General features: G+C 71.8%; 54 protein-coding genes and 1 riboswitch (1 of these 55 running past the window's edge). Of the genes, 10 read left to right on the top strand and 44 right to left on the bottom strand.

Features of this window, described 5'->3' with window-relative positions:
- From JF597_RS12690 to JF597_RS12655, 8 genes are all read right to left on the bottom strand, one after another.
- Positions 1 to 29, bottom strand: partial view of a PH domain-containing protein gene (locus tag JF597_RS12690; protein ID WP_293993286.1) — the beginning only. The gene continues 427 nt to the left of window position 1, outside the view; the window shows 29 of its 456 coding nt (coding positions 1-29); the start codon lies at positions 27 to 29; its stop codon lies off the left edge, out of view.
- 19 nt (positions 30 to 48) lie between these two features.
- Entirely contained in the window at positions 49 to 897 is an 849-nt protein-coding gene (gene hisG / locus JF597_RS12685) for an ATP phosphoribosyltransferase (RefSeq protein WP_293993285.1), read from the bottom strand.
- A 46-nt stretch (positions 898 to 943) separates the two neighbouring features.
- Positions 944 to 1,216 carry a phosphoribosyl-ATP diphosphatase gene (locus JF597_RS12680; protein WP_030946750.1) on the bottom strand — a complete coding sequence of 91 codons (273 nt, stop codon included), beginning with the start codon at positions 1,214 to 1,216 and terminating at the stop codon, positions 944 to 946.
- 34 nt (positions 1,217 to 1,250) lie between these two features.
- Entirely contained in the window at positions 1,251 to 1,736 is a 486-nt protein-coding gene (gene ribH, locus JF597_RS12675; protein WP_293993280.1) for a 6,7-dimethyl-8-ribityllumazine synthase, read from the bottom strand.
- Positions 1,737 to 1,758: 22 nt separating this feature from the next.
- On the bottom strand, positions 1,759 to 3,051 hold the full coding sequence (locus JF597_RS12670) for a bifunctional 3,4-dihydroxy-2-butanone-4-phosphate synthase/GTP cyclohydrolase II (RefSeq protein WP_293993278.1): 1,293 nt from the start codon (positions 3,049 to 3,051) through the stop codon (positions 1,759 to 1,761).
- Positions 3,048 to 3,698, bottom strand: a complete 651-nt coding sequence (gene pnuC / locus JF597_RS12665) for a nicotinamide riboside transporter PnuC (RefSeq protein WP_293993276.1) — start codon at positions 3,696 to 3,698, stop codon at positions 3,048 to 3,050. Before pnuC ends, JF597_RS12670 begins: the two co-directional genes overlap by 4 nt.
- Positions 3,695 to 4,300, bottom strand: a complete 606-nt coding sequence (locus JF597_RS12660) for a riboflavin synthase (RefSeq protein WP_293993274.1) — start codon at positions 4,298 to 4,300, stop codon at positions 3,695 to 3,697. Before JF597_RS12660 ends, pnuC begins: the two co-directional genes overlap by 4 nt.
- 156 nt (positions 4,301 to 4,456) lie before the next feature.
- A riboswitch (FMN riboswitch) is annotated at positions 4,457 to 4,587 on the bottom strand.
- Between the two features lie 274 nt (positions 4,588 to 4,861).
- Positions 4,862 to 6,142, bottom strand: a complete 1,281-nt coding sequence (locus tag JF597_RS12655; protein ID WP_293993272.1) for an ROK family transcriptional regulator — start codon at positions 6,140 to 6,142, stop codon at positions 4,862 to 4,864.
- 120 nt (positions 6,143 to 6,262) lie between these two features.
- Between JF597_RS12655 and JF597_RS12650 the strand changes: the two genes are divergently transcribed.
- Complete coding sequence (locus JF597_RS12650) at positions 6,263 to 7,477, top strand: MFS transporter (RefSeq protein WP_293993270.1); 1,215 nt, start codon at positions 6,263 to 6,265, stop codon at positions 7,475 to 7,477.
- On the opposite strand, the gene JF597_RS12645 is transcribed toward JF597_RS12650, so the two are convergent.
- The gene (locus JF597_RS12645; protein WP_293993268.1) at positions 7,437 to 7,901 is read right to left on the bottom strand and encodes a thioesterase family protein; all 465 of its coding nucleotides are present in this window, start codon (positions 7,899 to 7,901) and stop codon (positions 7,437 to 7,439) included. The two genes, JF597_RS12650 and JF597_RS12645, sit on opposite strands and share 41 nt — an antisense overlap.
- Positions 7,902 to 8,046: 145 nt before the next feature.
- Entirely contained in the window at positions 8,047 to 9,306 is a 1,260-nt protein-coding gene (locus JF597_RS12640) for an alginate lyase family protein (protein WP_293993267.1), read from the bottom strand.
- A gap of 128 nt (positions 9,307 to 9,434) precedes the next feature.
- On the opposite strand from JF597_RS12640, the gene JF597_RS12635 reads away from it, so the two are divergent.
- From JF597_RS12635 to JF597_RS12625, 3 genes are all read left to right on the top strand, one after another.
- Positions 9,435 to 10,814 carry a solute carrier family 23 protein gene (locus JF597_RS12635; RefSeq protein ID WP_293993265.1) on the top strand — a complete coding sequence of 460 codons (1,380 nt, stop codon included), beginning with the start codon at positions 9,435 to 9,437 and terminating at the stop codon, positions 10,812 to 10,814.
- 109 nt (positions 10,815 to 10,923) lie between these two features.
- Positions 10,924 to 11,610: a DUF5995 family protein gene (locus tag JF597_RS12630; RefSeq protein WP_293993263.1), complete on the top strand. Its 687-nt coding sequence runs from the start codon at positions 10,924 to 10,926 to the stop codon at positions 11,608 to 11,610.
- A gap of 96 nt (positions 11,611 to 11,706) precedes the next feature.
- Positions 11,707 to 12,636, top strand: a complete 930-nt coding sequence (locus JF597_RS12625; RefSeq protein ID WP_293993261.1) for an LLM class F420-dependent oxidoreductase — start codon at positions 11,707 to 11,709, stop codon at positions 12,634 to 12,636.
- Positions 12,637 to 12,735: 99 nt separating this feature from the next.
- Here JF597_RS12625 and JF597_RS12620 read toward each other — a convergent pair whose 3' ends face one another.
- The 10 genes from JF597_RS12620 to JF597_RS12575 form a co-directional block, all read right to left on the bottom strand.
- Positions 12,736 to 14,448, bottom strand: a complete 1,713-nt coding sequence (locus JF597_RS12620; protein ID WP_293993259.1) for an NAD(P)/FAD-dependent oxidoreductase — start codon at positions 14,446 to 14,448, stop codon at positions 12,736 to 12,738.
- Positions 14,449 to 14,500: 52 nt separating this feature from the next.
- Positions 14,501 to 15,289, bottom strand: a complete 789-nt coding sequence (locus JF597_RS12615) for a carbon-nitrogen hydrolase family protein (RefSeq protein WP_293993258.1) — start codon at positions 15,287 to 15,289, stop codon at positions 14,501 to 14,503.
- 147 nt (positions 15,290 to 15,436) lie between these two features.
- On the bottom strand, positions 15,437 to 15,823 hold the full coding sequence (locus tag JF597_RS12610) for a DUF742 domain-containing protein (protein WP_293993256.1): 387 nt from the start codon (positions 15,821 to 15,823) through the stop codon (positions 15,437 to 15,439).
- A gap of 7 nt (positions 15,824 to 15,830) precedes the next feature.
- Entirely contained in the window at positions 15,831 to 16,322 is a 492-nt protein-coding gene (locus tag JF597_RS12605; RefSeq protein ID WP_293993254.1) for a roadblock/LC7 domain-containing protein, read from the bottom strand.
- Positions 16,312 to 18,642, bottom strand: coding sequence for a nitrate- and nitrite sensing domain-containing protein (locus JF597_RS12600; protein WP_293993252.1), 2,331 nt, complete (start codon positions 18,640 to 18,642; stop codon positions 16,312 to 16,314). Before JF597_RS12600 ends, JF597_RS12605 begins: the two co-directional genes overlap by 11 nt.
- A 96-nt stretch (positions 18,643 to 18,738) precedes the next feature.
- Positions 18,739 to 20,190: an HAD-IA family hydrolase gene (locus JF597_RS12595; protein WP_293993251.1), complete on the bottom strand. Its 1,452-nt coding sequence runs from the start codon at positions 20,188 to 20,190 to the stop codon at positions 18,739 to 18,741.
- 43 nt (positions 20,191 to 20,233) lie between these two features.
- Positions 20,234 to 21,298 carry an ABC transporter ATP-binding protein gene (locus tag JF597_RS12590; RefSeq protein WP_293993249.1) on the bottom strand — a complete coding sequence of 355 codons (1,065 nt, stop codon included), beginning with the start codon at positions 21,296 to 21,298 and terminating at the stop codon, positions 20,234 to 20,236.
- 8 nt (positions 21,299 to 21,306) lie between these two features.
- Positions 21,307 to 22,125, bottom strand: a complete 819-nt coding sequence (locus JF597_RS12585) for an ABC transporter permease subunit (RefSeq protein ID WP_293993247.1) — start codon at positions 22,123 to 22,125, stop codon at positions 21,307 to 21,309.
- Positions 22,110 to 23,009 carry an ABC transporter permease subunit gene (locus tag JF597_RS12580; protein WP_293993245.1) on the bottom strand — a complete coding sequence of 300 codons (900 nt, stop codon included), beginning with the start codon at positions 23,007 to 23,009 and terminating at the stop codon, positions 22,110 to 22,112. Before JF597_RS12580 ends, JF597_RS12585 begins: the two co-directional genes overlap by 16 nt.
- Complete coding sequence (locus JF597_RS12575; RefSeq protein ID WP_293993243.1) at positions 23,006 to 24,166, bottom strand: extracellular solute-binding protein; 1,161 nt, start codon at positions 24,164 to 24,166, stop codon at positions 23,006 to 23,008. The genes JF597_RS12580 and JF597_RS12575 overlap by 4 nt, the downstream gene beginning before the upstream one ends.
- Positions 24,167 to 24,402: 236 nt before the next feature.
- Between JF597_RS12575 and JF597_RS12570 the strand changes: the two genes are divergently transcribed.
- The gene (locus tag JF597_RS12570) at positions 24,403 to 25,056 is read left to right on the top strand and encodes a GntR family transcriptional regulator (protein ID WP_293993241.1); all 654 of its coding nucleotides are present in this window, start codon (positions 24,403 to 24,405) and stop codon (positions 25,054 to 25,056) included.
- Positions 25,057 to 25,233: 177 nt separating this feature from the next.
- Here the strand turns inward: JF597_RS12570 and JF597_RS12565 are convergent, their stop codons facing one another.
- From JF597_RS12565 to JF597_RS12550, 4 genes are all read right to left on the bottom strand, one after another.
- Entirely contained in the window at positions 25,234 to 25,686 is a 453-nt protein-coding gene (locus tag JF597_RS12565; RefSeq protein ID WP_046726552.1) for an Lrp/AsnC family transcriptional regulator, read from the bottom strand.
- Positions 25,687 to 25,785: 99 nt separating this feature from the next.
- Positions 25,786 to 27,228 (bottom strand): GuaB1 family IMP dehydrogenase-related protein, encoded by a 1,443-nt coding sequence (locus tag JF597_RS12560; RefSeq protein ID WP_293993238.1) that lies wholly within the window; start codon positions 27,226 to 27,228, stop codon positions 25,786 to 25,788.
- 161 nt (positions 27,229 to 27,389) lie between these two features.
- The gene (locus JF597_RS12555) at positions 27,390 to 27,701 is read right to left on the bottom strand and encodes a barstar family protein (protein WP_293993237.1); all 312 of its coding nucleotides are present in this window, start codon (positions 27,699 to 27,701) and stop codon (positions 27,390 to 27,392) included.
- A 1-nt stretch (position 27,702) separates the two neighbouring features.
- Positions 27,703 to 28,707 carry a Dyp-type peroxidase gene (locus JF597_RS12550; RefSeq protein WP_293993235.1) on the bottom strand — a complete coding sequence of 335 codons (1,005 nt, stop codon included), beginning with the start codon at positions 28,705 to 28,707 and terminating at the stop codon, positions 27,703 to 27,705.
- A gap of 247 nt (positions 28,708 to 28,954) precedes the next feature.
- Between JF597_RS12550 and JF597_RS12545 the strand changes: the two genes are divergently transcribed.
- Complete coding sequence (locus JF597_RS12545) at positions 28,955 to 30,256, top strand: MFS transporter (RefSeq protein ID WP_293993234.1); 1,302 nt, start codon at positions 28,955 to 28,957, stop codon at positions 30,254 to 30,256.
- Positions 30,257 to 30,326: 70 nt separating this feature from the next.
- On the top strand, positions 30,327 to 30,914 hold the full coding sequence (locus tag JF597_RS12540) for a TetR/AcrR family transcriptional regulator (protein ID WP_293993232.1): 588 nt from the start codon (positions 30,327 to 30,329) through the stop codon (positions 30,912 to 30,914).
- A 69-nt stretch (positions 30,915 to 30,983) separates the two neighbouring features.
- Here the strand turns inward: JF597_RS12540 and JF597_RS12535 are convergent, their stop codons facing one another.
- The 4 genes from JF597_RS12535 to fmt form a co-directional block, all read right to left on the bottom strand.
- A complete protein-coding gene (locus tag JF597_RS12535; RefSeq protein WP_293993231.1) occupies positions 30,984 to 32,027 on the bottom strand; it encodes a sugar-binding transcriptional regulator in 1,044 nt (347 codons plus the stop codon).
- A 78-nt stretch (positions 32,028 to 32,105) separates the two neighbouring features.
- Positions 32,106 to 32,792: a ribulose-phosphate 3-epimerase gene (rpe, locus tag JF597_RS12530; RefSeq protein ID WP_293993230.1), complete on the bottom strand. Its 687-nt coding sequence runs from the start codon at positions 32,790 to 32,792 to the stop codon at positions 32,106 to 32,108.
- A gap of 218 nt (positions 32,793 to 33,010) precedes the next feature.
- Positions 33,011 to 34,438, bottom strand: a complete 1,428-nt coding sequence (locus JF597_RS12525) for a transcription antitermination factor NusB (protein ID WP_293993228.1) — start codon at positions 34,436 to 34,438, stop codon at positions 33,011 to 33,013.
- A gap of 83 nt (positions 34,439 to 34,521) precedes the next feature.
- Entirely contained in the window at positions 34,522 to 35,454 is a 933-nt protein-coding gene (gene fmt / locus JF597_RS12520; RefSeq protein WP_293993226.1) for a methionyl-tRNA formyltransferase, read from the bottom strand.
- 555 nt (positions 35,455 to 36,009) lie between these two features.
- Here fmt and JF597_RS12515 point away from each other — a divergent pair.
- The gene (locus JF597_RS12515; RefSeq protein ID WP_293993225.1) at positions 36,010 to 36,564 is read left to right on the top strand and encodes a hypothetical protein; all 555 of its coding nucleotides are present in this window, start codon (positions 36,010 to 36,012) and stop codon (positions 36,562 to 36,564) included.
- Between the two features lie 86 nt (positions 36,565 to 36,650).
- On the opposite strand, the gene JF597_RS12510 is transcribed toward JF597_RS12515, so the two are convergent.
- The 14 genes from JF597_RS12510 to pyrR all read right to left on the bottom strand — a co-directional run bounded on the left by JF597_RS12510 (position 36,651) and on the right by pyrR (position 53,578).
- Positions 36,651 to 38,807 (bottom strand): primosomal protein N', encoded by a 2,157-nt coding sequence (locus tag JF597_RS12510; protein WP_293993223.1) that lies wholly within the window; start codon positions 38,805 to 38,807, stop codon positions 36,651 to 36,653.
- Between the two features lie 370 nt (positions 38,808 to 39,177).
- The gene (gene metK, locus JF597_RS12505; protein WP_293993221.1) at positions 39,178 to 40,386 is read right to left on the bottom strand and encodes a methionine adenosyltransferase; all 1,209 of its coding nucleotides are present in this window, start codon (positions 40,384 to 40,386) and stop codon (positions 39,178 to 39,180) included.
- 239 nt (positions 40,387 to 40,625) lie between these two features.
- Positions 40,626 to 41,855 carry a bifunctional phosphopantothenoylcysteine decarboxylase/phosphopantothenate--cysteine ligase CoaBC gene (gene coaBC / locus JF597_RS12500; protein ID WP_293993219.1) on the bottom strand — a complete coding sequence of 410 codons (1,230 nt, stop codon included), beginning with the start codon at positions 41,853 to 41,855 and terminating at the stop codon, positions 40,626 to 40,628.
- A 73-nt stretch (positions 41,856 to 41,928) separates the two neighbouring features.
- Complete coding sequence (gene rpoZ / locus JF597_RS12495; RefSeq protein WP_005319902.1) at positions 41,929 to 42,201, bottom strand: DNA-directed RNA polymerase subunit omega; 273 nt, start codon at positions 42,199 to 42,201, stop codon at positions 41,929 to 41,931.
- A gap of 51 nt (positions 42,202 to 42,252) precedes the next feature.
- Positions 42,253 to 42,846 (bottom strand): guanylate kinase, encoded by a 594-nt coding sequence (gene gmk, locus JF597_RS12490; RefSeq protein ID WP_293993169.1) that lies wholly within the window; start codon positions 42,844 to 42,846, stop codon positions 42,253 to 42,255.
- A 60-nt stretch (positions 42,847 to 42,906) separates the two neighbouring features.
- Positions 42,907 to 43,230 (bottom strand): integration host factor, encoded by a 324-nt coding sequence (locus JF597_RS12485; protein ID WP_003977346.1) that lies wholly within the window; start codon positions 43,228 to 43,230, stop codon positions 42,907 to 42,909.
- 278 nt (positions 43,231 to 43,508) lie between these two features.
- Positions 43,509 to 44,354 carry an orotidine-5'-phosphate decarboxylase gene (gene pyrF / locus JF597_RS12480; protein ID WP_293993142.1) on the bottom strand — a complete coding sequence of 282 codons (846 nt, stop codon included), beginning with the start codon at positions 44,352 to 44,354 and terminating at the stop codon, positions 43,509 to 43,511.
- Positions 44,351 to 45,457 (bottom strand): quinone-dependent dihydroorotate dehydrogenase, encoded by a 1,107-nt coding sequence (locus JF597_RS12475; protein ID WP_293993138.1) that lies wholly within the window; start codon positions 45,455 to 45,457, stop codon positions 44,351 to 44,353. The genes pyrF and JF597_RS12475 overlap by 4 nt, the downstream gene beginning before the upstream one ends.
- 157 nt (positions 45,458 to 45,614) lie before the next feature.
- Positions 45,615 to 48,923, bottom strand: a complete 3,309-nt coding sequence (gene carB, locus JF597_RS12470) for a carbamoyl-phosphate synthase large subunit (RefSeq protein ID WP_293993136.1) — start codon at positions 48,921 to 48,923, stop codon at positions 45,615 to 45,617.
- Entirely contained in the window at positions 48,916 to 50,058 is a 1,143-nt protein-coding gene (carA, locus tag JF597_RS12465) for a glutamine-hydrolyzing carbamoyl-phosphate synthase small subunit (RefSeq protein ID WP_293993133.1), read from the bottom strand. The genes carB and carA overlap by 8 nt, the downstream gene beginning before the upstream one ends.
- Positions 50,055 to 50,624, bottom strand: a complete 570-nt coding sequence (locus JF597_RS12460; RefSeq protein ID WP_293993130.1) for a hypothetical protein — start codon at positions 50,622 to 50,624, stop codon at positions 50,055 to 50,057. The genes carA and JF597_RS12460 overlap by 4 nt, the downstream gene beginning before the upstream one ends.
- Positions 50,621 to 51,907, bottom strand: coding sequence for a dihydroorotase (locus JF597_RS12455; RefSeq protein WP_293993127.1), 1,287 nt, complete (start codon positions 51,905 to 51,907; stop codon positions 50,621 to 50,623). The genes JF597_RS12460 and JF597_RS12455 overlap by 4 nt, the downstream gene beginning before the upstream one ends.
- Positions 51,908 to 51,912: 5 nt before the next feature.
- A complete protein-coding gene (locus tag JF597_RS12450) occupies positions 51,913 to 52,893 on the bottom strand; it encodes an aspartate carbamoyltransferase catalytic subunit (protein ID WP_046726572.1) in 981 nt (326 codons plus the stop codon).
- 85 nt (positions 52,894 to 52,978) lie between these two features.
- Positions 52,979 to 53,578, bottom strand: a complete 600-nt coding sequence (gene pyrR, locus JF597_RS12445) for a bifunctional pyr operon transcriptional regulator/uracil phosphoribosyltransferase PyrR (RefSeq protein ID WP_293993124.1) — start codon at positions 53,576 to 53,578, stop codon at positions 52,979 to 52,981.
- Between the two features lie 253 nt (positions 53,579 to 53,831).
- Here pyrR and bldD point away from each other — a divergent pair, with 253 nt between their 5' ends.
- A complete protein-coding gene (gene bldD, locus JF597_RS12440; protein ID WP_293993121.1) occupies positions 53,832 to 54,335 on the top strand; it encodes a transcriptional regulator BldD in 504 nt (167 codons plus the stop codon).
- 298 nt (positions 54,336 to 54,633) lie between these two features.
- A complete protein-coding gene (locus JF597_RS12435; protein ID WP_293993119.1) occupies positions 54,634 to 55,761 on the top strand; it encodes a hypothetical protein in 1,128 nt (375 codons plus the stop codon).
- Between the two features lie 61 nt (positions 55,762 to 55,822).
- On the opposite strand, the gene nusB is transcribed toward JF597_RS12435, so the two are convergent.
- Entirely contained in the window at positions 55,823 to 56,257 is a 435-nt protein-coding gene (nusB, locus tag JF597_RS12430; RefSeq protein WP_293993116.1) for a transcription antitermination factor NusB, read from the bottom strand.
- Between the two features lie 2 nt (positions 56,258 to 56,259).
- On the bottom strand, positions 56,260 to 56,826 hold the full coding sequence (efp, locus tag JF597_RS12425; protein WP_046726575.1) for an elongation factor P: 567 nt from the start codon (positions 56,824 to 56,826) through the stop codon (positions 56,260 to 56,262).
- Between the last annotated feature and the right edge of the window lie 35 nt (positions 56,827 to 56,861).

Below are 56,861 nucleotides of genomic sequence, written 5' to 3'. Positions count from 1 at the left end.
GTGACGGGAAGGGCGGGAAGCTCGGACATCTTTCGTGCGCCCCCCCGGTCAGAGGCGGCAGGCGTGGATGGCCGTCGTCAGGATGGCGCGGGCGCCGATGTCGTACAGGTCGTCCATGATCCGCTGGGCGTCCTTGGTGGGGACCATCGCGCGGACCGCGACCCAGCCCTCGTTGTGCAGCGGGGAGACGGTCGGCGACTCCAGGCCGGGGGTGAGGGCGACGGCCTTCTCCAGCTGCTCGACCCGGCAGTCGTAGTCCATCATCACGTACGTCCGGGCGACCAGGACGCCCTGGAGACGGCGCAGGAACTGCTGGACCTTGGGCTCCTCGGCGTCGGCGCCGGCGCGGCGGACCACGATCGCCTCGGACTTCATGATCGGCTCGCCGAAGACCTCCAGCCCGGCATTGCGCAGCGAGGTACCGGTCTCGACGACGTCGGCGATGACCTCGGCGACGCCCAGCTCGATGGCGGTCTCGACGGCGCCGTCCAGGTGGACGACGGAGGCGTCGACGCCGCTGTCGGCCAGGTGCGCGGCGACGATCCCCTCGTAGGAGGTGGCGACCGTCTTGCCCTTGAGGACCGCCAGGCCGGTCGCCTCGCCGGGCCTGGAGGCGAAGCGGAAGGTGGAGCGGGCGAAGCCGAGCGGCAGGATCTCCTCGGCGTTGGCACCGGAGTCCACGAGCAGGTCGCGTCCGGTGATGCCGATGTCGAGGCGGCCGGAGGAGACGTAGATCGCGATGTCGCGGGGGCGGAGGTAGAAGAACTCGACGTCGTTGACCGGGTCGACGGTGCGGAGTTCCTTCGACTCCCGCCGCTGCCGGTAGCCGGCCTCATGCAGCATGTCCGCCGCAGGGCCTGAGAGGGAACCCTTGTTGGGGACGGCGATGCGCAGCATGAGGTCGGCTTCCTTTGCTCGAAAAGGCGGGTTTGTCGGAAAGGTTCTACAGGTGGGCGTAGACGTCGTCGAGCGAGATGCCGCGGGCGACCATCATCACCTGGACGTGGTAGAGCAGCTGCGAGATCTCCTCGGCGGCCGCTTCCTTGCCCTCGTACTCGGCGGCCATCCAGACCTCGGCGGCCTCTTCGACGACCTTCTTGCCGATGGCATGGACCCCCTTGCCGACCAGCTCGGCGGTGCGGGAGGTGGCGGGGTCGCCGTGGGCGGCCTTGTGCTGGAGCTCGGTGAAGAGCTCCTCGAAAGTCTTGTTGGACATGGTGAGCGCCAGACTACGCCAAACGCCGCGTCGCTCAGTGCCAGGGTTCAGATACTGAGCGGAGGGTGGCCGCCGTCGCCACGGCGGCCGTCACCGCCTCGTGCCCCTTGTCCTCGTTGGAGCCCGCGAGACCCGCGCGGTCCAGGGCCTGCGCCTCGTCGTCGCAGGTGAGGACGCCGAAGCCGACCGGGACGCCGGTCTCCACGGAGACCTGGGTGAGGCCCTGGGTGACGCCCTGGCACACGTACTCGAAGTGCGGGGTACCGCCGCGGATGACGACACCGAGGGCGACGATCGCGTCGTAGCCCCGCCCGGCGAGCACCTTGGCGGCGACCGGGAGCTCCCAGCTGCCGGGGACCCGGAGCAGGGTCGGCTCGTCGATCCCCAGGTCGCGCAGGGCGCGCAGGGCGCCGTCCACCAGGCCGTCCATCACCTTCTCGTGCCACTGGGACGCGATGACCGCGACCCGCAGGTCGCTGACATTGCGTACGGACAGTTCAGGTGCACCCTTGCCGCTCACGTCTCTCCTCAGTGCTGTTTCTTTACTGGTTGCCGCAGGTGGAAAGCGCCGGGGGCGTATCCAGCCAGGGCAGGTCGTGGCCCATCCGGTCCCGCTTGGTGCGCAGGTAGCGGAGGTTGTGCTCGCCCGCCTGTACGGGCATCGGCTCGCGTCCGCTGAGCTTGATGCCGTGGCTCAGCAACGCGTCGCTCTTGTCGGGGTTGTTGGTCATCAGACGGACGCTGCGCACCCCGAGGTCGGCCAGGATCTGCGCGCCGGCGCCGTAGTCGCGGGCGTCGGCGGGCAGGCCGAGTTCGAGGTTGGCGTCGAGGGTGTCGCGGCCGCGTTCCTGGAGTTCGTAGGCGCGCAGCTTGGACAGCAGGCCGATGCCCCGCCCCTCGTGGCCGCGCAGGTAGACGACGACGCCCCGGCCCTCGTCCTGGATGCGGTCCAGGGCGGCGTCGAGCTGGGGTCCGCAGTCGCAGCGGGCGGAGCCGAAGACGTCGCCGGTGAGGCACTCGGAGTGGACCCGGACCAGGACGTCCTCGCCGTCACCGATCGCGCCGTGGACGAGGGCGACGTGCTCGACGCCGTCGGTGGTGGAGCGGTAGCCGTACGCCGTGAAGGTGCCGTGCTCGGTGGGCAGGTTGACCTCGGCCTCACGGCGGACGGTCGGCTCGGCGGCCCGGCGGTAGGTGATCAGGTCGGCGATGGAGATGATCGTCAGACCGTGCTTGCGGGCGAACGGGATCAGCTCCGGGAGGCGGAGCATCCGGCCGTCCTCGCCGGCGATCTCAACGATGGCGCCGGCCGGGCGCAGGCCGGCGAGGCGGGCGAGGTCGACGGCGGCCTCGGTGTGGCCGTTGCGGACCAGGACGCCGCCGGGGCGGGCGCGCAGCGGGAAGACGTGGCCGGGGCGGACGAGGTCCGTCGGCTCGGCGTCGCCGCTCGCCAGCAGCCGGAGTGTGGTGGCGCGGTCGGCGGCCGAGATGCCGGTGGTGACGCCGTGTGCGGCGGAGGCGTCCACGGAGACGGTGAACGCGGTCTTCATGGACTCGGTGTTGTCACCGACCATCTGCGGCAGCTGCAGCCGGTCCAGCTCCTCGCCCTCCATGGGGGCGCAGATCAGGCCGCGGCACTCGCTCATCATGAAGGCGACGATCTCGGGGGTGATCTTCTCGGCGGCTATGACGAGGTCGCCCTCGTTCTCGCGGTTCTCGTCGTCGACGACCACGATCGGGCGGCCGGCGGCGATGTCGGCGATGGCCTGCTCGACGGGGTCGAGGGTGAGGTCTTCGACGCCCTCGGCGCTGTAGAGGATGGGTGCCGCTGTCATGCGGGTGCTCCTTCCAGAGCGGGCCGCGTGCCCTGGCGGGAGCGCAGCCACCAGTCGCGCAGGCCCCACAGGACGAGCGCGCCGTAGATGACGTAGACGAAGCCGGAGAAGGCGTAGCCGTTGGTGAAGTTGAGGGGGACGCCGACCGCGTCGACCAGGAGCCAGGCGATCCAGAACTCGACCATGCCGCGCGCCTGGGCGTACATGGCGACGACGGTGCCGACGAAGATGTAGGCGTCCGGCCAGGGGTCCCAGGACAGGGACGGGTAGGCCTTGAAGAACAGCGCGACGGCGACCGTGCCGACGGCCGCGGCGGCGACCATCGCGCCGCGCTCCGGCCAGGTGGCGAAGCGGGGTGCGATGTGGCCGTCACCGCCGTCTTCGGCCCGGCCCCGGTTGCGGTTCCACTGCCACCAGCCGTACAGGGCGACCGCCATGACGACGACCTGCTTGCCGGCGCTGCCGGTGAGGTGGCCGAAGAAGGCGCCGAAGAGGATCAGGCCGGAGGCGAACTGGACCGGCCAGCTCCACAGGTTGCGGCGCCAGCCGAGGGCGAGCGCGACGAGGCCGAGGATGTTGCCGATCATGTCCGACCACAGGATGTGCTGGCCGAACAGGACGAAGGCCTCGGAGTTCAGCCAGTTCACCGGCCTGCTCCCTGCGTGCCGGCGAGCAGGCGCTCCACGTACTTGGCGACGACGTCGACCTCCAGGTTGACCGGGTCGCCGGGCTGCTTGTGGCCGAGGGTGGTGAGGTCGAGGGTGGTGGGGATCAGGCTGACCGTGAAGTAGTCGGGGCCGGCCTCGACGACCGTGAGGCTGATGCCGTCGACGGTGATGGAGCCCTTCTCCACGACGTAGCGGGCGAGGTCGGCCGGGAGGGAGACCTTGACGATCTCCCAGTGCTCGGAGGGGGTGCGGGCCAGGACCTGGCCGGTGCCGTCGACGTGGCCCTGCACGATGTGGCCGCCGAGGCGGGAGCCGACCGCGGTGGGGCGCTCCAGGTTGACGCGGGAGCCGACGGCCAGGGCGCCGAGAGAGGAACGCTTGAGGGTCTCCGCCATGACGTCGGCGGTGAACTCGTCGCCCTCGTGCTCCACGACGGTCAGACAGACACCGTTCACGGCGATGGAGTCGCCGTGCTGCGCGCCCTCGGTCACCACGGGGCCACGGAGCCGGAAACGGGACGCGTCGCCGAGGTTCTCGACGGCGGTGACCTCACCCAGCTCTTCGACGATTCCGGTGAACACTTCCCGGGTCCTCCTGCCTCAACGGGGCACGGACTCCGGGGTCTGTCGACGGACGACAGAATGGACGGACGATCACACCGGGGGCGACGCCGAAAAGGTCCCGTCCGTGACGGACGAGACCAGATACGGCGGCGCGCACACGTACATGCTCGCCCGCCGCGCACTGCCTCCCATCCGGACTTTAACCGTCGGTCCAGGAATTTCACCTGGTCAACCGGCCGCTGGAAGCGGACGGGTCGCGGACTGTAACCGCCGGTTCGGAGTTTCACCGACCCCGGAGTGCGCTGCTTCTGGTACACGGCCAGTCTGCCACGCCTGATCGTGGTCCATGCAGGGGAACCGTGTGGGGTGCCTCACAGCGCGTGCCGCTGGACTTCCCAGACGGACCGCGGTGTGCCCAACCGACGCCCTGACCACCAGTCTTGACTGCTGTTCAGACCTATTGACCCCACTGGTCTAGTCCTTTTAGGGTTCGGGCGGACCCGGTGGCGGTGACGACGGCCCTTGCCCGTCGCCGGGCCCGCCCCATCCCGGCGGCCCCGACCGGCCCACCGCGCGAGGTCAGCGGTCCGGTGCCGCGAAGAGTTCGTCCTGGGCATGCTCGCGGGCGGTGAGCAGGGCGCCGCGCAGGACGGCCGCGCCGCCGAGCGTGCTCGCCCGCACCTCGGTGGCCAGGGGGGACATCCCGCCGAGCCGCGCCTCGACCCGCGCGGCGAGCGCCGCTCCCCCGGCGGGGCCGATCTCACCGCCGAGGACCACGCAGCCGGGGTCCAGGACGGCGACGACGGCGGCCACGCCCACGGCGATGCGGTCGGCGAGGGTGTCGAGGAAACGAGCGTGTGCCGGGTTCGGCCGGGTGTCGGGCGCGGCGCCGTCGTGGCTGGTCGCCCCCACGCGGCGGAGCCGCATATCGATACCGCCCGCGCCCCTTTGGGGCGCGGCCACCAGCCGCGCGGCCTCGGCCACCGTTTCCGCGGCGGTGGGCGCTGTCGCTCCCACGCCGCACTCCCCCGCCAGCTCCACGATCGCCGCTGCTCCCACCAGCGAGTGGTAGCCCTCTGAGCAGTCCGTCGCCGTGGGCAGCCCGGCCGTGCCCGGCACCGGCAGGAAACCGATCTCGCCCGTGCCGCCGGAAGCGCCCCGGCGCAGGCTGCCGTCCAGGACGACGGCGGCGCCGCAGCTGTGTCCCAGCCAGAGCAGGACGAAGGTGTCGCGGTCCCGGGCGGCGCCCTCCCGCTGTTCGGCGAGGGCGGCCAGGTTGGTCTCGTTCTCGACGCTGACCCGGGCCTGCGGGAACCGCTCCTGAAGGGCGGCGACCAGCCGGCGGTGCCAGGCGGGCAGGCCGGCCGAGTCCCGGAGCTCGCCGGTGGCCGGGTCGACGAGCCCGGGCGCCCCGATGCCCACGGTGTGCAGCCGCCCCCCGTCCCCGGACGCCCCCGCCTCTTTCACCGCCCGCTCCACCAGCCCCATCGCCTGCTCGACGGCCGCCGCCTCCCCCGCCTCCGGGACGACCGGCGCCGCCCCCTCCGCCAGCACCCGCCCCACCAGGTCGGAGACCAGCACCGAGACGCTCTCGGTGCGCACGTCGAGCGCGGCCAGGTACGCGCGGTCGGCGACGATCCCGTACAGCCGGGCGTTCGGCCCTCGCCGCTGCTCGCCCGACTCGCCGACCACCGTGATCAGACCGGACGCGGCGAGCCGTTCGACGAGGTCGGCGACGGTCGGCCGGGACAGTCCGGTCAGTTGCTTCAACTGCCCTGCCGTCAGCGGGCCTTCCTGCTGGAGCAGGCTCAGGGCGAGCCGGTCGTTGATGGCCCGGGCGGTACTCGGTGATGCGGGCATGACGGGCATCCTCCCAGATCCATGGCCCAGGACGGCCATATAACTCCCTATCTATCAGGCAGGGTCCCTGATAGTTTACGGCGGACAGCGGGGCGGCACCCACCCGGGAGGGGCAGGACCATGAAAGACGTGGGTTACGAGCAGCACGGGGTGAAGCGCGCGCGGTACGCCGTCGCGGCCGTGTTCACCGTGCACGGTGCCGTCACCGGCTCGTTCGCGACCCGGGTGCCATGGGTCCAGGACCACGCCTCGCTCAGCGCAGGGCAGTTGGGCTTCGCGCTCGCCTTCACGGCGTTCGGCGCCTCGTGCTCGATGCCGCTGGCCGGCCGGATCAGCCACCGCTTCGGGAGCCGTACCGCACTGCGCGGACTGATCGCGATGTGGACGCTGTCGCTGATCCTGCCGTCGCTCGCCACCAACCTGTACCTGCTGTGCCTGGCGATGTTCGTGTACGGGGCGAGCGCCGGCATGGCGGACGTGGTGACGAACGCGCTCGGCGTGGAGATCGAGCGGGTGCTCGACAGGTCGATCATGTCGGGGTTGCACGGCATGTGGAGCGCGGGCACCCTGATCGGCTCGGCCGCCGGCACCCTCGCCGCCCATCTGGGCACGGACGCACGCGTGCACTTCGCCCTGGCCTCGGCCGTTCTCACCGTCCTCGGTGTGCTGGCGGCCGGCTTCGTCCTGGACGTCAGGCCCGGCGAGGGCGAGGAGCCGCCGCCGCGGTTCACGCTGCCGCCCCGGTCGGCGCTGCTGATCGGCACGGTGGGCTTCTGCGCGGTGTTCGCGGAGGGCGCGAGCCTGGACTGGTCGGCGGTGTTCCTGCGGGACCGGATGGACAGCTCGGCCGGGCTCGCGGCAGCCACCACCACCGGGTTCATGCTGGCCATGGCGGCGGCCCGGATCAGCGGGGACGCGGTGGTGAACCGTTTCGGCGCGGTCCGTACCGTGCGCGCCGGGGGCGTGCTGGCCGCGCTCGGCGGACTGCTGGTGGTCCTCGCCGGGCAGCCCGCGGTGGCGATGACCGGGTTCGCCCTGATGGGCCTCGGCATCGCGGTCGTCGTACCGCTGTGCTTCGCGGCGGCCGGACACGCCGGGCCGAACCCGAGCCAGGCCATCGCGGGCGTGGCGACGATCACCTACACCTCGGGCCTGATCGCGCCCAGTCTGATCGGCGGCATCGCCCAGGCGACCAGTCTGGTGGTGTCGTTCGGCCTGGTCACGGTGCTGGCGCTGGGGCTGGTGGCGTTCGCGGGCGTGCTGCGCGCCGGGAGGCGGGGCTCCCGTGCGGAGGTCAGCCCCGAGGCCGCAGCAGTTCCCGGCCCACGGCCCTGAACGCCTCGCTCCAGGGCGCGGGGCGCAGGGTGGCCGCGTCCAGCCGGACGAGCACCCGGGTGCCCCGCGCGTAGGTGGTCGCGCCGTCCGGCGAGCAGAAGCGGAAGCCGTAGGTCAGGCCGGTGGTGCCGAGCCGTTCCAGCCACAGGTGCACGGCATAGGTGCCCGACCTGGTGACCGGCTCCTCGTAGCTGATCAGCAGCTCCCTGACCACGTTGCAGGCGTCCCCGGCGGCGGCCCAGTCGCCGTCGAAGCGGATGCCGTGCCCCTGCCACAGCTCGGTCCAGGCGCGCTCGACCAGCAGCGGGTAGCGGGCGTTGTGCAGCATCCCGAGCGCGTCGAGGTCGTCGAAGTGGACGCTGACCGGCAGCAGCCGGCCATAGGCGAGGGCGGGGGCGGGGGCGGGCAGGGCTTCGGCGGTCACGGGTGGGGCTCCTGAGCACTGGACGAAGCGGTGGGGACACTCCATCCTAAGCGGACGCTCAGGAGCCCCGGTCCGGGAGGGTCGGCGCAGAGGCCGACGCGGGGGCCGGCGGAAAGGCTGGTGGAGGGCCCGGCAGAAGGGCTGGTCAGCCCGCGATCGAGTCCAGCTGCTCGGCGGCCGGCCGCAGCGCCCAGAGGTCGCCGCCGGGCGGCGTCTCCAGCCGCCGTACCGCCTTCTGGGCCGCCTTGTCGCCCGCGTCGGCCGCCGCGTGCACGACGTCGCTCGCCGCGTACCGGTGGAACTCGAGCTCCGGGTACGGCCAGGCGGCCGCCCCGGTCGCGGCCGGCAGCAGGTAGTCCACGGCCTTGGACAGGCTCTGCCCGTCCGGCCCCCGGTAGCTCCACAGGTTCACGCCGACGTGCCGTCCGATCGCCGCGAGCCGGGTGTAGGCGACCAGGTCGAAGGTCGAGTAGTGCCAGCTCCTGGTGCGGGCCAGCTCCTGCGGCTGGCTGCCGTCGCCCGCGACCTGCGGGTCGATCCGCTTCGCCCGCGCGTCCAGCACGGTCTGCCTGGCCAGCGCCTTGTCGCCGGTCGCATAGGCGAGGGCGGCGAGCTGCATGTCGTAGAAGGTGCCGTGGTTGTTGGCGGCGGCCCCCTCCTCCTTGCCGAAGGCGCTGTTCTTCAGCCAGTCGAGGAAGCCGGTGTTCCAGCTCCGCATCCCGGCCCGGTCCGCGGCGCTCCAGCCGGGCGCCCCGCTGCCGAGGATCGCCAGCGCGTCGACCACGCTCGTGTACGACTGGGAGAAGTCGATGATGCCGATGGCCCGGCCGTCGTACTTGCACGGGATGAACTGGGCGTGGTTCAGGTTCGGGTTCATCCGGGTCGCCGGGTCGAGGAACCAGGTGCGCAGGATCTGCCCGGCCTTCTCGGCGTACCTCCGGTCGCCGGTGTAGTACCAGGCCAGGGAGAGGTCGTACGTCGAGTCGAAGACCTTCTCGACGTCCTGGCGGTCGGTGCCGCTGTCGACCTCGGGATTGCGCTGGCCGTCGCGCTGGACGTAGGGGCAGCCCCAGGGGTTGTCGGCGGTGGGGGTGGTGGTCGGCCACCAGTAGGGGGCCTGGCTGAGGTAGTCGTGGACGTCGCCGCCCGGGGCGGGCTTGGGCTTGTCGACGACCGTCCAGGGGCCCTGGTCCAGCCAGCCGTCGGCGCGGCTCGTCAGATCGCTCAGCGCGCGCCGCAGTCGCGGGTCGCCGTCGTGCAGTTCGGCCCTGGTGCGCTGGAGCCGGGCGCCGTCGAGGACGGCGGTGTCCGGGGCCTTGGCCGCGGCATGGGCGGAGGGGACGAGGACCGCTCCGAACGCCGTCAGGATCGCCAGCAACACGGCCGCGCGGGATCTTCCACTCATCGGGCACTCCGATCGCCTATTCAGACTTATGAACGCAGTTCATGAGTAGGACCGTGCGAGCGTAGGACTGCCAGGTAGCCCTGACAATGGTTCGGACCGTCTTCACGTACAGAGAAAGCGAAGCCCACATGGATCTCGGCGTGCGCTGGAAGCTGCACGGCGACGGGCGCACACCCGCGCCCGGAGCGGTGGTACGCCCCGACGAGCGGCTCTCCTGGCCGCGGACGGTCGGGCTCGGCGCCCAGCATGTGGTCGCGATGTTCGGTGCGTCATTCGTCGCCCCGGTACTGATGGGCCTGAACCCCAACCTCGCGATCATGATGTCCGGCGTCGCGACCGTGCTCTTCCTGCTGGCGACGCGCGGCCGGGTGCCCAGCTACCTGGGCTGTTCGCTGTCCTTCGTCGGGGTGGCCGCCGTCATCCGCGCACAGGGCGGCACCAGCGCCACGGTGACCGGCGCGGTCTTCGTGGTCGGCGTGGTGCTGTTCCTGGTCGGACTGGCCGTCCAGCGCTTCGGCGCCCGGATCATCCACGCCGCGATGCCGCCGATCGTCACCGGCGCGGTCGTGATGCTGATCGGCTTCAACCTCGCGCCGGTCACCGCCTCCACCTACTGGCCGCAGGACCAGTGGACGGCCCTGCTGGTGATGGCGTTCACCGGTCTGGCCGTCGTCTGTCTGCGTGGTTTCTGGTCACGCATCGCGATCTTCCTGGGCCTGGTCTTCGGGTACGTCCTCTCCTGGGCCCTGGACCGGATCTTCGGCAGGATCCACTCCATGAGCCCGAGCGGCAAGGTCACCGACCACTGGCGCCTGGACCTCTCCGGTGTCGGCAAGGCCGACTGGATCGGGCTGCCGTCCTTCCACGGCCCGTCCTTCCAGTGGTCGGCGATCCTGGTCGCCCTGCCCGTCGTCATCGCCCTGGTCGCCGAGAACACCGGGCACATCAAGGCGGTCGGCGAGATGACCGGCGACCCGCTCGACGACAAGCTCGGCACGGCGATCTCGGCCGACGGCGTCGCCTCGATGCTCTCCACCGCCGTGGGCGGCCCGCCCAACACCACGTACTCCGAGAACATCGGCGTGATGGCCGCGACCCGCGTCTACTCGACCGCCGCCTACTGGGCCGCCGCCGGCTTCGCGCTGCTCTTCGGCGTCTGCCCCAAGTTCGGCGCGATGGTGGCCGCGATCCCGGGCGGGGTCCTCGGCGGCATCACGGTCATCCTCTACGGCATGATCGGCCTGCTCGGCGCCCAGATCTGGCTGCATGCCGAGGTCGACCTGCGCAACCCGCTGAACCTGGTCCCGGCGGCGGCCGGCATCATCATCGGGGTCGGCAACGTCGGCATGAAGTTCACCGACACCTTCTCCCTCAGCGGCATCGCCCTCGGCACCCTGGTCGTCATCGTCGGCTACCACACCCTGCGCGCCATGGCCCCCGCCCACCTCAAGGGAGCCGAACCGCTCCTCGACGAGGGCACGAGCTCCTACGACGACACCCGGCCGTAGGCACCCGGCGCCCCTCCCGCGCTCCCGCGCCTCGGGCCCGTTCCCCCGTTCCGGGGAAGCGCCGGGCCCGTCGGCGCGCGCGCCGGGCCGGAGCTGGGACCCTTCCCCCATGGCGCAGTTGCACCACCTCACCGCTCCGGTCGGCACCGTCCTCGCCCGGATGCGCGCCCTGGACGCGGCCCTGCCCGAGCGGGACGGGGTCGCGGTCTTCAACCGTGTGTACCTCGCCGTCACGGAGGAGGTCGAACGGCGCCTGGCCGCGGGCCGGTTCGCGGACCCCGGGGCCGCGGCGACCCTGGACGTGCGGTTCGCCGAGCGCTATCTCACCGCCGTGGACGCGGAGGCGGCGGGCCGCCGGCCCCCGGCCTGCTGGCGGCCGTTGTTCCAGTTCCGCCGCCACCCCGGCGTCCGCCCGCTGCAGTTCGCGCTGTCCGGCATCAACGCGCACATCGGTCACGACCTGGCGCTGGCCGTGGTGGACGCCTGCCGCACGCTCGGTTGCGAACCGGCCGATCTGGAGGACGACTTCGACCGCGTGGGCGACCTGCTCGTCGCGCTGGAGGAACGCATCCGCGAGGACCTGATGCCGGGTCCCGACCTGCTCCAGATCGCCGACCCGCTGACCCATCTGCTCGGTTCCTGGAGCCTGGAGCGGGCCCGGGACGCGACCTGGGCGGCGGCGCGGGCACTGTGGGCGCTGCGCGGATTCGAGGACCTGGCCGAGGAGTTCACCGAGCGGCTCGACACGGCCGTGGGGCTGGCGGGCCGGATGCTGCTCACGCCGCTGCGCGACTGACGTGGCGCGATCCGGTCGGTGTGCGCGCCGCCCCCGGAATCTTCGGACGCTCACCGTACGTTGACGGCTGGCACCCGACTGCAAAGGAGCACCGGCATGACCACCAGGCTCGGTCTTGGTCTTCCCCAGATGCGGCAGTACTCCCTCGGCACCGACGTCCCCGACGTGGCACGCACCGCCGAGCTGATCGGCTACGAGAGCCTGTGGGTCTTCGAGCGGGCGCTGTTCCCGGAGCCCGCCACCCAGGGGCTGTACAACGTCCCGGGTCTCCCCTGGCCCGACGAGTACCGGCATGTGGCGGACCCCCTGGTCACCCTCACCCTCGCCGCCGCGGCCACCGAGCGGGCCCGGCTGGGCAGCAGCGTGCTGGTGGCACCCCTGCACATCCCCTTCCAACTGGCCAAGTCCCTGGCCTCGCTGGACGCGGCGAGCGGCGGCCGGGTGGTGGCGGGCCTGGGCACCGGCTGGTCCCTCGACGAGTACGCGGCCGCCGGGGTCCGGCCGTTCGAGGACCGCGGCCAGGTGCTGGACGAGGTCATCGACGTGTGCCGGGCGGTGTGGGGCCCCGACCCGGTGCGCCACGACGGCGAGGTCACGAAGATCGCCTCCGCCCTGGTCGGCCCCAAGCCCGCCCGGCCGATCCCCATCATGCTGGGCGCGCACGGCAGGAAGGCCCTGCGCCGGCTGGTCGACCGCGCGGACGGCTGGCTGCCCGTGGGCATGGGCGTCGAACAACTGGCCACGCAGTGGCAGGAGTTGCAGGAGCTGGCGGCCGAGCGCGGCCGGACGGAACCGATCCGGACGGTCCTGCGGGTCAACACCGCCTACACGCCGAAGGCCTACGACGGGGCCGACCGCCGCCCCTTCCAGGGCAGCGTCGACCAGATCGTCGAGGACCTGGTGGCCCACGCGGCGGTCGGTCTGGAGGAGATCCTGATCGACCTCCAGATCACCGCGCGCGACGCCGGGGAACTCAAGGACGTCGCCGCCGAGGTGTACGAGAAGGCGCGGGCGGCCGGGGTCTGAGCGCCCTTTGGAAGCGCACCAGGTCATGTCGTCCGTCGTGCCTGGTCGCGCGGTTCCTCCCCCGGCCGAAGGCTGGGGGAGGAACCGCTTCCGACCCGTTCAGTCCTCGGGGAGCTCGACCGGTGCGATCTCGTCGTAGACGTCGCCGGGGCCGGGGTTGGCCGCGTCGGTGGCTCCGCCGAAGTGGTGCATGACGCCCCAGACCGCGTTCAGCGCGGTCTGGACGGCGCCCTCGGCCCAGCCGGCCGTCCAGGAGATGTCGTCACCGGCGAGGAAGATGCCCCGCTTGTCCGCGGGCAGCGAGTCCTGCACGAAGTGCGTGAACAGGCGCCGCTGGTACCGGTAGTGGCCGGGCAGGTTGGCCTTGAACGCGCCCATGAAGTACGGCTCGTTCTCCCAGGACACGGTCACCGGGTTGCCGATGATGTGCTTCCTGATGTCGACCTTCGGGTAGATCTCGCCGAGCGACTTCAGCATGACCTCCATCCGCTCGTGCGCGGAGAGCGGCAGCCACTTCAGGCTGTCGTCGCACCACGTGTAGGAGAGGCAGATCACGGCGGGCTTGTCCGGGCCGTCGTCCAGGAGGTAGGTGCCGCGCGTCATCCGGTCGGTGAGCGTCATCGACATGACGTCCCGGCCCGTCGGGTTTCCCCCGTCGTCGACGGCCTTGTCCAGCCAGAAGGGCCGGTCCACCGGCACGAACAGCTTCGAGGACTCCATGTAGTGGGTGCGCTCGATCGCGGTCCAGTGGTCGATCGGGAAGAGCGAGTCGTCGCAGGCGATCTTGGAGAGCAGCATCCAGGACTGGGCGGTGAAGATCGCCGCCTGGTAGGTGCGGATGTCGCCGTTCGCGTCCGTCACCGTGATCCGGTTGCCGGTGGTGCGGTGCAGCCGGGTCACGGCCGGACGGGGCTCGCCGTTCTCGTGCAGCTTCGCGAGCGACGTCCCGTACGCCCAGTGCACGATCTTCTCCGGCTCGCGCTCCCAGAGCCGCAGCGGCAGCTGCTGGGAGCCGCCGACGATGCCGCGGTGGTGGTCGTCGGCCTCCGTGTAGACGACCCGCAGGATCTCCAGGATGGAGTTGGGGAAGTCGGTGTCCCAGCCGCCCGTTCCGAAGCCGACCTGGCCGAAGATCTCGCGGTGCCGGAAGGACTTGAAGGCCTCGGAGTCGCAGAGGAAGCCGTAGAACGTCTGGTTGTCGAGCTTCTCGACGAGCCGGGACCAGATCTCACGGATGCGCGGCACGTCCCGCTCGCGCATCGCGCGGTTCATGTCGGAGAAGTCGGCGCCCTCCTCCAGGCACTTGTTCCAGGCTTCGGCGACGTCCCGGTAGACCTGCGGCAGGTCGTCGATCGTCTCCGCGTAGTGGGACTCGCCCTTGAGGTCGACGACGGTCGAAGGGGTCGCCTCCGCCAGCGGGTTGGGGAACGGCCTGGTCTCGAGCCCCACCAGGTCGATGTAGTGCTGGAGGGCGGTGGAGGAGGGCGGGAAGCGCATCGCGCCCATCTCGGCGGTCAGCGAGGGGTCGCAGCCCTCGAAGCCGACGGTCCGCAGCCGGCCGCCGATCTTGTCGGCCTCGTAGACGACCGGCTTCAGGCCCATCTTCATCAGCTCGTACGCGGCCACGATGCCGGACAGACCGCCGCCGATGACCGCGACCTCGGTGCCGTGCTCGGTCGCCGGGACCTGGCCGAGGCCGGCCGGGTGGGCGAGGAAGTCGTCGTAGGCGTAAGGAAAGTCCGGGCCGAACATGGTGATCGGCGGCTGCTGCTCGTCGGCGTGCTCGACGGCGTTGGGCACCGTGGACGTCATGGGGTACGGACTCCTTGCGAAACGCGGAACGTGTGAGGAAGGGCGGGGGAGGTCAGGCCAGGGACCCGTAGAGGCCGGGGCGGCGGTCCTCCAGGTACGGGTTCGCCTCGCGGGAGGCGGCGAGGAGAGCGGGGTCGAGGTCGGCGAGGACGAGTTCCTCGGCGCGGCCGGCCCGGGCGCGGGCGACCCCGTCGGGTCCGGCCAGCGCGGAGAGCCCGAAGAACTCGAACTCGCCTTCCTGCCCGACCCGGTTGGCGTAGGCCACGTACATCTGGTTCTCCCAGGCCCGCACCGGGACCATGGACTCGGCGACGATCTCGAACGGGTGCATGTTCGCCGTCGGGACCAGCAGCAGGTCGGTGCCGGCCAGGGCGTGGGCGCGGACCAGCTCCGGGAACTCCACGTCGTAGCAGATCATGATCCCGACGGTGAGGCCGTCCAGCCGTGCCTGGACCACCGGCTGGTCGCCCGCGGTGAAGTGGTCCCGCTCGAAGCCGCCGAAGAGGTGGGACTTGCGGTAGTTCGCTAGCCGGGTGCCGTCGGCGGAGATCAGCTGGGCGGAGTTGTGGACGCGGTCGCCGTCGCGCTCCGGGTAGCCGTAGGTGATCGCCAGGCCGTGCCGGTGGGCCAGCTCGGCGATCGCGTCCGCGCTGTCGCCGTCGGCCGGCTCGGCGAGGCGGGCGATGTCGTCGCCGATCGCGTAGCCGGTGAGGAACATCTCCGGGGCGACGAGCAGCGCGGCGCCCGCGGCGGCGGCCCGGCCGGCGGCCTCGTCGAGCACCTTGAGGTTCTCGACGGTCGAGCCGGGGCGGCCGGAGCTCTGGAGCAGGGCGGTGCGCATGCGGGTCCTCACCGGGTACGGAAGGAGGTCTGGGGGTCACTTAGACCGTACGGTCGGCGGGCCGGACCGGACAAGGAGGAGCCGTTGCGCGTGGCCGCGCGGTTCGTTGCGTGGGACAGGGGTCCGGTGGCGATTCGTTGCGCGGGGTCACAGCTCCCGCAGCCGCTCCACGATCACCTTCAGCAGCTCGGGGTCGGCGGCGGGACCCGTCGGTTCCAGCCGGCGCGGCTCCTGGATGCCGACCAGCCCGGCCTCGGCGAGATCGGCGAGCAGTACGCGTACGACCGTGAGCGGCAGGTCGGCGTCCGCGGCGAGCTCGACGACGGGGCGGGCCCCGCGGCGCACCAGGGCGAGCAGCGCGGCGCGGGCGTGGTCGACCTCCGGCCGGTTCGCGTCCGCTCCCGGGTCCACGGCCGTGACCTGGGACATCAGGTCGATGGTGTGCTTCCCGGAGGGCTCGGTACGGCCCCGGGTCACGGTGTAGGGGCGGACCAGGGAGCCGGTCTCGTCCTCGTACCAGTGCTCGTCGCTCACCGGAGGATCAGGGGGTGGAGCGCGCGGTCGCGTCGAGGTGCCGGCCGAGGCGGCGGACGAGCAGTGCCATCTCGTGGGCCAGCTGGCCGACGTCGGTGCGGACGTCGCTGAGGACGGCGAGCCGGCTGCCGTGCCCGGCCGGGGTGACGAAGAGGTAGGCGTCGTCGAGCATCACCATGGTCTGCCGCACCTCCCCGGCGCCGAACCGGTCCCCCGCCGAGCGGGCCAGGCTGTGGAACCCGGAGCAGACGGCCGCGAGGTGCTCGATGTCCCGCCGCCGCATCCCCTCGGAGTGGCTGAGCGGCAGCCCGTCCGCGGTGAGCAGCACGGCCTCCCGGACGTGATCGGTCCGGGCGACGAGGTCGTCGAGCAGCCAGCCGAGGTCGCTGCCCGGCCGGGCGGCGGGCCCTTGGCCGGCTGCGGGCCGTGAGCCGGGGACGGCAGTCGGGTCCGAGGCGGCGGCCGGTCCGGGCTGCTGGGGCTGGTCGTCACTGGTCATCGTCGGCACGGGTCCCTTCCTCGGTGTGGTCCGGCTCGTCGGGGCCGGTCGGCAGTCCTCGGCGCCCCCGGTCCAGGCCGCGCTGGAAGGCTCCGAAGACGGCCCGCATCTCGTCGGCGTCCAGATCACGCGCCTCGCCGGGAGCCCGCTCCGCGCGCAGCCCGGGGGCGAGGGAGGCCTGACGGGTGCGGGTGGGCAGGGCCGGGGGCGGGGGCGGGCCCGTGCCGGGAGCCGAGGTCCCGGACCGCCCCGGACCGGCCGGCGACAGCACACCGACCGCCGCCGCCGACCGGTCCCCGAGCTCCTCCGCCGCCGACCGGTCCCCGAGCTCCTCCGCCGCCGGCGGGTGTCCACGCTCCTCCGCCGACGCCGGCCGTGCTCCTCGCTCCCCGTCCCGTCGGCCGCCCTCCGGCTCCACCTCGGCGAGCACCGTCCCCGGCAGCAGCACCACCGCCGTCGTCCCCCCGTACGGCGACTCCCGCAGGGTCACGCCGATGCCGTGCCGGGCGGCCAGGCGGCCCACGACGTAGAGGCCGAGGCGGTCGTGGCGCGTCGGGTCGAAGGCGTCGGGGTCGGTGAGGGTGCGGCGGGCCTCGGAGAGCTGCTCCGCGTCGAGGCCGAGGCCCCGGTCGTCGATCTCCACGGTGAAGCCGTGGCCGACCCGGCCGGTGCGCAGGGTCACCTGGGTGTGGGGCGGCGAGAACACCGTGGCGTTCTCCAGGAGCTCGGCGAGCAGGTGCACGACATCGGCGACGGCGTCGGCGGCCACGCCCACCTCGGGCATCGGCGGCACCACGACCCGCGGGTAGTCCTCGATCTCGCCGACCGCCGAGGACACCACGTCGGCGACCGGCACGGGCCGCCGCCAGCGCCGCCCGGGGGTCGCGCCGGAGAGGATGATCAGGCTCTCCGCGTGCCGGCGCATCCGGGTGGTGAGGTGGTCGATGCGGAACAGCTCGCGCAGGACGGCCGGGTCGTCGGTGCGCCGTTCGAGTGTGTCGACGAGTTTCAGCTGGCGGTGGACGAGCGCCTGGTTGCGGCGGGCGATGTTGAGAAGGACCGCGAACAGGCCCCGGCGCAGCGTGGCCTGCCTGATCGCGGCCTCGACCGCGGCCAGTCGCGCCCGGTTGAACGACCGGCCGACGTCCCCGATCTCGTCGTCCCCGGCCTCCCCGGCGGCCAGCGGCGGTGCCTCGGCGACCGCGTCCACGTCCGCACCGGCGCTCAACCGCTCCATGAGGGCCGGCAGTTGGCGTGCGGTCAGCAGGTCGGCCGCGTCCCGCAGGAGCTCCAGGCGGCGCGAGATGCGGCGCGCCCCGCGCACCGCGAACCACAGTGACAGGCCCACCGCCGCGAGCCCGGCCGCGCCGACGACCGCCGCCTTCGCCAACTCCCGGTAGGCGAAGGCACGTCCGCGAGCCGCGGAGTTCTCGGCGGAGTGCGTGCACAGCAGCATGTACTGCTTGACGGCCCGGTCGGTGGTCGCCCGCCAGCTGTCCGCGGCGACGGCCGCACCGGCCCGGTCCGCACCCGCCCGCAGCAGCGCGTCCTCGCCGCGCACCAGTGAGCGGTACAGCGCGCCGCGCTGGAACGTCTCGAACAGTGCCCGTGAGTCCCGCGGCAGGTCGGGGACGTAGGTGCGCTGGAAAACCCGCCGGTCCTCGACGGTCGCGGTGAGGGTGTCGTACTGCCCGTCGGTGAGCCGTCCGGCGGCCCGCGCCCCGGCGACCAGGGCGTCCTCGCGCGAGACGAACTCGCGTACCCGCACCAGCTCGACGACGACCTGGGACTCCCGGGCCAGCTGTCCGGCCTGGAGCGCGGTGAGGGCGGACTCGACGTCGAAGCCGGGCTCCACGAGGGCGCTGTAGCCGGCGACGGCGCCGTCCCAGGAGATCTTCCGGGACAGCACCTGACCGCGCAGCTTCTCCAGTCCGCCGGTGGCGGTGACCATCGCGTCGAGCGCCTCGCGCTGCCGGTCGCTGAGGCGCCCGCGGTCGCCGTCCCGGATCGCGTCCCGCATGGCGCCCACCGCCCGGTCGGTGCGCCGCTGCTGGGCTAGCAGGCCGGCGGCGGCCGCCGGGTCCGGGCGGCCGCCCAGGTAGGCCGCCGACAGCCGCCGTTCGATCTGGATCTGCCCCACGGCGGTGTCGACGGGGGTGCCGAAGTCGTCGTACACCGCCTGCAGCCGGATCAGCGCGCGCAGTTCGCCGGTGACGGACACCATGGCGAAGCTCCACAGGGCCGTCAGCGCGACGACCGGGGCGAGCGCGAGCGCCACGATCCGCGCACGGACGGTGGTGGGGCGGCCGGGCCAGCGCATGGGTTACCTACCGGTGTTACCAGTGAGTAGCGGGGAAGCCCGCACAACCTACGGGATCGTCACCCCGACCGCAATGGTTGCCCCGGGTAACCCCGGCTAGGGCTCGACGGCGAACGCGGTGACGACGGCCGCGTGGTCGGAGGGCCAGTCGTTGCCCGCCACCTCGGGCCAGGGCGCCGGAGTGCCGGTGACCCAGGTCCGGGAGTCGAGCACGCGCAGCCCCCTGTGCAGCACGTAGTCGATCCGGTCCTGGGGTTCGGGCCGCCCGCTGCCGTCCTCGTGGACGGGGTGGATCGGCGACCAGGTGTGGCCGGGCGCCGCGGCCGGGTCCGGGTGCGCCTCGCGGTAGGAGTCGCGGAACCCGGCCTCCTCCGCGGCCTTGGTCACCGGCCACTCGACCGCCGGCCAGTCCAGGTGCGACGGGCAGTTGAAGTCCCCGACGAGCACCACCGGTACGTCCGTGTCCCCGATCCGGCGCAGGGTCTCGCGCATCTGCCCGAGCCGCACCTCCTCGTGGGCGACCAGCCGGTCGGCGCCGAGCCCGTCGAAGTGGAACTCGTAGGGGCCATAGGGCGTGTAGTGCAGGTGCGCGGTCCAGATCTCGACCTCGCGGCCGGGGCGGACGGCGATCCGCACCCCGGCGGCGCCGTAGAAGCCGACGTCCGGGTCGCCGAGGCGGGCGGTGACCGGGAAGCGGCTGATGATCCCGAGGTTCTCGCCCGCGGTGTGGTGGTGCCAGCCGAGGGCCTCGGCGAGTTCGCGCGCGCTGGACCCGGCGGTCTCCTGGAGGCCGACGACGTCCGCGCCCGCGTCCATGATCGCCTTGAGCTGCTTGGCCCGGTGGTCGTCGATCCGGCTGCCGCCGAGCCAGAGGTTCCAGGACATCACGCGGAGTTCCGGTAGGGCCATCTCGCTCAGCTCCCTCGGGGTGACCCCGACCAGCGTGTCACGGACGGTCCGGCCGGGCGCACCGGCGATCGGCGCGAGCGAGGGGACGGCCAGCACGGCGCATCCGGCCGCCTCGGCGGAGGCGACCCCGGTCTCGGTGTCCTCGACGGCCACGCAGGCGGCCGGGTCGACGCCGAGCGCCCGGCAGGCGGCCAGGTACGGGTCGGGGGCGGGCTTGGTGCGCCCGGTGTCGTCGGCGGTGACGGAGGCGGCGAACCGGCCGGCGCCGAGGGCGTCGAGCACGAGGTCGGCGACCGCGCGCGGGGATGCGGTGACCAGGGCGGTGGGGACGCCGGCCGCGGCCAGCGCGTCCAGCAGGTCGAGGGCGCCGGGGCGGGGCACGATGCCGGTGCGGACGCGGTCCGCGAACTCCCGGTGCAGCCCGGCCGCGAGTTCCGCGGCCGGCCGGCCCGTGGCGGCGGCGAGCCAGCCGGCGGTGTGCTCCACCGGCCGGCCGAGCACGTCCGGCTCGTCGGCCTCGGTGAGCGGCCGCCCGGCGACCTGTTCCACCGCCTCCCACCACAGTCGCTCGGTGTCGACGAGCGTTCCGTCCATGTCGAACAGGACGGCCTGAAGCGGGAGTCGTGGGTGGGGGGTCACGTTGTTGTCATTCCTCACGTGGGGGGCGGGACTTCGGGAAGCGTCACTTCTGGACGCGGGGCGCCACGAGCACCGGACGCTCGGGCAGCGACACGCTCACGGCGGATCCGGCCCCCAGTTCGGCGGCCTCGTGGGCGGGCAGGTCGGCCTTGGCCTCGGTGCCGTCGGCAAGCCGTACGGTGACCCGGACGACCGCGCCGAGGAAGGCGGTGGCGACGACGACGGCCGTGCCGGCGGCGTCCGCGCGCACCCGGAGCGCCTCGGGCCGCACGAGCACGTCGGCCTCGCCCGCGCCCGGCGCCTGCCCGTCGACCGGCAGCCGCTGCCCGAGCACCTCGACGGTGCCGTCCTTGACCGTCCCCGGGATCCGGCTCATCGTGCCGACGAACTCGGCGACGAAGGCGGTGGCCGGGCGGCCGTACAACTCGGCGGGTTCGGCGCACTGTTCGAGCCGCCCGGCGCGCATCACGGCGACCCGGTCGGCGACGGACAGCGCCTCCTCCTGATCGTGCGTCACGAAGAGGGTGGTGATGCCGAGTTCCTGCTGGAGGCGGCGGATCTCCTCGCGGAGCGACAGCCGGACCTTGGCGTCCAGGGCCGACAGCGGCTCGTCGAGGAGGAGCACCCGGGGCCGCAGGGCGAGGGCGCGGGCCAGTGCGATGCGCTGCTGCTGGCCGCCGGAGAGCTGGTGGGGGAACCGCTCCCCCTTGTCGCCGAGCCCGACCAGCTCCAGCAACTCGGCGGCGCGCGCCCGCCGTTCACTCGTGCGCACCTTGCGCATGCGCAGGCCGAAGGCCACGTTGTCGACGGCGTTGAGATGCGGGAAGAGGCTGTACGACTGGAAGACCATCCCGGCGTCCCGGCGGTGGGCCGGGACGTGGGTGACGTCCTCGCCGTCCACGAGCACGGCGCCGGAGTCGGGGTGTTCGAAGCCGGCGAGCATGCGCAGCGCGGTGGTCTTGCCGCAGCCGGACGGGCCGAGCAGCGCCAGGAACTCCCCCGGCTGTACGGTCAGGTCGAGTCCGTCGAGGGCGACGGTGGCGCCGAACTCGCGCCGCAGCGACCGGAACTCGACGGTCGCGGCCTTCTCAAGGGTGGCGGTGGTCATGGTGTGTGTCATCCCCGGGAGGAAGCGGATCGGTCACGGCCGCCGGCACCGGCGAGCGCGAGGAGCAGGGCCCAGGTCACCAGGAGACTGAGCACGGAGACGGCGACGGACATCTGGGCCTGCGAGCCGCCGACGTCGTAGATCCACACGGCGAACGGCTCGAAGCCGAGCAGCCGGGCGACGGTGAACTCGCCGAGCACCAGGGCCAGCGTGAGGAAGGCCGCGTTGAGCAGCGCCCCGCGCAGGTTGGGCAGGACGGCCCGGACGAGGGCCTGCGGCCAGTTGGCACCGCAGCTGCGGGCGGCCTCGACGAGGGTGCGCACGTCGATCGCGCGCAGCCCGGCGTCCAGCGCCCGGTAGACGAAGGGCAGCGCCATCACGACGTAGGCGAGGACCAGGACGACCGGGAAGCTCGGGTTCTGGACGGCGACGAACGTCTCGAACAGCGGGGTCCGGGAGAGGTGGTCGGGGCCCCACTTGAGCACGGTCACGATGCCGGCGACGAACGCGATCGGCGGCACCACCAGGGGCAGCGAGCAGACGATCTCGACCACCGGACGCAGCCTGGGCGCGCCGAGCCGCAGGGCGACCACGGCGGGCACCATCAGCAGCAGCACGACGGCGATGGTCGCGACCGCCAGCTCCAGCGAGAGCAGCAGGCTGGACCCGAACCCGTCGGCGGACAGGATCTGGGTGTAGGCGTCGAAGGTGACGCCCTGGCCGGGCACGTCGACCGTGAAGACGACGGAGGCGCCCAGCGGGACCAGGAAGTAGAGGGCGGCAAGGCCTAGGACGGCCCAGCGCCAGGGGGTCAGGCGTCGAGCCATCGGGCGCTCCGTCGTTGCAGGGGCAGGTACACGGCCATCACCACGCCCGCCACCAGCACCATGTCCAGGCTCAGGGCGAGGGCCACGTTCTCCTGGCCGACCAGGACGTTGCCGGAGAGGGCGTCGGCGATCTGGAGGGTGACCAGCGGGACCGCGCTGCCGACCATCGCGGCGGCGGTGGCGTAGGCGGCGAAGGCGCTGCCGAAGAGCAGCACGAGCCCGCCGAGCAGCGAGGGCGCGAGCACGGGCAGGGCCACGAACCGCCAGTACTGCAGGCCGGTGGCGCCGTTGTTGAGCGCGGCCTCCCGCCACTGGGTGCGCAGTCCGTCGAGGGCCGGGGTGATGGTGAGGACCATCAGCGGGATCAGGAAGTACAGGTAGACCAGGACGAGCCCCCAGAAGCTGTACAGGTCCCAGCCGTGGTCGGTGAGGTGCAGGTGCACGGTGAGCACACCGGCGTTGCCGAGGGTCGCGACGAACGCGAACGCCAGCGGCACGCCGCCGAAGTTGGCGAGCACGCCGGAGGCGGTGAGCACGGCCTCGCGCAGCGCCCGGGAGCGCGAGCTGACGACCGCCTGCGCGAGCGGCAGTCCGAGGACGGCGGCGATGAGGGCGGAGAGCGCGGACAGCTTGACGCTGCCGACGAGGGCGGTGAGGTACGGCCCCTGGAGCGAGTCGCTGAGATTCCGCGCGGTGTACGAACTCACCCCGCCGGCCGGGTCCTTGACCGTGAAGGCGCCGTTCAGCATGGCGACGGCGGGCAGCCCGAAGGCGACGGCCGTGAAGGCGAGGAGCGGGACGACGGCGAGCCAGCCGGGGGCGCGGCGCCGCCGCTTCTGGGAAGCGGCGGACGCCACGTCGGCCCGCGTGAGCGTGGCCGTCATCCGGAGACGGCCTTCGACCAGCCCGTCGAGAGAACCGTCTTGGCCTTGTCCTGCTGGGCCTCGGTCGGGAAGGTGGGCGTGCCGGTGACCGCGGGCAGCTTGGCGGCAGCGGTCTTGTCCAGCGTGCCGGCCTTCTCCATCGAGGACATCAGGACCGGACGCGCGTACCCCTTGAGCCACAGGTTCTGGCCCTCGGTGCTGTACAGGTACTCCTGCCACAGGCGGGCGGCCGCCGGGTGCGGGGCGTCCTTGTTGATGGCCTGGGAGTAGTACTGGGCGTACTGGCCGTCGCTCGGGATGGACACCTTCCAGTCCACGCCCTTGGACTTGAACTCGTCGGCGTAACCGGCGTTCAGGTAGTCCCAGTCGATGGAGATGGGCGTCTCGCCCTTCTCGACGGTGGCCGGGGTGGACTCGACGGGCGTGTAGTTGCCGTTCTTCTTCAGCTTGGCGAAGAAGTCGAGACCGGGCTGGATGTCGTCGAAGGAGCCCTTGTTGGCGAGCGCGGCCGCGTACACGCCGCCGAACGCCGAACCGGACTTGGTCGGGTTGCCGTTGAGGGCGACCTGGCCCTTGTACTGCGGCTTGAGCAGGTCGGCGAAGGTGGTCGGGCAGGTCTTGACCCGCTTCGCGTCGCAGCCGATGGAGATGTAGCCGCCGTAGTCGTTGTACCAGCGGGCCTGCGGGTCCTTCTGACCGGTGGCGATGTCGTCGTACGAGGTCACCTTGTACGGCGCGAGCAGGCCCTGCTGGGCCGCGCTGAGCGCGAACGACGAACCGAGGTCGAGCACGTCCGGCGCCCGGTCCTGGCCCTTGCGCGAGGTCACGGCGTTGATCTCGTCCTGGCTGGAGCCGTCGGGGCTCTCGTCCTCGATCTTGATGCCGTACTTCTTCTGGAAGCCGTCGATGATGGCGCCGTAGTTCGCCCAGTCGCGGGGCACGGCGATGATGTGCAGCGTGCCCTCCTTCTTGGCGGCGGCGACCAGCTTGTCCATGCCGCCGAGGTCGGCGGCGGAGGTGGCGGTGGCGGCGTTCTTGCCGTCGGAGGTGGTGGACGACGCGTTGTCGGGGGCGGCGCCGCAGGCGCTGAGGGCAAGCGCGGCTACGGCGGCGAGGGAGCCGCCGAGGAGGGCGGTTCTCGGCAGGGACACGGTCACGGTCTCTCCAGGGAGTACGCACGAGGGTGGGTGGCGCTGCGGGCGGCGCCGGGCGAACTTGTCTGAACAAGTTGGCCCCAGTACGCCCGCCGTGGGTTTCCCCTTCATGAACGGCGGCGAAACTCCAGACCCTGTTTCCCTGCACAATCCAGGCCCGGTACAGGCTGACACGAATCACCTGGGAAGTTCGATTAGGCTGATCACGCTGTGCACAGCCGCCGACTCAGAGGGGAAGCATGACGGCGCGACACGAGGAGATCGCCGACGAGTTGCGGCGCGCCATCGACCGCGAGGAGTACACCGTCGGCAGCCGGCTGCCCTCGGAGACGGATCTCGCCGCGGAGTACGGCGTCTCCCGCGGCACGGTCCGCCAGGCGGTCGCCGCGCTCACCGCGGAGGGGCTGATCGGCTCCCGGCAGGGCGCCCGCCGGGTGGTCCTCGCCAGCCGGCGCAGCCAGAGCTTCGCGGAGCTGCGCAGCTTCGCGCAGTGGGCGAAGGCGATGGGCCGCGAGGCGACGGGACACGTGGTGTCCCAGGAGTACCGGCCGGCTACCCAGGAGGACGCCGTACGCCTGCAACTCCCGCTCGGCACGCCCGTGTTGCATGTGCTGCGGGTCCGCGGGCTGGACGGCGAACCGGTGTTGCTGGAACGTACGGTGTACGCGGACTGGATCTCTCCGGCGGTCGAGGCGATAGAGCCCGACTGCCCGTCGGCCGAACTGCTCGGCATCCGCCGGACGAGCCCGCTGCTGCGGGTGCGGCGGGTGACGACGACGCGGGAGGGGCGGCCGGTGGAGTGGTCGGACGACCGCTACCGGTCGGATGCGGTGAGCTTCAGCGTGCACAACTCCATCGGGAACAACGCACTGGCGAGGAAGACCGCGGACTAGGGGGTGGGGGCTGCGGCCGTGCGCCGGGTGCGGGCCGGTGGGGGTTGGTCGCGCAGTTCCCCGCGCCCCTTGGGTCGGCGGCCCTGCCGCTCCCCGAGGGGCGCGGGGAACTGCGCGACCAGCCACGAACCACGCGCACCCGGCGTACAACGGTGCGCCCCGAGCTCTGATCCGGTCTCACCCTGGCGCACCGGACGAGAAACGGCGCAGCAACGGCGACAGCACCAGCACCGACTTGGTGCGCTCCACGAACGGCTCCCCCGCGATCCGCTCCAGCACCCTCTCGAAGTGCCGCATGTCGGAGGCGAAGACCTGCACGACCGCGTCGGCCTCACCGGTGACCGTCGACGCGGCGACCACCTCCTGGTAGCGCTCCAGGCCCCGCTGGATGGTCTCCGGGGACGTGTTGCGCCGGCAGTAGATCTCGACGAACCCCTCGGTCTCCCAGCCGAGGGCCGCCGGGTCGACCCGTACGGTGAATCCGGTGATCGCTCCGGTGGCGCGCAGCCGGTCCACCCGCCGTTTGACGGCGGGCGCGGACAGGCCGACCAGTTGCCCGATGTCCGCGTAGGAGCGGCGGGCGTCCTCGGCAAGGGCGTGCACGATGCGTTCGTCGAGATCGTTCAGCAAGGGGTCGTTCAGCTCTCAGGTGGTGCAGGACGGGACCGGCGGCAGCCGTATGACGAAGTAGAACACGAGCCGACGCCTGCAACGCGTCCCGTCAGCGGCCTAACTCCAGCTCGCGTGCAGCGGCTTCCCCTCCGCGTACCCGGCCGCACTCTGGATCCCGACGATCGCCTTCTCGGCGAACTCCTCCAGCGACCCGGCACCGGCATACGTGCACGAGGACCGCACACCCGCGACGATCGAGTCGATCAGGTCCTCCACCCCCGGCCGGGCCGGGTCGAGGAACATCCGGGACGTGGAGATGCCCTCCTCGAAGAGCGCCTTGCGCGCCCGGTCGTAGGCCGACTCCTCCGACGTGCGGTTGCGCACCGCCCGCGCCGAGGCCATGCCGAACGACTCCTTGTACAGCCGCCCGTCGGCGGCCTGCTGGAGGTCGCCCGGGGACTCGTAGGTGCCCGCGAACCAGGAGCCGACCATCACGTTGGACGCCCCGGCGGCCAGCGCCATGGCGACGTCACGGGGGTGCCGGACACCGCCGTCGGCCCACACGTGCTTGCCGTACTTCCGCGCCTCGGCGGCGCACTCCAGGACCGCCGAGAACTGCGGCCGGCCGACGCCGGTCATCATGCGGGTGGTGCACATGGCGCCGGGGCCCACACCGACCTTGATGATGTCCGCACCCGCGTCGACGAGGTCCTTGACCCCCTCCGCGGAGACGATGTTGCCGGCCGCGATCGGGACCTGCGGGTCGAGGCCGCGGACCAGCCTGATCGCGTTGATCATCGACTCCTGGTGGCCGTGCGCGGTGTCGATGACGAGCGTGTCGACGCCCGCGTCGAGCAGCTGCTTGGCCTTGTCCGCGAAGTCCCCGTTGATCCCGACCGCGGCGGCGATGCGCAGCCTGCCGTGCGCGTCGGTCGCCGGGGTGTACAGGGTGGCGCGCAGGGCGCCCTTGCGGGTGAGGATGCCGGCCAGCTTGCCGTCCCGGTCGACCGCCGGGGCGTAGCGGCGGTTGGCGCCGTCCAGCCTGTTGAAGGCCTCGCGGGGGTCGATGTCCGCGTCGAGGAGCAGCAGGTCGCGGGACATGACCTCGGCGAGCTGGGTGAACCGGTCGACGCCGGTGAGGTCCCGGTCGGTGACGACGCCGACGGGGCGGCCGTCCTCGTCGACGACGACACCGGCGTTGTGCGCGCGCTTCGGCAGCAGGGCGAGCGCGTCGGCGACGGTCTGGTGCGGGGCCAGCACGATCGGGGTGTCCAGGACCAGGTGGCGGCTCTTGACCCAGGTGATGACCTCGGTGACCACGTCGATCGGGATGTCCTGCGGGATCACGACGAGTCCGCCCCGCCGGGCCACCGTCTCGGCCATCCGCCGGCCCGCGATCGCGGTCATGTTGGCGACGACCAGCGGGATGGTGGTGCCCGTGCCGTCCGGCGAGCCGAGGTCCACGCCCTGACGCGAGCCGACCGCGGAGCGGCTCGGGACCATGAAGACGTCGTCGTACGTCAGGTCGTACGCGGGCTGGATGTCATTGAGGAAACGCACGTGCCGCACATCCCAGTCGATCAGAGGTGACCCCCGGACCGGCCGGCCAGAGGGAAAAGCACGTACTTCATTCTCCCATGCCGACCGGCGCGTCATGCCCGGGACGAACGTCCAGGCAGGTCAGGGCCCATTCGGACGAACCTACAGGGGCTGCAGCGAGGTCACTGGAGGGCCAGGGCGACGGTCAGCGCGGGTTCGTCGGCGGACGCGTCGGTGAACACCCGCCGGGCGGTCTCCCACTCGTCCGGTCTGGTCCGCGCGTATCCCCGCCAGCCGGTGACGACGATCAGGAGCCCGCGGCCGACGGCCTCCGGCGGCCACACCGAGGGGTCGCGGAGGCTGTCGGTGAGGGCGTCCCAGTTGCGGCCGAACCAGCCGGGCAGGTCCAGCGCGGAGGCGATCCGGTCCATGAGGCCGGCCTTGTCGGCGACCCCGTCGAGGTCGAGCGTGACCAGGTGCGGACTCGTCGTCATCTCAGCGGCGCCCGGGTGAGGTTGCGGGGCCGGCCTGTTCGACCGACTCTGTCTCGCCGGCTCCGGGGAGCGCCGGCAGGTCGTCGAGGAAGCCGTCGGACGGCACGAAGAAGAGGGTGCCGGTGACCGCGGTGGAGAAGTCGAGGATCCGGTCGTGGGCGGCGTCCTCGGTGCCGAGGAACATGTTGCGCAGCATCTGCTCGACGACGTCCGGCGTCCGGGCGTACCCGATGAAGTAGGTGCCGAACTCGCCGCCGCCGGGGCTGCCGAAGGGCATGTTGTCCCGCAGGATCTGCCGTTCCTCGCCGTCCGGTCCGGTGATCGTGTTCAGGTCGACGTGGGAGGCCGGCTCGTCCAGTTCGAGGTTGGTGGCCTTCGTACGGCCGATGATCCGCTCCTGCGTCTCGACGGGCAGCGCGTTCCAGGCGTCGAGGTCGTGGAGGTACTTCTGGACGACCACGTAGCTGCCGCCGGCATGGCCGGGGTCCTCCGCGCCGATCAGGACGGCCCTGCGGGCGGCGGCGCCGACCGGGTTCTCGGTGCCGTCGACGAAGCCCAGCAGGTCGCGCGCGTCCAGGTACTTGAACCCCTGCACCTCGTCCTCGACGGTCACCGCGTCGCGCAGCCGGTGCATGATCTCGGCGGCGAGCCCGAAGCACAGGTCGAACCGGGTGGCCCGGATGTGCAGGAGAAGGTCGCCGGGGGTGGCGACCGCGGTGTGCCGGGGTCCTTCCAGGGGCCGGAAGGGGTGCAGGTCCGCCGGGCGGGGATGGTCGAACAGGCGGTCCCAGGCGGCCGAGCCGACCCCCGCCACACAGCTCAGCGCGGCGTCCGGCGCCCCGAACCCGAAGCTGCGCTCCAGCGCGCGGATATCGCCCAGCACCTCCCGTACCGTCTCCTCGCCGCCGGGGCGGACGGTGAGCACGAGGAAGATCGCGGCGGTGGTCAACGGACGGAGCACCGGCTGCGGTTCGGCTCCCGGCACGGACTGGGGTTCAGTGGTCAACGCGTCCTCCTGATGCGATCGCCACACGGCCTGTCGTACACATACTCGGGGTTGACGGAGTCCAGTCGGCGAAGACGCTCCACCTTTTCCCCGCCCGGCGCCAGGCGCCGGGAATCCAAGAATCTTTCACCCGCGGGAATAGACAGATCTGTCTATGTGGTTGACCTGCCCAGATAGACAGACCGGTCTACTCAACATGAGTTTCCGACACCGACGCTCTTCGGCCCGTCCCCGCGAAGGATCTCCGATGAACCACCTCGCACCGCACGAGCGAACCGCGCACACCGGGCGCGTGACAGCAGCGCGCAAGCCCATCCCGCCGCGTGCGGCGTTCTACGTGCTCGCCTCCGTCGTCGTCTCCTTCCTCGCCGCCTCCAGCGCGCCCACCCCGCTCTACGCGACCTACCAGGCCGAATGGGGCTTCACTCCGATCACCACCACGGTCGTCTTCGGCGTCTACGCGATCGCCGTCCTCTCCGGCCTGCTGGTCCTCGGCAAGCTGTCCGACCACGTCGGCCGACGCCCGGTCCTGATCACCGCGATCGCCGCCCAGGCCGCCGCGATGCTGCTGTTCTCCACAGCCGGCGGCGTCGGCGAACTGCTCGTCGCCCGCGTGGTGCAGGGTCTGTCCACCGGCGCCGCGCTCGGTGCGATCGGTGCCGGGATGATGGACATCAACCGCTCCCGGGGCACGCTCGCGAACGCCTTCGTGCCCGGCCTGGGCACCGCGACAGGCGCCCTGGCCAGCGGATTCGTCGTGCAGTACCTCCCCGCCCCGACCCACACGATCTACCTCGGCCTGCTCGCCGTCTTCGCCTTCCAGGCCGTCGCCGTCGCCCTGATCGACGAGACCGTCACCCGCGAGCGCGGCGCACTGGCCAGCCTCGTGCCCGAGATCAGGCTCCCCCGGACCGTCCGCGGTGCCGTCCTGGCGACGGCCCCCGTGATGTTCGCCGTCTGGGCACTGGCCGGGTTCTACGGCTCCCTCGGCCCGGCCCTGGTCCGCACCCTGGTCGGCTCCACCTCCGCCGTCTGGGGCGGCCTCGGCCTCTTCGTCCTGGCGTTCGTGGCGGCGAGCTCGGTCCTCGCCCTGCGCAAGGCCTCGGCGACCACCGTGATGTACACGGGCATCGCGGCGCTCGTCGCCGGGGTGGCGCTCACGCTGGTGGCCGTCGACCGGGGCGTCCCTGCGCTGTTCTTCGCCGGGACGGCGGTGGCCGGCCTCGGGTTCGGCAGCGGCTTCCAGGGCGGTATACGCACCGTCATGCCGCTGACCAGGCCGCACGAGAGCTCGGGCGTGCTGTCCCTGCTCTTCGTCGTCTCCTACCTCGGCATGGGGGTCCCCTCCGTGCTCGCCGGGGTGCTGGTGGTGCACGGCGGCGGGCTGGTCCCGACCTCCGAGGAGTACGGCGCGGTGGTCATCGCCCTGGCGCTGCTGGCCCTGGCCGCCCTGCTGCTGCGCGGCAAGCCGCAGAGCGCGCCGGGTGTGCTGGTGGCCTCCGGGCGCACCCCGGCCGTCCACACCGAGCACGCGGACGCGTCCCGGTGACCGACGTCCCGACCACTGAGTAGACCGGTCTGGTCAACCGTAGAATCGAAGAGGCGAGAAGGTGAGTGGCATGGCGAAGACGTTGGGTGCCCAGGCTCCCACGGCCCGGGAGCGGCTGCTCTCGGCCGCGAACGAGCTGTTCTACGCGGAGGGCGTGCAGACGGTCGGGATCGACCGGATCATCGAGCGCGCCGGGGTTGCCAAGGCCTCGCTGTACAACACCTTCGGCGGCAAGGAGCAGCTCGTCCGCGCCTACCTCGACGCCCGGCACACCAGGCTGAGCGAGCGGCTGCTGCGCGCTGTCGACGCCGCCGGCACCCCGCGCGACCGGCTGCTGGCGGTCTTCGACGCACAGGCCGACCTGCTCGCCCAGCAGAACTACCACGGCTGTGCCTTCGTGGCGGCGAGCGCGGAGGCCAAGCACGGCAGCGCCATCGAGGAGGCCTCCGACACCGCCCGTGCCTGGATCCGCGCGCTGTTCACCCGGCTCGCCCGGGACGCCGGCGCCCCGGACCCCGAGGCGCTCGCCCATCAGCTCCACCTGCTGTACGACGGGGGCGGAGTGTCCGCACGGATGGACCGCGACCCGTCGGCGGGCTCGGCCGCCCGGGAGGCGGCCGGCGTGCTGATCGACGCGGCACTGCCGAAGCCGTCCTGAGGACCTGACAGGCGGAAACGCCGCGGCAGCGTTGTCACCCGCGCTGCCGCGGCGCGGTCGTGATCCCGGTCAGAGACCGTCCGGATCGGCGCGGTTCAGCGCGGGCTTGGGGGTGCTGCCCGCCGTCATCAGGTAGTCGGCGGCCGAGGTGTCGGTGACCAGGCTGGTGACCAGCCCCGACCGCAGGACCGCGTCGATCGCGGCCGCCTTGCGCTGACCGCCCGCGATCGCGACGACCTCCGGGATCCGGCGCAACTGGTCCGCCTTGACCGTGATGCACCGCTCCCCCAGGTCGCGTCCGACCCGGCGGCCCTCGGCGTCGAAGAGGTGCGCGGCCATCTCGGCGGCGACGCCCAGCGTCGCGTAGTGCGCGCGCTCCTCGTCGCTGAGCATGTCGTGCACCGTCGAGATACCGGGCTCCCAGGAACCGATGGAGACGCAGGCGACCGTGACCTTGTCGAAGTACTCGAAGGCCCGGGCGATCCCGGTCTGGTTGCGCAGCGCGGCCGCGGTGGCCGCGTCCGGCAGCAGCATCGGCGCGTAGATGGGGTGGGCGTCACCGCCCGACACCTGGGCGGCCCGCCGCACCGCCTCCACCGAGCCCCGCTCGGAGGTCCCGGCGTCGTACACGCCCGTCAGCTGCACCACCGTGCACGGCGGCAGCCGGTCCAGCGCCGCCGCCATGTGGATGGTGGACCGGCCCCAGGCGAGGCCGAGCACGTCTCCCTCGTTGACGAGCTCGCCGAGCAGGTCCGCGGCGACCTCGCCGAGGTTCTCGGGGTCGGGGGTCTCCTCCGCCTCGGCCGGGGACTCGACCACGACGGCATGCCGCAGGCCGTACCGGGCGCGGAGCGCGTCCGAGCGCTCGGCGTCCAGCTCGGCCGGTACGCGGATCTCGATGCGCACGAGATCCCTTTCGAGGGCAGTCTCCAGTACCCGGGCCACCTTGAAGCGGCTGACGCCGAACTCCTCGGCGATCTGGATCTTGGACTTGCCTTCGAGGTAGAAGCGGCGGGCCATGGCCGCCGCCTGCACCAGCTCTGCGGGTCCCATCCGCATGGCTGACCGGCCCGCCGACATACCCGACACGGCCATCTCCTCACTGCTGTTCACACTCTGGATACGCCGTTCATCCTTGCAGATCCGGCGCACTTGATCAGCCCTGATCGGAGCCGTTCACGTTCCCGTACCTCAGTGGTCGCACGCCCACGACGCCTGGGCGGTGGCCGCCGCCGCCTGGGTGCGTAGTGCACGTACCGCCTCTGCCGGGTCGTTTGCCCCGTACACCGCGGAACCTGCCACAAAAACGTCGGCTCCGGCGTCCGCGCACCGCTCGATCGTCGACGCGGAAACTCCACCGTCGACCTGGAGCCACAGCTCCAGTCCGTGCTTGCTGATCAACTCCCGGGTGCGGCGGATCTTCGGCAACATGATGTCGAGGAACGCCTGGCCGCCGAAGCCCGGCTCCACCGTCATGACCAGCAGCATGTCCAGCTCGGGGAGCAGGTCCTCGTACGGCTCGATGGGCGTCGCGGGCTTGAGCGCCATGGACGCGCGGGCGCCCTTGGCCCGGATCTCCCGCGCGAGCCGCACCGGGGCGGCCGCCGCCTCCACGTGGAAGGTGACGGAGGAGGCCCCCGCTTCGACGTACTGCGGCGCCCACCTATCGGGGGCCTCGATCATCAGGTGGCAGTCCAGCGGGGTGTCCGTAGCACGGGCCAGGGACTCTACGACCGGCACACCGAGCGTGAGGTTCGGGACGAAGTGGTTGTCCATGACGTCGACGTGGAGCCAGTCGGCGCCTTCGACCGCCTTCGCCTCGTCCGCGAGGCGGGCGAAGTCGGCGGACAGGATGCTGGGGTTGATCTGCACGGCCATGCCCCAAGCGTGCCATGCCCTGACGGGGTGGGCCGAGTGGGGTTGGGGGTGGGTGCAGTCCGTTGCGAGCTGCAGGTGCGCGGGGGCTGGTCGCGCAGTTCCTCCCCCCTTCGGCCGGGGGTACCCCCAGCGCACCTATGGGGCGCGCTGTCCAGCCGTCTCTCACATAGCCGCGGGCAGCACCCTGCAAGTGCCGGTGAGCGTCCCCGCCCCAGATCTCAGCCAGTCCGGCGGATCAGTGCCAGGTACATCGCGTCGGTGCCGTGCAGATGCGGCCACAGCTGCACGTCGGGCCCCTCGCCCAGCTCCGGCAGTCCCGGCAGCAACGGACGCGCGTCCACCAGCTCCGTGTCCGGACGCTGCTTGAGAACGTCCTGCACGACCGCTCGCGTCTCCGCGAGGTGCGGGGAGCAGGTGGCGTAGCCGACGACGCCGCCCACCCGTACGGAGTCGATGGCGGTGCGCAGCAGGGACCGCTGCAGGGGGCCGAAGTTGTCGAGGTCCTCGGGGCGGCGCCGCCACCGTGCCTCCGGGCGGCGGCGCAGCGCGCCCAGGCCTGTGCAGGGGACGTCCATCAGGACCCGGTCGAAGGTGCCGGCGCGCCACGGCGGCCGGGTGCCGTCGGCGGCGATGACCTGGTACGGCCCCGGGTTACCGTGCAGCGCCTGCTCGACCAGCCCGGCCCGGTGCGGCTGCTTCTCGGAGGCGAGCAGCAGGGCCCCCCGCTCGGCGGCGAGCGCGGCGAGCAGCGCGGCCTTGCCGCCGGGCCCGGCACAGCCGTCCAGCCACTTCGCGTCCGGCCCCTCGACCGGTGCGTTGGCGAGCGCGAGGGCGACCAGCTGGCTGCCCTCGTCCTGCACACCGGCCCGGCCCTCCTGCACGGCCGTGATGGCACCCGGCTCCCCGCCCTCGGCGAGCCGCACGGCATACGGCGACCAGCGCCCCGGTACGGCGGCCTCCTCGCCGAGGAGTTCCTCGGTGGTGGCCCGCCCCGGCCGGGCGACCAGCGTCACCTCGGGCCGCTCGTTGTCGGCGGCCAGCAGCTCCTCGATCCCCGCGCGTGGGCCCCCGAGCGAATCCCAGAGGGCGGAGACGACCCACCGCGGATGCGAGTGCACCACGGCCAGATGGTCCTCGGGGTCCTGGTCGTAGGGCGGCGCGACCTTCGCGAGCCAACCGTCCAGGTCGTCCTGCGCGACCTTGCGGAGCACGGCATTGACGAACTTGGCCCGCCCGTCGCCCAGCACCACCCGGGCCAGCTCGACGGAGGCGGAGACGGCGGCGTGGCTGGGGATCCGCGTGCCGAGCAGCTGGTGCACCCCCAGACTGAGCACGTCCAGCACCGGCGGGTCCACCTCGCGCAGCGGCCGGTCGACGCACTCGGCGATGATCGCGTCGTACGTTCCCTGCCGGCGCAGCGTCCCGTACACCAGCTCGGTCGCGAGTGCCGCGTCCCGCCCGTCGAACTTTTCGGGTCCCTCCTTCTCCCGGGCCTTGCGCAGCAGCGGCGGCAGCACGAGGTTGGCGTACGCGTCCCGCTCGTCCACGGCGCGCAGCGCCTCGAAGGCGAGGATGCGGACGGGGTCCTTCTGGGGACGGCGGTAGGGCTTGGCGGGCCTGCGCGGCCGCCGGGACTGCTCGCTCACGAAAAAGGTGCTCCGGGTATGGGAATGAGGCGACTCCCAGCGTACGCCGCGTACGCCGGAAAGCCGCTGGTGGGGAAAGGGGCTCAGGCGCCGAGGGTCTCCCCGGCGCCGATGCGCACGCCACGCGCCCAGTCGGCGGCCCGCATCGGCTTCTTGCCCTGGGCCTGTACCCAGAGCAGTTCGACGGCGTACGACCCGGTCCCCACGTGCACGCTGTTCTTCCCGACGGCGATCTCGGCGGGGTTGAGATCGGTCCGCTCGGGCACCGGCGTGACCTGGATGAGCTTGAGCCGCTCACCACGGAAGGTGGTCCAGGCACCCGGGGCCGGGGTGCACCCTCGCACCACCCGGTCGACCCTCAGCGCCGGCGCCACCCACTCCACCTTCGCGTCCTCGACGGTGATCTTCGGCGCGAGGGTGATGCCCTCCCCCGGCTGCGGTACGGCCTTGAGCGTGCCGTCCTCGATACCGTCCATGGTCGCGACGAGCAGCCCGGCACCGGCGAAGGCGAGCCGGGTCAGCAGGTCACCGCTGGTGTCGGTGGGCCGGATCTCCTCGGTGACGGTCCCGTAGACGGGCCCCGAGTCCAGCCCCTCCTCGATGAGGAAGGTGGAGGCGCCCGTGATCTCGTCGCCCGCCATGATGGAGTGCTGCACCGGAGCCGCCCCGCGCCAGGCGGGAAGCAGCGAGAAGTGCAGGTTGACCCACCCCTGGGCGGGCACGTCGAGCGCGACCCGGGGCAGCAGCGCGCCGTAGGCCACCACCGGACAGCAGTCCGGCCCGATCTCCGCAAGCCGCTCCAGGAACTCCGGCTCGCGCGGCTTGAGCGGCCTCAGCACCTCGATCCCGGCCTCCATCGCCCGCTCGGCCACCGGCGAAGCGACCAGCCTGCGTCCGCGCCCGGCCGGCGCATCGGGCCGCGTGACCACGGCGGCCACCTCGTGCCGTCCGGAGGAGATGAGAGCGTCCAGAGCAGGAACGGCGACTTCGGGGGTACCGGCGAAGACAAGCTTCATGGGCGACTGAGACCCTCTCGAACGGCATCAACACGGGCAACAAGCAAGTCTATGCCGCAACAACCAACCGCAGCCCACAGCCCACGAACCGCACGGCGAACACACAGAGCCAACGGCCGCCTGCCCCAAGCCGCCCACGGCTCCCCAGGCCGCCCAGCCTCCCCATCGACCGGAACGCGCGGCACACAGGCGGTCAACGAGCAACAGCCCACGAACCCACAAGCCGCCGACGGCGAACACCCCACCGGCCGCCCCACCTCCCCACCAACCGGAACGCGCGGCACGCGGTCGGCCAACGAACGACGACCCACGAACCCACAAGCCGCCAACGGCAGACACCCCCCACAGGTCGCTCGGCTTCTCCGACGACCGGAAAGGGCGGTGCGCGGGTGGGAGAGCACCCCGGTGGTGCGCCCCGCCGTACGGCGTACGCATATGCCCATACGCCCCCACACCGTGACCAGCGGAGCGCCCACGCGTTGGTCAAGAGAGAGTTGACCACAACGGGCCGCATGCGCGGCCCATTCCTTTCACGCCGGTTCGAGAGGCTTGTTCATGGCCGACCACGCAACCCACGACGCCCAGGCCCGGGCCAGCCTGCACTTGCTGGTGCGGGACATCGAGCGGGTCCGCCGCCAAGTGGACGCACTACGCACGCTCACCGCCCAGTTGGGCAACGTCTACCGCCCGCGCCGATCCGGCCCGTCCACGGGCTTCGTCGTCTACGGACGCGCCCCCGCCCCGACCGTCCGTCTCGCCCAGGAACTCCGGGACAGTGTCGAAACCCTGGTCACGGCCGCCGTGGACTTCGACAGGTCGCTCGGCTTCTCGTGGGACGCGGTGGGCTCCGCGCTGGGAGTCACCAAGCAGGCGGTGCACCGCCGTTACGGCGCCCGTCGCGCCGCGGCCCAGACCACGGCCACGGCCACGGCCGATCCCGACCGGTCCACGGAACCGTCGGGCACCCGCACGATCAACGTCGGCGGCGGCCTGCCCACGGTGCCCACGGTCCCGGCCGCCCGGTCCATGCCGACCCAGCCGACCGCGGGCAGCCCCGCCCTCCGTGACGAGGCCAGGCCGACCGCCTTCCCCGGCCCGCGCAACGGCTGACACACGCAACGGCTGACGTCGGCCAGGGCCGACCCGCCCGCTCCTGCCCTCCCGGCAAGCATCCGGGAGGGCAGCCGTCTGCCCGCTCACCCAATGTCCGGCGGATCGATCCGCACCCGAACCGCCTCCCCGCCCCCGCTGCCACTCCCCCGTGCCATCCGGGCGGCCTGAGCCGACTTCAGGGCGGCGGCGAGCGCCGCCCCGCTCCCCGGCGGCACCCGCACCAGCGCCCGCTCCCAGTGCTCCCCGGGTGGCGGCGCACCCGCCCGCCGAGGCGCCCCGGCCCGCACCACGGGCACCGGAACCGGCCCCAACACCTCGGCGTCCGGCGGCAGTCCGGCCGTACCGAGGAACTCGGCGAGCGCCTCCGCCGTCCCCGAAACCGCTGCCATCCGCGACACCGGCGGAAACCCCAGCTCCGCCCGCTCGGCGAGCTCCCGCACCGCGTGGCCGACGGGGTCCCACCGCACCAGCGCCTGCACGGGCCGCAGCGTCGGCTCCGCGACGACGACCACCGTCCCACCGTCCGCCTGCGGCCGTACCAGCGCGCCCGCCGCGATCCACCGGCGCAGCGCGTCCTCACCGGCCCGCAGGTCGGGCCGTCCGAGCATCGCCCAGCCGTCCAGCAGCAGGGCCGCCGCGTAGCCGCCCTCGGCGACCGGCTCCGCACCCGGCGTACTGACGACCAGCGCGGGCGTGCCCGGCACCGTGTCCAGCACCTGCTCGCGTCCCGAGGTCCGCACGGGTACGGCGGGAAAGGCCCGCCCCAGTTCCTCTGCGGTCCGCCGGGCCCCGACCACCTGGGCGCGCAGCCGGAAGCCGCCGCACTCGGGGCAGTGCCAGTCGCTCTCCGCCCGCCCGCACCAGCCGCACCCCAGCGCCCCGGCGTCCCGCGCCTCCAGCGGACCGGCGCAGTGCCGGCAGCGCGCCGGCGCCCGGCACTGGGCACAGGCCATCCGCGGCACATACCCCCGGCGGGGCACCTGCACCAGCACCGGCCCGTGGCGCAGCCCGTCCCGGACGGCCTGCCAGGCGAGCGTCGGCAACCGTGCGGCCCGCGCGGCCTCGTCCCGCGCGAGGTCCCCGTCCCCGACCGTCCGTACCAGCGGCGCGGCCACCCGCACCTGCTCCCTGCCCGCCACCAGGGGCCGCGCCCAGCCGTTCTCCACGAGCTGCGCGGCCTCCACCGTGCAGCTCCAACTCCCGAGCAGGAACCCGCACTTGTCGAGTGCCGCACGCAGGAGCAGCACATCCCGCGCATGCGGCTGCGGCGCGTGCTGCTCGCTGTGGCTGTCGTCCCCGTCGTCCCAGATCGCGACGAGCCCGAGGTCCCGCACGGGCGCGAACATGGCCGCCCGCGTCCCCACGACGGCCCGCACCGACCCGCGGCTGACGGCGAGCCACTGCGCGTACCGTTTCTCCGGTCCGGCGTCGGCCGTGAGCAGTGCGTGCCGTCCTTCGCCCAGCACACCGGTCAGCGCGGCGTCGACCCGTGCGGCGGCCCGCCCGTCCGGTACGACGACGAGCGCGCCGCGTCCCGAGGCGAGCGTGGCGGCGACGGCCCGGGCGATCTCCTCGCTCCACCCGGGCCCGGGCAGGGCGTTCCAGACGGCGCGCGGGGCACCGCCGGAGGCCAGCGAGTCGATGAAGGCGGCCCCGTGCTCGTACCGCGACCAGCTGCCGGCGCCCGGCGCGGGCGGCGGCGGCAGCGGCTCGGGCGAAGTCCGCTTCTCGGCCCGCGCGCTGCGCGGCGGCACGGCCAGTTGCAGCACGTCCGCGAGGCTCCCCGCGTACCGGTCGGCGACCGCGCGTGCGAGCCGCAGCAGTTCCTCGCTCAGCACCGGCTCGGGCGACACCACCTGGGCCAGCGCGGCCAGCGGCCCCGAGTAGTCGGACTCGGCGAGCCGCTCGACCAGGAAGCCGTCGATGAGCCCCCCGCCTTCGCGGCGCCCGTCGCGCACCCGGTGCCGCCCGGCTCCGAACCGCACCCGCACCCGCACCCCCGGCTGCGCCTCGGCGTCCAGCTCGGCGGGCACGGCGTAGTCGAAGTAGCGGTCGAGGTGGAGCACACCCTTGTCCACGAGCACCCGCGCGACCGGCAGCCGCTCGGCCAGCGCGGCCCCGCGCCAGGTACGCGGCTTGGCCCGGGGCGCCCTGGCCTCGCGCACGCTCTCCCGGATGAGCGCGAGCTGCTCCGGCGGCGCCCCTCCGGCGCCGCCCCCCTGCTCGTTCTCGCTGCTCACCCTTGCATTCTTACCAAACGTCACTGACAACCGGCGCCGCCCGAGTTCACTCCGGCCACGGAGCGCCGTGGCGGTCCGGAACCGGCAGCAGGATTCGAACCTGCGTGGGCATCACCTGGAAGAAAGGATCCAAGGCCCGAACACCGGGCGCGCCGGTGTCCCGAGGTCAGTCCGGCAGCGGTCGGAACACACCAGCTTCACCGCGCGCCTGTGGGCGCACTCCACGGAAGTAACCGCGGCCATCGCACCGGGACGACGTCACCGTAGTGATCCCCCGGTCCCGTCGGCCAGCCGTTTTCCACTCCCCCGGACATGCCGAGGCCCGGCTCCCCCGAAAGGGAACCGGGCCTCGCGAAAGCCGGTTGCGGGGTCAGAGACCCGCGGCCGCACGCAGGGCGTCCACGCGGTCCGTGCGCTCCCAGGTGAAGTCGGGGAGCTCGCGGCCGAAGTGGCCGTACGCGGCGGTCTGGGCGTAGATCGGGCGGAGCAGGTCGAGGTCGCGGATGATGGCGGCCGGACGCAGGTCGAAGACCTCGTCGATGGCCTTCTCGATCCTCTCGTGGTCGACCTTGGCGGTGCCGAAGGTCTCGACGAAGAGACCGACGGGCTCGGCCTTGCCGATCGCGTAGGCGACCTGGACCTCGCAGCGGGCGGCCAGGCCGGCGGCGACGACGTTCTTGGCGACCCAGCGCATGGCGTAGGCGGCCGAGCGGTCGACCTTGGACGGGTCCTTGCCGGAGAAGGCACCGCCACCGTGGCGGGCCATGCCGCCGTACGTGTCGATGATGATCTTGCGGCCGGTCAGGCCGGCGTCGCCCATCGGGCCGCCGATCTCGAAGCGGCCGGTCGGGTTGACCAGCAGACGGTAGTTCTCGGTGTCGAGCTTGATGCCGTCCTCCAGCAGCGCCTTCAGCTCCGGCTCCACGACGAACTCGCGGATGTCGGGGGCGAGCAGCGACTCCAGGTCGATGTCGGAGGCGTGCTGGCTGGAGACCACGACCGTGTCGAGGCGGACGGCCTTGTCGCCGTCGTACTCGATGGTGACCTGCGTCTTGCCGTCGGGGCGCAGGTAGGGGATGGTGCCGTTCTTGCGGACCTCGGAGAGGCGCTTGGAGAGGCGGTGCGCCAGGAAGATCGGGAGCGGCATCAGGGTCGGCGTCTCGTCCGTCGCGTAGCCGAACATCAGGCCCTGGTCGCCGGCGCCCTGCTTGTCGAGCTCGTCCTCGTCGCCCTCGACCCGCTTCTCGTACGCCGTGTCCACGCCCTGGGCGATGTCCGGGGACTGCGCGCCGATCGAGACCGAGACGCCGCAGGAAGCGCCGTCGAAGCCCTTCTTCGAGGAGTCGTAGCCGATCTCCAGGATCTTGTTGCGGACCAGCGTCGCGATGTCCGCGTACGTCTTGGTCGTGACCTCGCCGGCGACGTGCACCAGGCCGGTGGTGATCAGCGTCTCGACGGCGACCCGGGAGGTCGGATCCTCGCGCAGCAGCGCGTCGAGAATGGTGTCGCTGATCTGGTCAGCGATCTTGTCGGGGTGACCCTCGGTCACGGACTCCGAGGTGAACAGGCGACGGGACACAACGCTCCCTGGGGTTGCAGCGGCTGCTGTCTGATCATTGGCGGACGACACGGGGGCTGCACCCGGGCGTCGTCCGAGAACAGTTTATCGGTCGCACTCGGCCGCCGGCCCACCTGTCTCGACACTCGGAAGTGCTGTGACCTGCGGCACGGGCATTCTGCCCAATGGTCGGCGGCCTTGACCAGAGCCCCCGCACCGCAATGTCGCGTCCGGGAAAGTTGACATATGGCTGAAATAAGTTAACCCAAACGGGCCGCCACCAGGTCCCAGACGGTGTCGGCGAGAGCCTCCTTCGGCCCGTGCGGCACCGGCGTCTCGCTGCCGTCGGCGCCGAGCACCACGGCCTCGTTCTCCTCGGAGCCGAAGGTCTTGCGTTCGCCCACCTCGTTCACCACGAGCAGGTCGCAGCCCTTGCGCGCCAGCTTGGTCCGGCCGTTGGCGAGGACGTCGTCGGTCTCGGCGGCGAAGCCGACGATCACCTGTCCGGACCGCGCCCGGTCGGCCGAGATCTCCGCGAGGATGTCCGGATTCCGCACCAGGACGATCGGCTCCGGATCCTGGCCGTCCTTCTTCTTGATCTTCCCGGCCGCGTAGACCGCGGGGCGGAAGTCGGCGACGGCGGCGGCCATCACCACCGCGTCGGCGTCGGCGGCCGCCTTCAGCACCGCTTCCCGAAGCTGTACGGCCGTACCGACCGGGACGACGTCCACGCCGGCCGGGTCGGGCAGTCCCGTGGTGTTCGCGGCGACCAGCGTCACCCGGGCGCCCCGTGCGGCGGCCGTCCGGGCGAGGGCGTAGCCCTGCTTGCCGGAGGACCGGTTGCCGAGGAAGCGGACGGGGTCGAGGGGCTCGCGGGTGCCGCCGGCGGAGACGACGACGTGGCGGCCGGTCAGGTCGGGCTCCCGCACCCCCCGGGCGAGGACGCGGCGGCAGGCCTCGAAGATCTCCGCCGGGTCGGGGAGGCGGCCCTTGCCGGTGTCGACGCCGGTGAGGCGGCCGACCGCCGGGTCGATGACGACGGCGCCGCGCCGGCGCAGCGTGGCCACGTTCTCCTGGGTGGCCGGGTGCTCCCACATCTCAGTGTGCATCGCGGGGGCGAAGACGACCGGGCAGCGGGCGGTGAGGAGGGTGTTGGTGAGCAGGTCGTCGGCGAGGCCGTGGGCCGCCTTGGCGAGCATGTCGGCGGTGGCCGGGGCGACGACGACCAGGTCGGCGTGCTGGCCGATCCGGACGTGCGGGACCTCCTCGACGTGGTCCCAGACCTCGGTGGAGACCGGGTTGCCGGAGAGGGCGGACCAGGTCGCGGCGCCGACGAAGTGCAGCGCGGAGGCGGTGGGCACGACCCGGACGTCGTGGCCCGACTCGGTGAACCTCCGCAGCAGCTCACAGGCCTTGTACGCGGCGATCCCGCCGCTGACCCCCAGCACGACCTTCGGCTTGCCCACCGGGCCTCCACTCGTCGAATCCATGACGCCATCACACACCACAGGCCCGGCAGTCGGCTGCCGGGCCTGTGGATAAGTCAACTGCAATACGAAAGTACTACTGCGCCGGACCCTCGATGGCCTCGGACGTCAGCAGGCCCGCGTTGATCTCGCGCAGGGCGATGGAGAGCGGCTTCTCGTGGACGTGGGTGTCGACGAGCGGACCGACGTACTCGAGGAGGCCCTCGCCGAGCTGCGAGTAGTACGCGTTGATCTGACGGGCGCGCTTGGCCGCGTAGATCACGAGGCTGTACTTCGAGTCGGTGGCCTCGAGGAGCTCGTCGATCGGAGGGTTGATGATGCCCTCGGGCGCGGTGATGGAAGAGGACACGCTCTGCCTTCCGATGGATGGGAAAGATTCAGTCTGAATGATCAGCAACGATCACACAACGTCCATCAAGGCTAGCAGCTCGCGCGCCACGTCCTTGACAGAGGTGTTGACCAGGGTTTCGTCGAACTCCGGCTCGGCCGCGAGCTCGACCTTGGCCGCGTCCAGACGCCGCTCGATCACCTCGGGCGCCTCGGTGCCGCGGCCGGTGAGCCTGCGCACCAGTTCCTCCCAGGAAGGAGGAGCCAGGAACACCAGCCGGCCCTCCGGCATGGTCTCGCGGACCTGCCGGGCGCCCTGGAGGTCGATCTCCAGGAGAACCGGCACACCGGCCTCCAGGTGCTCGAGGACCGCGGCGCGCGGGGTGCCGTAACGGTTGCCGGCGAATTCGGCCCACTCCAGGAGCTCGCCGTTGGCGATCAGTTTGTCCATCTCCTCGTCGGAGACGAAGAAGTAGTGGACGCCGTGCTTCTCGCCGGGGCGGGGCTTGCGCGTGGTGGCCGACACCGAGAGCCATACCTCGGGGTGCTCCTTGCGCATATGGGCGACGACCGTGCTCTTGCCGACCCCGGAGGGGCCGGAGAGCACGGTCAGCCGCGGACGATCGTCCGGGGGCTCGGGGGTCGTCCCCCGGAATGTTGCAGCCATGCAGCGATTATTCCAGCAATCGCAGGCCGTCCGGGACGGCTCTCCCGGACGGCCCCGTGATCAGGAGCCGGTGCTGCCGAACTCGCGCTCCAGGGAGGCGATCTGGTTGGAACCGAGACCACGCACGCGGCGGCTCTCGGAGATCCCGAGTCGCTCCATGATCTGCTTGGCGCGGACCTTGCCCACGCCCGGCAGGGACTCGAGCAGGGCGGAGACCTTCATCTTGCCGATGACGTCGTTTTCCTGGCCCTGCTTGATGACCTCGTGAAGAGAGGCGCCGGAGTGCTTGAGTCGATTCTTGACCTCGGCCCGCTCCCGGCGAGCCGCGGCGGCCTTTTCGAGCGCGGCTGCGCGCTGTTCAGGGGTAAGGGGCGGAAGAGCCACGCCTACGTCACCTCGGATGTCGAACTGTCGGATACGGACCGGTGAGGAACCTAGTCGCCCCACACCTGGGGAGCTACGAGCAACACGCTTGCCCGTTGACTCTGCTCGGAGACTAGCGGGCAAGTCCGCCGGAGTCAGCGAGAACAGCGGAAAAGTCCTGGTCAGCCTCCGTCAGGCCAGACATTTCAGACATAATGCCCCGGATTTGAGGATGTATTCACGATCGGGCGGGCGCCGAAGTGCTCGCCGAACCGGTCACCGGGGTCCCGTCGGAGCCCTCACCGACCTGCGACGACATCCCGGATCTCACCCGCGAACCGCTCCGCGGCCGCCCGCAGGGCCCCGACATCGGGACCGTGACGCAAAACACCTCGGCTCACGTTTGGAACCACGTTGCGCACCGCAGCCCCGAAGACCGTGGGGAGGTCGGCCGCCGTCGCCCCCTGCGCGCCGACGCCCGGTGCGAGGAGCGGACCGTTGATGTCGAGGTCGTACGACGACAGGTCGCCGACCGTGGCACCGACGACGGCGCCGAAGGAACCCAGCGGCTTCTCCCCCGCGTTCTCGGCGGCGAGATGGGCCAGCACGGTCGCGCCGACCGTACGCCCGTCGGCGCGCACCGCGTGCTGCACCTCGGGACCCTCCGGGTTCGAGGTGAGCGCCAGCACGAACAGGCCGGCCCCGCTCTCCCTGGCCAGCGCGACGGCCGGGCTGAGCGAGCCGTAGCCGAGGTACGGGGAGACGGTCAGGGCGTCCGAGAACAGCGGGGCGTCCCTGCTCAGGAAGGCCTCCGCGTACCCGGCCATGGTCGAGCCGATGTCGCCGCGCTTGGCGTCCATGACGACCAGCGTCCCGGCCGCCCGCGCCTCCTCCACCACCCGCTCGAGGACGGCGATCCCACGCGAGCCGAACCGCTCGAAGAACGCGCTCTGCGGCTTCATCACGGCGACCCGGTCGGCCACCGCCTCGACGACGGTACGGCTGAACCGCTCCAGGCCCGCCACGTCGTCGTTCAGACCCCACTCGGAGAGCAGCGAGGCGTGCGGGTCGATGCCGACGCACAGCGGACCGCGCTCGTCCATCACGCGGCGCAGCCGCGCGCCGAAGGGCTCCAGCGGGCTCATACGGTCTTCCTCACGTCGGCGCCGACCGCGTCGGCGAGGGTGGCGTACGGGCTGGTGCGCAGGCGCGCCGCGAGGCCCTTGTGGACGGCGCGGCCCCAGAAGGGCCCCTGGTAGATGAAGGCGCTGTAGCCCTGGACCAGCGTGGCACCGGCCAGGATGCGCTGCCAGGCGTCCTCGGCGTCCTCGATGCCGCCGACGCCCACCAGGGTGATCCGGTCGCCCACGCGCGCGTACAGCCGCCGCAGCACCTCCAGGGAGCGCGCCTTGAGCGGCGCTCCGGAGAGCCCTCCGGTCTCCTTCACCAGGGCGGGATCGGACCGCAGCCCGAGCCCCTCGCGAGCGATCGTGGTGTTGGTGGCGATGATCCCGTCCAGACCCAGCTCCACGGCCAGGTCCGCGACGGCGTCCACGTCCTCGTCGGCGAGGTCCGGCGCGATCTTCACCAGCAGCGGCACCCGGCGGTTGGCCGCCACGCGGTCGGCGGCCTCGCGGACGCCTGTCAGCAGCGGCCTGAGGGCCTCGGTGGCCTGGAGGTTGCGCAGGCCCGGCGTGTTGGGGGACGACACGTTCACGACCAGGTAGTCCGCGTACGGCGCGAGCCGCTCGGCCGACTTCACGTAGTCACCGACGGCCTCGGCCTCCGGTACGATCTTGGTCTTGCCGATGTTGACGCCCACGACGGTCCTGAAGACGGGCTCGCGGGTCGCCAGCCGCGCGGCCACGGTCAGCGAGCCGTCGTTGTTGAACCCCATCCGGTTGATCAGCGCCCGGTCCGCGACGAGCCGGAACAGCCGCTTCTTGGGATTTCCGGGCTGTGCCTCACCGGTCACGGTCCCGATCTCGACGTGATCGAACCCGAGCATCGACATCCCGTCGATCGCTACCGCGTTCTTGTCGAAGCCCGCGGCAAGCCCGAAGGGCCCGTGCATCCGCAGCCCGAAGGCCTCGGTGCGCAGCTCCTTGTAGCGGGGAGCCAGCGCAGCCGCGATGAACGTGCGCAGCACCGGGACACGGGCGGCGAGCCGGATCCACCGGAAGGCGAGGTGGTGGGCGGCCTCGGGATCCATCCGCCGGAAGACGAGCTGGAAGAAGATCTTGTACATGACGTCCTCATGCCGAGGGGGACACCGACATCCGGTGCCCCCCTCATAGACAGCTGGGCAAGCGCCCCTTCAGGGGCGCTGGGGGTGCCCCCGGCCGAAGGCTGGGGGAGGAACTGCGCGACCAGCCGAGACCGGCCCGCAGCCGAACCACGACCTCTCAGTCCCGCGCGGCCGTCAATCGCTCCGCATGCTCCTGCAGCGACCGCACCCCCACGTCCCCGTGGTTCAGCGCGTCGATCCCCTGCACGGCCGCCGCGAGCGCCTGCACGGTCGTCAGGCACGGCACCGACCGGGCCACCGCGGCCGTCCGGATCTCGTAGCCGTCCAGGCGCCCCCCGGTGCCGTACGGGGTGTTGACGATGAGGTCCACCTCACCGTCGTGGATGAGCTGGACGATCGTCCTCTCGCCGTTGGGGCCGACGCCCTCCGACTGCTTGCGGACGACGGTCGCGTTGATGCCGTTGCGCTTGAGGACCTCGGCCGTACCGGAGGTGGCCAGCAGCTCGAAGCCGTGGGCGACCAGCTCGCGCGCCGGGAAGATCATCGAGCGCTTGTCGCGGTTGGCGACGGAGATGAACGCGCGGCCCTTGGTGGGCAGCGGGCCGTACGCCCCGGCCTGCGACTTGGCGTACGCCGTGCCGAAGACGGAGTCGATGCCCATGACCTCGCCGGTGGAGCGCATCTCCGGGCCGAGCACGGTGTCCACACCGCGCCCCTGGATGTCCCGGAACCGCGACCACGGCATGACCGCCTCCTTCACGGAGATCGGCGCGTCGAACGGCAGCTCGCCGCCGTCGCCGCGGGCCGGCAGCAGCCCCTCGGCGCGCAGTTCGGCGACGGTCGCGCCCAGCGAGATCCGGGCGGCGGCCTTGGCCAGCGGTACCGCGGTCGCCTTCGAGGTGAAGGGAACCGTTCGGGACGCGCGCGGGTTGGCTTCGAGGACGTAGAGGATGTCCCCGGCCATCGCGAACTGGATGTTGATCAGACCGCGTACGCCGACCCCGCGGGCGATGGCCTCGGTGGAGGCGCGCAGCCGCTTGATGTCGAAGCCGCCGAGCGTGATCGGGGGCAGGGCGCACGCCGAGTCGCCGGAGTGGATGCCGGCCTCCTCGATGTGCTCCATGACGCCGCCGAGGTACAGCTCCTCGCCGTCGTAGAGGGCGTCGACGTCGATCTCGATCGCGTCGTCCAGGAACCGGTCGACGAGGACCGGCCGGGTGGGGCTGATCTCGGTCGACTCGGCGATGTACGCCTCCAGGCGGGTCTCGTCGTAGACGATCTCCATGCCCCGGCCGCCCAGCACGTACGAGGGCCGGACGAGCACCGGGTAGCCGATCTCGTCGGCGATGGCCTTGGCCTCGGTGAAGGTGGTCGCCGTGCCGTGCTTGGGGGCCGGCAGGCCCGCCTCGGCGAGCACCCGCCCGAAGGCGCCCCGGTCCTCGGCGGCGTGGATGGCCTCCGGGGACGTACCGACGATCGGCACGCCGTTGTCCTTGAGCGCCTGGCTCAGGCCCAGCGGGGTCTGGCCGCCCAGCTGCACGACCACGCCCGCGACCGGACCGGCCTGCCGCTCGGCGTGCACGATCTCCAGCACGTCCTCCAGCGTCAGCGGCTCGAAGTAGAGCCGGTCGGAGGTGTCGTAGTCGGTGGAGACGGTCTCCGGGTTGCAGTTGACCATGACCGTCTCGTAGCCCGCGTCGCTCAGGGCGAAGGACGCGTGCACGCACGAGTAGTCGAACTCGATGCCCTGGCCGATGCGGTTGGGACCGGAGCCCAGGATGATGACGGCCGGCTTCTCGCGCGGCGCGACCTCGGTCTCCTCGTCGTAGGAGGAGTAGAAGTACGGGGTCTTCGCGGCGAACTCGGCGGCGCAGGTGTCGACGGTCTTGTAGACCGGGCGTACGCCCAGCGCGTGCCGGACCTCGCGCACCACGTCCTCACGCAGCCCGCGGATCTCGGCGATCTGCTGGTCGGAGAAGCCGTGCCGCTTGGCGTCGGCGAGCAGGTCGGCGGTCAGCTCCGGCGCCCCGGCCAGCTCGTCGGCGATCTCCTTGATCAGGAAGAGCTGGTCGACGAACCACGGGTCGATCTTCGTGAACTCGAAGACCTCCTCGGGGGTGGCGCCCGCGCGGATGGCCTGCATGACGGTGTTGATCCGGCCGTCGGTGGGCCGTACCGCCTCGTGCAGCAGCGCCTGCTTGTCACCGGTCTCGCCGACGAAGGTGAACTGGCTGCCCTTCTTCTCCAGCGAGCGCAGCGCCTTCTGGAAGGCCTCGGGGAAGTTGCGGCCGATGGCCATCGCCTCGCCGACCGACTTCATGGTCGTGGTCAGTGTGGAGTCGGCCTGCGGGAACTTCTCGAACGCGAAGCGCGGGGCCTTGACGACCACGTAGTCGAGCGTGGGCTCGAAGGAGGCCGGGGTCTCCTGCGTGATGTCGTTGGGGATTTCGTCGAGGGTGTAGCCAACGGCCAGCTTCGCGGCGATCTTCGCGATCGGGAAGCCGGTGGCCTTGGAGGCGAGCGCCGAGGACCGCGAGACGCGCGGGTTCATCTCGATGACGATGACCCGGCCGTCCTCGGGGTTGACCGCGAACTGGATGTTGCAGCCGCCGGTGTCGACGCCGACCTCGCGGATGACGGCGATGCCGATGTCGCGCAGGATCTGGTACTCGCGGTCGGTCAGCGTCATCGCGGGCGCGACGGTGATCGAGTCGCCGGTGTGCACGCCCATGGGGTCGAAGTTCTCGATGGAGCAGACGACCACGACGTTGTCGTGCTTGTCGCGCATCAGCTCCAGCTCGTACTCCTTCCAGCCGAGGATGGACTCCTCCAGGAGCACCTCGGTGGTCGGGGAGAGCGTCAGGCCCTGGCCGGCGATGCGGCGCAGCTCCTGCTCGTCGTGGGCGAAGCCGGAACCGGCGCCGCCCATGGTGAACGAGGGGCGGACGACGACCGGGTAGCCGCCCAGCTCGTCGACGCCCGCGAGGACGTCGTCCATGGAGTGGCAGATGACGGACTTGGCGGACTCGCCGTACCCGATCTTCTTGCGGACCTCCTCCACGACCTCCTTGAAGAGGTCGCGGTCCTCGCCCTTGTTGATGGCCTCGACGTTGGCGCCGATCAGTTCGACGCCGTACTTGGCCAGGACGCCGTTCTCGTCGAGCGAGATCGCGGTGTTCAGGGCCGTCTGGCCGCCCAGGGTGGGCAGCAGGGCGTCCGGGCGCTCCTTGGCGATGATCTTCTCGACGAACTCCGGGGTGATCGGCTCGACGTAGGTCGCGTCGGCGATCTCCGGGTCGGTCATGATCGTCGCCGGGTTGGAGTTGACGAGGATGACGCGGAGGCCCTCGGCGCGCAGCACGCGGCAGGCCTGGGTGCCGGAGTAGTCGAACTCGGCGGCCTGGCCGATGACGATCGGGCCGGAGCCGATGACCAGGACGGACTGGATATCGGTGCGCTTAGGCACGCTGGCCCTCCATCAGGGAAACGAAGCGGTCGAACAGGTAGGCGGCGTCGTGCGGGCCGGCTGCCGCTTCGGGGTGGTACTGGACGGAGAAGGCCGGCTGGTCGAGCAGCTGCAGCCCCTCCACGACGTCGTCGTTGAGGCAGACGTGCGAGACCTCGGCGCGGCCGAACTTCGTGTCGCTGACCTTGTCGAGCGGCGCGTCGACGGCGAAGCCGTGGTTGTGGGCGGTGACCTCGACCTTGCCGGTCGTACGGTCCTGGACCGGCTGGTTGATGCCCCGGTGGCCGTACTTCAGCTTGTAGGTGCCGAAGCCGAGCGCGCGGCCCAGGATCTGGTTGCCGAAGCAGATGCCGAAGAGCGGGGTCCTGCGCTCCAGGACGGCGCTCATCAGGGCCACCGGGCCGTCGGCCGTGGCCGGGTCGCCGGGGCCGTTGGAGAAGAACACGCCGTCCGGGGAGACGGCGTACACGTCGTCCTCGGTGGCGGTCGCGGGCAGTACGTGCACCTCGATGCCGCGCTCGGCCATCCGCTGCGGGGTCATGCCCTTGATGCCGAGGTCGATGGCGGCGACGGTGAACCGCTTCTCGCCGACCGCGGGGACGACGTACGCCTCCTTGGTGGCGACCTCCTCGTACAGCGAGGCGCCCTTCATGTGCGGCTGGGCCTGCACGCGCGCGAGGAGCTCGGCATCGGTGGCGATCGCCTCGCCGGAGAAGACGCCGGCGCGCATCGAGCCGCGCTCGCGCAGGTGGCGGGTGAGGGCGCGGGTGTCGATCCCGGAGATGCCGACCACGCCCTGCGCGACCAGTTCCTCGTCCAGCGAACGCTTGGCGCGCCAGTTGGACGGCACGCGCGCGGGGTCGCGCACGACGTAGCCGGAGACCCAGATGCGGCTGGACTCGTCGTCCTCGTCGTTCCACCCCGTGTTGCCGATCTGCGGGGCGGTGGCGACCACGATCTGGCGGTCGTACGACGGGTCGGTCAGGGTCTCCTGGTAGCCGGTCATGCCGGTGGAGAACACGGCCTCGCCGAAGGTCTCCCCCACGGCCCCGTAGGCGCGGCCGCGGAAGATCCGGCCGTCCTCCAGGACGAGTACGGCGGGAACCTTGCCGGTTCCCCTGGTGGAGGTCGTCATCGTTCGGCGCCTTCCGTGCTGGGTGTCTTGGTCATGGAGTTGATGGCGTCGACCCACTCGGTGTGCTCGGCCGCCTGGTCGGAGCGGAAGCCGGAGTCGATCAGCCGGTCGCCGAGCTGCCAGGTCACCACGAGGAGTCCGCCCTCGGTGAGGACCTTGCCCGCGATGCCCTTGCCGAGCAGGGCCTCGCGGAGCGCGTCGGCGGGGATGAAGAAGTCGGTCGCGCCGGGGCGTACGACGTCCAGGCCCGCGTCGGTCAGGGTGAGCTCGACCCGGCTGCGGGAGCCGAGGCCGCGGGCCACGATGCGGTCCAGCCACTGTCCGGCGGTGGTGGAGCCGTGGTAGCGGCCGCTCATCGCCAGTCTCACGGCACCGGGGTCGTCCGGCGCGCTGGGCAGCTCCGGGAGATCGCCCTGGAGGGTGCCGCGCCACTTCCAGCCCTCGCGCATCAGCCAGTAGACGAGTGCGACGAACAGGGCGAGGCCGACCAGCCAGCCGATGCGGGCGGACCAGTCGGTGACCGCGGCCGACTTCTTCTCGTCGGCCAGCAGGATCAGAGGTGTCACGTCAGCTTCCCGTCCACGAGCGTCGCCTTGCCCCGCAGCCACGTGTGGGTGACACGGCCCGGCAGCTCGCGTCCCTCGTACGGGGTGTTGCGGCTGCGCGAGGCGAAGCCCGCGGGGTCCACCAGGCCACGGTATTCCGTGTCGACCAGGGTGAGGTTGGCGGGCTCGCCTGCCGAGACGGGGCGGCCGTGACCGGCGGCCTGTCCGATCCGCGCGGGCTTGACGGACATGCGGTCGGCGACGCCGGCCCAGGTCAGCAGGCCCGTGTCCACCATGGTCTCCTGGACCACCGACAGCGCGGTCTCCAGGCCCACCATCCCCATGGCGGCCGCGGCCCACTCGCAGTCCTTGTCCTCGTGCGGGTGCGGGGCGTGGTCGGTGGCGACGATGTCGATCGTGCCGTCCGCGAGGGCCTCGCGCAGCGCCAGGACGTCCCGTTCGGTGCGCAGCGGCGGGTTGACCTTGTAGACCGGGTTGTACGAGCGCACCAGCTCGTCGGTGAGGAGCAGGTGGTGCGGGGTGACCTCGGCGGTGACGTCGATGCCGCGGGACTTGGCCCAGCGCACGATCTCGACGGAGCCGGCGGTGGAGAGGTGGCAGATGTGGATGCGGGAGCCGACGTGCTCGGCGAGCAGTACGTCGCGCGCGATGATCGATTCCTCGGCGACGGCGGGCCAGCCACCGAGCCCCAGCTCGGCGGAGACGACGCCCTCGTTCATCTGGGCGCCCTCGGTCAGCCGGGGCTCCTGGGCGTGCTGGGCGACGACCCCGCCGAAGGCCTTCACGTACTCCAGGGCGCGGCGCATGATCACGGCGTCGTCGACGCACTTGCCGTCGTCGGAGAAGACGGTGACCCCGGCGGCCGACTCGTGCATGGCGCCGAGCTCGGCGAGCTTCTTGCCCTCCAGGCCGACGGTGACCGCGCCGATGGGCTGCACGTCGCAGTAGCCGTGCTCCCGGCCGAGCCGGTAGACCTGCTCGACGACGCCGGCCGTGTCGGCGACCGGGAAGGTGTTGGCCATGGCGAACACGGCCGTGTAGCCGCCGCTCGCCGCCGCGCGGGTGCCGGTGAGGACGGTCTCGGAGTCCTCGCGACCGGGCTCGCGCAGGTGGGTGTGCAGGTCGACCAGGCCGGGCAGCAGCAGCTTGCCGGCGGCCTCGACGACGTCCGCGCCCTCCGCGGACAGCCCCGAGCCGACCGCCTCGATGGTCTCGCCGTCGATCAGGACGTCCTGCGGCTCACCGCCGAGCACCTTCGCACCACGGATCAGGATCTTGCTCATGGGTGTTACTTCTCCTCGGTGGTGCGGGCGTGGCTGACGGCGGGTTCGTTGCCGCCCAGCAGGAGGTACAGAACGGCCATCCGGATGGAGACTCCGTTTGCGACCTGCTCGACGACGGTGCAGCGCTCGGAGTCGGCGACCTCGGCGGTGATCTCCATGCCGCGGACCATCGGACCGGGGTGCATCACGATGGCGTGCTCGGGCATCTTCGCCATGCGCTCGCCGTCGAGGCCGTAGCGCCGCGAGTACTCGCGCTCGGTCGGGAAGAACGCCGCGTTCATGCGCTCGCGCTGGACGCGGAGCATCATCACGGCGTCGGACTTGGGGAGGACGGCGTCGAGGTCGTACGACACCTCGCAGGGCCAGCGCTCGACGCCGACCGGCACCAGGGTGGGCGGGGCGACCAGGGTGACCTCGGCGCCGAGCGTGTGCAGCAGGTCGACGTTGGAGCGGGCGACCCGGCTGTGCAGGACGTCGCCGACCAGGGTGATGCGCTTGCCGGCCAGGTCCTGCCCTATCCCGGCGTCCCGGCCGACCAGGCGGCGGCGCATGGTGAAGGCGTCCAGGAGAGCCTGGGTGGGGTGCTGGTGGGTGCCGTCCCCGGCGTTGATGACGGCCGCGTCGATCCATCCGGAGTTGGCGAGCCGGTAGGGCGCTCCGGAGGCGCCGTGCCGGATGACGACGGCGTCGACGCCCATCGCCTCCAGGGTCTGGGCGGTGTCCTTCAGGGACTCGCCCTTGGAGACGCTGGACCCCTTGGCGGTGAAGTTGATGACGTCGGCGGAGAGGCGCTTCTCGGCGGCCTCGAAGGAGATCCGGGTCCGGGTCGAGTCCTCGAAGAAGAGGTTGACGACGGTGCGGCCGCGCAGGGTCGGCAGCTTCTTGATCGGCCGGTCGGCGACCCGGGCCATCTCCTCGGCGGTGTCGAGGATCAGGACGGCGTCGTCGCGGGTGAGGTCGGCGGCCGAGATGAGATGACGCTGCATCTGTCAGGCTCCGTAAGGAAGTTCACATATCGGGAGATTACGGGCAGGCGTGGGCGCACCGGGGTGGCGCGGGTCCGTCGACCTGCTACGGGGTCGGCTTCGCGCCGAGCAGCACGGTGTCGCGACCGTCCTCCTCGGCGAGCAGGACCTTGACCGTCTCCCGCAACGACGTGGGGAGGTTCTTGCCGACGTAGTCGGCGCGGATGGGCAGTTCGCGGTGGCCGCGGTCGACGAGGACCGCCAGCTGGACCGCACGGGGGCGCCCGATGTCGTTCAGGGCGTCGAGGGCGGCGCGGATGGTGCGGCCGGAGAAGAGCACGTCGTCGACGAGGATCACGAGTCTGCCGTCGATGCCGTCACCGGGGATCTCGGTGCGGGCCAGCGCACGCGGCGGGTGCATGCGCAGGTCGTCGCGGTACATGGTGATGTCGAGCGAACCGACGGGCATCTTGCCGTCGGTGATCTGCTCCAGCTTGGCGGCGAGCCGCTGGGCGAGGAAGACGCCACGGGTCGGGATGCCGAGGAGCACCACGTCGTCGGCGCCCTTGGCGCGCTCGACGATCTCGTGGGCGATGCGGGTCAGGACCCGCGCGATGTCCGGGCCCTCGAGAACGGGCCGCGCATCGGAAGCCTGCGCCGCGGCGTCGGGCTTTTCCTGCTGGTCGGGCTTTTCCTGCTTGTCCATACGAAACGGACCCCCTTCTCCGCCTCACGGGACGGACCTTAAAGGACGTCGGATTTGCGCCATCCACCGTAGCAGGTGACCGAGAGGCCCCTGATCACCCCCCTGGCCCAATCGGTCGCCGCCACCACGGAAGAGTCGGTGCGGACCATTCGGCTTGACGCAGCAGAGTAACGCTGCGTAACCTCACAGTGAGTTACCAGCCGCGCGGCGGGAACCAAGGCCGGCCGCGTCGACACAGTGTCCGGGGAGCTATATGTCCAGCGAATACGCCAAACAGCTCGGGGCCAAGCTCCGGGCCATCCGCACCCAGCAGGGCCTTTCCCTCCACGGTGTCGAGGAGAAGTCCCAGGGTCGCTGGAAGGCTGTGGTGGTCGGTTCGTACGAGCGCGGCGACCGTGCCGTGACCGTACAGCGCCTTGCAGAGTTGGCGGATTTCTACGGGGTCCCCGTGCAGGAGCTGCTGCCTGGCACGACCCCCGGCGGTGCCGCCGAGCCCCCGCCGAAGCTGGTCCTCGACCTGGAGCGGCTGGCCAACGTGCCGGCCGAGAAGGCGGGACCGCTGCAGCGCTACGCGGCGACGATCCAGTCGCAGCGCGGTGACTACAACGGCAAGGTGCTGTCGATCCGCCAGGACGACCTGCGCACACTGGCCGTCATCTACGACCAGTCGCCCTCGGTCCTCACCGAGCAGCTGATCAGCTGGGGCGTCCTGGACGCGGACGCCCGCCGCGCGGTGGCCACCCACGAAGAGGCCTGAGCCTTAAGAACGACTGAGCAGAAACGTCTCTACCAGGGGCGGGGCCATGGGCTCCGCCCCTGGTGCGTTGTCCGGCCGCCCTCGGCACAAAACCGACAGCCCGATTCCCGTCTCCCGTGGCCCCCTCGTGTGCCACGATCCTGCGAGCTGCATCGATGACGGAGCGGGGGGTGGTCATGTCCGTGAGTGACCAGCGGGACGAGGTGCTGGACGCGCTGGTGGCCCTGGTCCGGGACGGCACGCGGGCCATCTCGGCGAGGAGGCGGCAGAGCAGTACATACGGTCCGCCGGGTGGCCGGTGGACCAGGACGAGGCGCACCGTCTCGTGGGGTTCGGCCTGCGCCATGTCCGGCACGGGATCCCCTCCACGGGCTACCTGGTGGCCAGGCTGCTGATGGCCCTGTCCGAGGAACGCTGGGGCCGGGGCATCGGCTCCCCCTGGTGGTCGGCTGCCGACCTGCTGGTGGAGGCCGTACGGCTCGACCTCGTCGACCGGCCCAGCGGCAGACGGCTGCGGCTGGCCTGTGCCGTCGCCGACGCACAGATCGACGCTCTCCGGCAGTCGGGCGACCTCGCCGAACTGGCCGAGACCATGTTCGCGGCCGGGATCCTCCGGGTCCATCCGCACATCGCCGGGCCGGTGCTGGACGATGCCCTCGCCATCCGGGAGCGGCAGCTCCGCGGCCGGCTGCGCAGCCGTCTGTTCGGTACCGATCCCGTCGGCGAGGACCCCGACGACCTCGACGCCCTGCCCCACCCCGTGGACGCCGCGCTGGAGGCGCTGCCCTTTCTCTACGGCGCTGCGGGCCTGAGCCGCGGGCACGAACGGGCACGCTGCCTCAACGCGGTGAACGAGGCGCTGGCCGTCCTCATGAACGAACCCGAGGCCGGCGACTGGCTGTTCGGCTGTGCGTTCCGGCCGGACCTGAACGGCGATCCCGCGCCGTTCAAGGAGGCGAGCATCGGGATCAAGCTGGACGCACCGGGCGGTGCCCGGCCGCCCGTGGCGCTCGCCCTGTCCCCCGACACGGCGAGCGCGGCCGGCGGGAACAGCAGCTTCCGGATCGCCCTGTCGGTACCGCTCGGCGTGGCGGAGCCCTCCGTGGAGTACACGGCGGAGGGCGCGAGGGAGAAGCGGTACATCACCGCGTACGGCCTGGGGAGCGACAACCCCGAGTGGGTGCTGCGGGAGCAGGCGGGGCATCCGCTCGACGGGGACGTGCTGCTCGCGGTGGTGGTGTGCGTGCCCGCGGGCGTGTCCGTGGTGGCCGAGGTCGTCGTGGCGGCGTCGCTGCGGAGGTGGAAGGTCCTGCGCAGCCGGGCGGAGCTGCCGCCGCGGCTGCACACGATCGATCTGGCGGCACGCGCTCCGCGGGCGCTGCCCGGCGGTCCGGCCGGGGCGCTGTCCCCGCGAGCGGGCCAGTAGCCGCCAGGGGCCCGCGGACGGATCCGCGGGCCCTGTCATGGCTGTCGTCGCCCGGAGGGCCTCAGACGCCGTCCCGGCGCAGTGACGGCTTCAGCTCCTTCAGACGCCCCAGGAGCCCGTTCACGAACGAGGGTGACTCGTCCGTGGAGAACTCCTTCGCGAGCTGCACCATCTCGTCGAGGACGACGGCGTCCGGGGTCTCGTCGACCCAGATCAGCTCGTACGCGCCCAGGCGCAGGATGTTGCGGTCGACGACCGGCATCCGGTCCAGAGTCCAGCCGACCGCGTACTGGGCGATCAGCTCGTCGATACGCGTGGCGTGCTCGGCGTAGCCCTCGACCAGTTGCATCGTGTACTCGCTCACCGGCGGCTGCCGGGTGTCGTCCCGGGAGAGCCGGATCCAGTCCGCGAGGACGGTCAGGACGTCGGCCCCGCGCTGGTCGCCCTCGAAGAGGATCTGGAAGGCACGCTTGCGGGCCGTGTTGCGGGCAGCCACGGTTAGCTGTTCACCCGGCCGAGGTAGTCGCTCGTGCGGGTGTCGACCTTGATCTTCTCGCCGGTCGTGATGAAGAGCGGGACCTGGATCTGGTGGCCGGTCTCCAGGGTGGCCGGCTTGGTGCCGCCGGTGGAGCGGTCGCCCTGGACGCCCGGCTCGGTCTCCTGGATGGTCAGCTCGACGGCGGCGGGGAGCTCGACGAAGAGCACCTCGCCCTCGTGCTGGGCGACGACGGCCGTGAAGCCCTCGATCAGGAAGTTGGCGGCGTCGCCGACGGTCTTCCGGTCGATGTGCAGCTGGTCGTACGTGTCCATGTCCATGAAGACGAAGTACTCGCCGTCCATGTACGAGAACTGCATGTCGCGCTTGTCGACAGTGGCCGTCTCGACCTTGACGCCGGCGTTGAAGGTCTTGTCGACCACCTTGCCGGACAGCACGTTCTTGAGCTTGGTGCGCACGAAAGCGGGGCCCTTGCCGGGCTTGACGTGCTGGAACTCGACGACGGACCAGAGCTGGCCGCCTTCGAGCTTGAGCACCAGGCCGTTCTTGAGGTCGTTCGTGGAAGCCACGGTTGCGGAATCTCCTGGACTGACGTGGACGACCC

It is taken from the genome of Streptomyces sp., assembly GCF_019510245.1.
GTDB lineage: Bacteria > Actinomycetota > Actinomycetes > Streptomycetales > Streptomycetaceae > Streptomyces.
Note: the sequence above shows the minus strand (reverse complement) of the source record. Positions and strands in the feature narration are given on the sequence as shown.

Coding starts and splice junctions, on each gene's coding strand:
- hisG (WP_293993285.1), bottom strand. CDS start 897: ATGCTGCGCATCGCCGTCCCCAACAAGGGTTCCCTCTCAGGCCCTGCG.
- JF597_RS12680 (WP_030946750.1), bottom strand. CDS start 1,216: ATGTCCAACAAGACTTTCGAGGAGCTCTTCACCGAGCTCCAGCACAAG.
- JF597_RS12670 (WP_293993278.1), bottom strand. CDS start 3,051: ATGACAGCGGCACCCATCCTCTACAGCGCCGAGGGCGTCGAAGACCTC.
- JF597_RS12655 (WP_293993272.1), bottom strand. CDS start 6,142: ATGCCCGCATCACCGAGTACCGCCCGGGCCATCAACGACCGGCTCGCC.
- JF597_RS12650 (WP_293993270.1), top strand. CDS start 6,263: ATGAAAGACGTGGGTTACGAGCAGCACGGGGTGAAGCGCGCGCGGTAC.
- JF597_RS12640 (WP_293993267.1), bottom strand. CDS start 9,306: ATGAGTGGAAGATCCCGCGCGGCCGTGTTGCTGGCGATCCTGACGGCG.
- JF597_RS12635 (WP_293993265.1), top strand. CDS start 9,435: ATGGATCTCGGCGTGCGCTGGAAGCTGCACGGCGACGGGCGCACACCC.
- JF597_RS12630 (WP_293993263.1), top strand. CDS start 10,924: ATGGCGCAGTTGCACCACCTCACCGCTCCGGTCGGCACCGTCCTCGCC.
- JF597_RS12625 (WP_293993261.1), top strand. CDS start 11,707: ATGACCACCAGGCTCGGTCTTGGTCTTCCCCAGATGCGGCAGTACTCC.
- JF597_RS12620 (WP_293993259.1), bottom strand. CDS start 14,448: ATGACGTCCACGGTGCCCAACGCCGTCGAGCACGCCGACGAGCAGCAG.
- JF597_RS12615 (WP_293993258.1), bottom strand. CDS start 15,289: ATGCGCACCGCCCTGCTCCAGAGCTCCGGCCGCCCCGGCTCGACCGTC.
- JF597_RS12605 (WP_293993254.1), bottom strand. CDS start 16,322: ATGACCAGTGACGACCAGCCCCAGCAGCCCGGACCGGCCGCCGCCTCG.
- JF597_RS12600 (WP_293993252.1), bottom strand. CDS start 18,642: ATGCGCTGGCCCGGCCGCCCCACCACCGTCCGTGCGCGGATCGTGGCG.
- JF597_RS12590 (WP_293993249.1), bottom strand. CDS start 21,298: ATGACCACCGCCACCCTTGAGAAGGCCGCGACCGTCGAGTTCCGGTCG.
- JF597_RS12585 (WP_293993247.1), bottom strand. CDS start 22,125: ATGGCTCGACGCCTGACCCCCTGGCGCTGGGCCGTCCTAGGCCTTGCC.
- JF597_RS12580 (WP_293993245.1), bottom strand. CDS start 23,009: ATGACGGCCACGCTCACGCGGGCCGACGTGGCGTCCGCCGCTTCCCAG.
- JF597_RS12570 (WP_293993241.1), top strand. CDS start 24,403: ATGACGGCGCGACACGAGGAGATCGCCGACGAGTTGCGGCGCGCCATC.
- JF597_RS12555 (WP_293993237.1), bottom strand. CDS start 27,701: ATGACGACGAGTCCGCACCTGGTCACGCTCGACCTCGACGGGGTCGCC.
- JF597_RS12545 (WP_293993234.1), top strand. CDS start 28,955: ATGAACCACCTCGCACCGCACGAGCGAACCGCGCACACCGGGCGCGTG.
- JF597_RS12540 (WP_293993232.1), top strand. CDS start 30,327: ATGGCGAAGACGTTGGGTGCCCAGGCTCCCACGGCCCGGGAGCGGCTG.
- rpe (WP_293993230.1), bottom strand. CDS start 32,792: ATGGCCGTGCAGATCAACCCCAGCATCCTGTCCGCCGACTTCGCCCGC.
- fmt (WP_293993226.1), bottom strand. CDS start 35,454: ATGAAGCTTGTCTTCGCCGGTACCCCCGAAGTCGCCGTTCCTGCTCTG.
- JF597_RS12515 (WP_293993225.1), top strand. CDS start 36,010: ATGGCCGACCACGCAACCCACGACGCCCAGGCCCGGGCCAGCCTGCAC.
- coaBC (WP_293993219.1), bottom strand. CDS start 41,855: ATGGATTCGACGAGTGGAGGCCCGGTGGGCAAGCCGAAGGTCGTGCTG.
- gmk (WP_293993169.1), bottom strand. CDS start 42,846: ATGGCTGCAACATTCCGGGGGACGACCCCCGAGCCCCCGGACGATCGT.
- pyrF (WP_293993142.1), bottom strand. CDS start 44,354: ATGAGCCCGCTGGAGCCCTTCGGCGCGCGGCTGCGCCGCGTGATGGAC.
- JF597_RS12475 (WP_293993138.1), bottom strand. CDS start 45,457: ATGTACAAGATCTTCTTCCAGCTCGTCTTCCGGCGGATGGATCCCGAG.
- carA (WP_293993133.1), bottom strand. CDS start 50,058: ATGACGACCTCCACCAGGGGAACCGGCAAGGTTCCCGCCGTACTCGTC.
- JF597_RS12455 (WP_293993127.1), bottom strand. CDS start 51,907: ATGAGCAAGATCCTGATCCGTGGTGCGAAGGTGCTCGGCGGTGAGCCG.
- JF597_RS12450 (WP_046726572.1), bottom strand. CDS start 52,893: ATGCAGCGTCATCTCATCTCGGCCGCCGACCTCACCCGCGACGACGCC.
- pyrR (WP_293993124.1), bottom strand. CDS start 53,578: ATGGACAAGCAGGAAAAGCCCGACCAGCAGGAAAAGCCCGACGCCGCG.
- bldD (WP_293993121.1), top strand. CDS start 53,832: ATGTCCAGCGAATACGCCAAACAGCTCGGGGCCAAGCTCCGGGCCATC.